36 protein-coding genes and 2 tRNA genes are annotated in these 47,260 nt (G+C 65.1%); 19 read left to right on the top strand and 19 right to left on the bottom strand.

Annotated elements, in window-relative coordinates; all coding sequences use genetic code 11:
• The 5 genes from A5625_RS10765 to pknB all read left to right on the top strand — a co-directional run.
• On the top strand, positions 1-1,042 hold a 1,042-nt coding region (locus A5625_RS10765), incomplete at its 5' end, for a PP2C family serine/threonine-protein phosphatase (protein WP_066992750.1).
• Positions 1,039-2,448 (top strand): FtsW/RodA/SpoVE family cell cycle protein, encoded by a 1,410-nt coding sequence (locus A5625_RS10760; protein WP_066992742.1) that lies wholly within the window; start codon positions 1,039-1,041, stop codon positions 2,446-2,448. The genes A5625_RS10765 and A5625_RS10760, both read left to right, overlap by 4 nt.
• Positions 2,445-3,923, top strand: coding sequence for a D,D-transpeptidase PbpA (pbpA, locus tag A5625_RS10755; RefSeq protein ID WP_066992739.1), 1,479 nt, complete (start codon positions 2,445-2,447; stop codon positions 3,921-3,923). Before A5625_RS10760 ends, pbpA begins: the two co-directional genes overlap by 4 nt.
• Positions 3,920-5,209: a serine/threonine-protein kinase gene (locus A5625_RS10750; RefSeq protein WP_066992736.1), complete on the top strand. Its 1,290-nt coding sequence runs from the start codon at positions 3,920-3,922 to the stop codon at positions 5,207-5,209. The genes pbpA and A5625_RS10750 overlap by 4 nt, the downstream gene beginning before the upstream one ends.
• Positions 5,206-7,083, top strand: coding sequence for a Stk1 family PASTA domain-containing Ser/Thr kinase (gene pknB, locus A5625_RS10745; RefSeq protein ID WP_066992733.1), 1,878 nt, complete (start codon positions 5,206-5,208; stop codon positions 7,081-7,083). The genes A5625_RS10750 and pknB overlap by 4 nt, the downstream gene beginning before the upstream one ends.
• On the opposite strand, the gene A5625_RS10740 is transcribed toward pknB, so the two are convergent.
• Both A5625_RS10740 and A5625_RS10735 read right to left on the bottom strand, forming a co-directional pair.
• A complete protein-coding gene (locus tag A5625_RS10740) occupies positions 7,061-7,759 on the bottom strand; it encodes an aminodeoxychorismate/anthranilate synthase component II (protein ID WP_066992730.1) in 699 nt (232 codons plus the stop codon). The genes pknB and A5625_RS10740 overlap by 23 nt on opposite strands.
• Before the next feature lie 48 nt (positions 7,760-7,807).
• A complete protein-coding gene (locus A5625_RS10735) occupies positions 7,808-8,551 on the bottom strand; it encodes a DUF881 domain-containing protein (RefSeq protein WP_066992727.1) in 744 nt (247 codons plus the stop codon).
• A 129-nt stretch (positions 8,552-8,680) separates the two neighbouring features.
• Here A5625_RS10735 and crgA point away from each other — a divergent pair, with 129 nt between their 5' ends.
• Positions 8,681-8,962: a cell division protein CrgA gene (crgA, locus tag A5625_RS10730; RefSeq protein WP_066992724.1), complete on the top strand. Its 282-nt coding sequence runs from the start codon at positions 8,681-8,683 to the stop codon at positions 8,960-8,962.
• A 155-nt stretch (positions 8,963-9,117) separates the two neighbouring features.
• Complete coding sequence (locus tag A5625_RS10725) at positions 9,118-9,543, top strand: PH domain-containing protein (RefSeq protein ID WP_066992716.1); 426 nt, start codon at positions 9,118-9,120, stop codon at positions 9,541-9,543.
• Between the two features lie 24 nt (positions 9,544-9,567).
• Here the strand turns inward: A5625_RS10725 and A5625_RS10720 are convergent, their stop codons facing one another.
• A complete protein-coding gene (locus A5625_RS10720) occupies positions 9,568-10,116 on the bottom strand; it encodes a peptidylprolyl isomerase (RefSeq protein WP_066992714.1) in 549 nt (182 codons plus the stop codon).
• A 160-nt stretch (positions 10,117-10,276) separates the two neighbouring features.
• Between A5625_RS10720 and cwsA the strand changes: the two genes are divergently transcribed.
• Positions 10,277-10,711 (top strand): cell wall synthesis protein CwsA, encoded by a 435-nt coding sequence (cwsA, locus tag A5625_RS10715; RefSeq protein WP_066992711.1) that lies wholly within the window; start codon positions 10,277-10,279, stop codon positions 10,709-10,711.
• A gap of 25 nt (positions 10,712-10,736) precedes the next feature.
• Here cwsA and A5625_RS10710 read toward each other — a convergent pair whose 3' ends face one another.
• Together A5625_RS10710 and A5625_RS10705 are read right to left on the bottom strand one after the other, a co-directional pair.
• The gene (locus A5625_RS10710) at positions 10,737-13,910 is read right to left on the bottom strand and encodes an adenylate/guanylate cyclase domain-containing protein (RefSeq protein WP_066992707.1); all 3,174 of its coding nucleotides are present in this window, start codon (positions 13,908-13,910) and stop codon (positions 10,737-10,739) included.
• Positions 13,911-14,042: 132 nt separating this feature from the next.
• Positions 14,043-14,795, bottom strand: coding sequence for a phthiotriol/phenolphthiotriol dimycocerosates methyltransferase (locus A5625_RS10705; RefSeq protein ID WP_232003587.1), 753 nt, complete (start codon positions 14,793-14,795; stop codon positions 14,043-14,045).
• A gap of 133 nt (positions 14,796-14,928) precedes the next feature.
• Here A5625_RS10705 and A5625_RS10700 point away from each other — a divergent pair, with 133 nt between their 5' ends.
• Together A5625_RS10700 and A5625_RS10695 are read left to right on the top strand one after the other, a co-directional pair.
• Positions 14,929-16,656, top strand: a complete 1,728-nt coding sequence (locus A5625_RS10700) for an AMP-binding protein (protein ID WP_066992700.1) — start codon at positions 14,929-14,931, stop codon at positions 16,654-16,656.
• Positions 16,657-16,700: 44 nt separating this feature from the next.
• On the top strand, positions 16,701-17,744 hold the full coding sequence (locus tag A5625_RS10695) for a rhamnan synthesis F family protein (RefSeq protein WP_066992696.1): 1,044 nt from the start codon (positions 16,701-16,703) through the stop codon (positions 17,742-17,744).
• A 22-nt stretch (positions 17,745-17,766) separates the two neighbouring features.
• Here the strand turns inward: A5625_RS10695 and A5625_RS10690 are convergent, their stop codons facing one another.
• From A5625_RS10690 to dnaA, 13 genes are all read right to left on the bottom strand, one after another.
• Entirely contained in the window at positions 17,767-18,504 is a 738-nt protein-coding gene (locus A5625_RS10690) for a GAP family protein (protein WP_082984360.1), read from the bottom strand.
• Complete coding sequence (locus tag A5625_RS10685) at positions 18,501-19,757, bottom strand: glycosyltransferase (RefSeq protein ID WP_066992689.1); 1,257 nt, start codon at positions 19,755-19,757, stop codon at positions 18,501-18,503. Before A5625_RS10685 ends, A5625_RS10690 begins: the two co-directional genes overlap by 4 nt.
• Positions 19,754-21,043, bottom strand: coding sequence for a condensation domain-containing protein (locus A5625_RS10680; protein WP_304441889.1), 1,290 nt, complete (start codon positions 21,041-21,043; stop codon positions 19,754-19,756). Before A5625_RS10680 ends, A5625_RS10685 begins: the two co-directional genes overlap by 4 nt.
• A 164-nt stretch (positions 21,044-21,207) precedes the next feature.
• Positions 21,208-27,612, bottom strand: coding sequence for a type I polyketide synthase (gene pks2 / locus A5625_RS10675; RefSeq protein ID WP_066992685.1), 6,405 nt, complete (start codon positions 27,610-27,612; stop codon positions 21,208-21,210).
• Between the two features lie 261 nt (positions 27,613-27,873).
• A tRNA-Ala gene (locus tag A5625_RS10670) sits at positions 27,874-27,946 on the bottom strand.
• A 148-nt stretch (positions 27,947-28,094) separates the two neighbouring features.
• Positions 28,095-28,168, bottom strand: a tRNA-Ile gene (locus tag A5625_RS10665).
• 69 nt (positions 28,169-28,237) lie between these two features.
• The gene (locus A5625_RS10660) at positions 28,238-29,131 is read right to left on the bottom strand and encodes a DUF3566 domain-containing protein (RefSeq protein WP_066992682.1); all 894 of its coding nucleotides are present in this window, start codon (positions 29,129-29,131) and stop codon (positions 28,238-28,240) included.
• 89 nt (positions 29,132-29,220) lie between these two features.
• Positions 29,221-31,740 (bottom strand): DNA gyrase subunit A, encoded by a 2,520-nt coding sequence (gene gyrA, locus A5625_RS10655; RefSeq protein WP_066992679.1) that lies wholly within the window; start codon positions 31,738-31,740, stop codon positions 29,221-29,223.
• Positions 31,741-31,781: 41 nt separating this feature from the next.
• Positions 31,782-33,815 carry a DNA topoisomerase (ATP-hydrolyzing) subunit B gene (gene gyrB / locus A5625_RS10650; RefSeq protein ID WP_066992676.1) on the bottom strand — a complete coding sequence of 678 codons (2,034 nt, stop codon included), beginning with the start codon at positions 33,813-33,815 and terminating at the stop codon, positions 31,782-31,784.
• A 257-nt stretch (positions 33,816-34,072) separates the two neighbouring features.
• Positions 34,073-34,624 carry a DUF721 family protein gene (locus A5625_RS10645; protein ID WP_066992672.1) on the bottom strand — a complete coding sequence of 184 codons (552 nt, stop codon included), beginning with the start codon at positions 34,622-34,624 and terminating at the stop codon, positions 34,073-34,075.
• Complete coding sequence (recF, locus tag A5625_RS10640) at positions 34,621-35,778, bottom strand: DNA replication/repair protein RecF (RefSeq protein ID WP_066992669.1); 1,158 nt, start codon at positions 35,776-35,778, stop codon at positions 34,621-34,623. The genes A5625_RS10645 and recF overlap by 4 nt, the downstream gene beginning before the upstream one ends.
• Complete coding sequence (gene dnaN / locus A5625_RS10635) at positions 35,779-36,978, bottom strand: DNA polymerase III subunit beta (protein ID WP_066992666.1); 1,200 nt, start codon at positions 36,976-36,978, stop codon at positions 35,779-35,781.
• 539 nt (positions 36,979-37,517) lie between these two features.
• Complete coding sequence (gene dnaA, locus A5625_RS10630) at positions 37,518-39,053, bottom strand: chromosomal replication initiator protein DnaA (RefSeq protein ID WP_066992664.1); 1,536 nt, start codon at positions 39,051-39,053, stop codon at positions 37,518-37,520.
• Positions 39,054-39,650: 597 nt separating this feature from the next.
• Between dnaA and rpmH the strand changes: the two genes are divergently transcribed.
• The 9 genes from rpmH to A5625_RS10595 all read left to right on the top strand — a co-directional run bounded on the left by rpmH (position 39,651) and on the right by A5625_RS10595 (position 46,131).
• On the top strand, positions 39,651-39,794 hold the full coding sequence (rpmH, locus tag A5625_RS28300; protein ID WP_082971338.1) for a 50S ribosomal protein L34: 144 nt from the start codon (positions 39,651-39,653) through the stop codon (positions 39,792-39,794).
• 23 nt (positions 39,795-39,817) lie between these two features.
• Positions 39,818-40,177, top strand: a complete 360-nt coding sequence (gene rnpA / locus A5625_RS10625; protein WP_066992662.1) for a ribonuclease P protein component — start codon at positions 39,818-39,820, stop codon at positions 40,175-40,177.
• A gap of 44 nt (positions 40,178-40,221) precedes the next feature.
• Positions 40,222-40,521: a membrane protein insertion efficiency factor YidD gene (gene yidD, locus A5625_RS28295; RefSeq protein ID WP_156748121.1), complete on the top strand. Its 300-nt coding sequence runs from the start codon at positions 40,222-40,224 to the stop codon at positions 40,519-40,521.
• Complete coding sequence (yidC, locus tag A5625_RS10620) at positions 40,505-41,599, top strand: membrane protein insertase YidC (RefSeq protein WP_156748119.1); 1,095 nt, start codon at positions 40,505-40,507, stop codon at positions 41,597-41,599. The genes yidD and yidC overlap by 17 nt, the downstream gene beginning before the upstream one ends.
• Positions 41,600-41,682: 83 nt before the next feature.
• Positions 41,683-42,252: a R3H domain-containing nucleic acid-binding protein gene (locus A5625_RS10615; RefSeq protein WP_066992656.1), complete on the top strand. Its 570-nt coding sequence runs from the start codon at positions 41,683-41,685 to the stop codon at positions 42,250-42,252.
• Positions 42,253-42,329: 77 nt separating this feature from the next.
• Positions 42,330-43,070: a 16S rRNA (guanine(527)-N(7))-methyltransferase RsmG gene (gene rsmG, locus A5625_RS10610; protein WP_066992653.1), complete on the top strand. Its 741-nt coding sequence runs from the start codon at positions 42,330-42,332 to the stop codon at positions 43,068-43,070.
• Positions 43,067-44,092 carry a ParA family protein gene (locus A5625_RS10605; RefSeq protein ID WP_232003586.1) on the top strand — a complete coding sequence of 342 codons (1,026 nt, stop codon included), beginning with the start codon at positions 43,067-43,069 and terminating at the stop codon, positions 44,090-44,092. Before rsmG ends, A5625_RS10605 begins: the two co-directional genes overlap by 4 nt.
• A gap of 17 nt (positions 44,093-44,109) precedes the next feature.
• Entirely contained in the window at positions 44,110-45,096 is a 987-nt protein-coding gene (locus tag A5625_RS10600) for a ParB/RepB/Spo0J family partition protein (RefSeq protein WP_066992651.1), read from the top strand.
• A 267-nt stretch (positions 45,097-45,363) separates the two neighbouring features.
• Positions 45,364-46,131, top strand: coding sequence for an acetyltransferase (locus A5625_RS10595; RefSeq protein ID WP_156748117.1), 768 nt, complete (start codon positions 45,364-45,366; stop codon positions 46,129-46,131).
• A gap of 9 nt (positions 46,132-46,140) precedes the next feature.
• Here the strand turns inward: A5625_RS10595 and A5625_RS10590 are convergent.
• Positions 46,141-47,260 (bottom strand): N-acetylmuramoyl-L-alanine amidase (locus A5625_RS10590; protein WP_066992645.1); only part of this gene is annotated, 1,120 nt, incomplete at its 5' end.

The following is a 47,260-nucleotide window of genomic DNA, read 5'->3' as shown; positions in this document are numbered from 1 at the left end:
GCGTTCGTTGATCATGCGCGCTCTCACCGGTCACGAGGTCGAGCCGACATTGATCATGCGTGAGGCGCGCGCCGGCGACCGCTATCTGCTGTGTTCGGACGGGTTGTCGGATCCGGTGAGCGACGAAACAATCCTCGAGGCCTTACAGATTCCCGACGTCGCCGAGGCCGCATACCGGCTCATCGAATTGGCGCTGCGCGGCGGCGGCCCCGACAATGTGACCGTCGTGGTGGCCGATGTGGTCGACTACGACTACGGGCAGACCCAGCCGATTCTTGCCGGCGCGGTGTCGGGCGACGAGGATCAAATGACCCTGCCCAACACCTCCGCCGGGCGCGCCTCAGCGATTCGGCCACGCGATGAATCCGCCAAACGCGTTGCGCCGCAACCGGAAACAACGGGCCGGCCGCGGTGGTCGCGCCGGAAAATGTTCGTCGCCGTAGCCTTGGCGGTGCTGTTGGTGTTCGCTGGCCTCACGGTCGGATGGTGGGTCATCCAGCGCAACTATTACGTTGCGGAATACAGCGGTCGGGTCTCCATCGTCCGCGGAATTCAGGGCACCCTGTTGGGCATCCCGTTGCAGGAGCCCTATCTGGTGGGCTGTCTGAACGGCCGCAATGAGCTGTCTCTGATCAGCTACGGGCAATCCAGCAGCCACGCCAATTGCCAACCGATGACCCTGAAGGACCTGCGCCGCCCCGGACAAGTCCAAGTTCAAACCGGACTGCCGGGCGGCAGCCTGGACCAGGCCGAATCGCAGCTGCGGCAACTGTTGGCCGAATATCTACTACCAATCTGTCCACCACCGCGCGCCACGTCCCCGCCCGGGTCGCCGGGCACCCGCAGCGGAACACCCGAATCCGGCACGACAGCAGCACCTGCACCACCGAACACCTCTCCGAGCGCCAGCCCCTCACCGAGCACGAGCGCCAATGGCCCCGCGAACTCTGCGCCGGCAGGCCCGACGACCACGTCGCAGACAGTAACCGCGCTTCCCGGGCCGCCACTTCAACCGGGCATCGATTGCCGGACGGTGGCATGACGACACAGCTTCAGCCGCCGGTCGCGGTCACGCCCCCGTTGCCTACCAGGCGCAATGCCGAGTTATTGCTTCTGGGGTGCGCGTCACTCATCACCGTCGCCGCGCTGCTGATAGTCGAAGCCAACCAGGAACGCAATCTGCACTGGACCGCGGTCAGCTACGGACTGATCTTTCTTGTCGTGTTCGGGTCGGCGCACGTGGCCATCAGGCGATTCGCCCCCTACACCGATCCGCTGCTGTTGCCGATCGTGGCGTTGCTCAACGGCCTTGGCCTGGTGATGATTCACCGGCTTGATCTGGTCACCAATCAGCTCAGCGGCCGCCACCATCCCAGCGCGACGCAGCAGATGCTGTGGACGCTGATCGGCGTGGTGACCTTTTCCCTGGTGGTCACGTTCTTGAAAGATCATCGGCAACTGGCCCGCTACGGCTATATCTGTGGACTGGTCGGTCTGGTCTTGCTGGTGATCCCCGCCCTGCTGCCGGCCTCGCTCTCCGAACAGAACGGCGCCAAGATCTGGATTCGCTTTCCGGGCTTCTCAATTCAGCCCGCTGAGTTCTCCAAGATTCTGCTGCTGATCTTCTTCTCCGCGGTGCTGATCGCCAAGCGGCGCCTGTTCAACAGTGTCGGCAAGCACTTCATGGGGTTGACCCTGCCCCGTCCCCGCGACCTCGCACCCCTGTTGGCGGCATGGGTGATCGCGGTCGGCGTGATGGCCTTCGAAAAAGACCTTGGCACTTCGCTATTGCTGTACACGTCATTCCTGGTGGTGGTCTACCTCGCCACTCAGCGCTTCAGCTGGGTGGTTATCGGCCTGGCGCTGTTCGCCGCGGGAAGCGTTGTCGCGTATTACATTTTCGCCCACGTCCGGGTGCGGGTGCAGATGTGGTGGGACCCGTTCTCCGACCCAGACGGCAGCGGCTATCAGATTGTGCAGTCGCTGTTCAGTTTCGCCACTGGCGGGATCTTCGGCACCGGACTCGGTAACGGCCAGCCCGACACCGTGCCGGCCGCCTCGACCGATTTCATCATCGCCGCGTTCGGCGAAGAGCTGGGGTTGGTGGGCCTGGCCAGCATTCTGATGCTCTACACCATCGTCATCGTGCGGGGCCTGCGCACGGCGATCGCCACCCGCGACAGCTTCGGCAAGCTGCTCGCCGCGGGCCTGGCGTCAACGCTGGCTCTGCAGTTGTTCATCGTCGTCGGCGGGGTAACCCAGCTCATTCCGCTGACCGGGTTGACCACCCCGTGGATGTCCTACGGTGGCTCGTCGCTGCTGGCGAACTATGTCCTGCTGGCCATCCTGGCGCGCATCTCGCACAGCGCCCGTCGACCGTTGCGCACCCGCGCTCGCAAGGTGCCGCCGATCGCCTCGGCCGGCACCGAGGTGATCGAGAAAGTATGAACGCCTCCCTGCGCCGGATCTCGGTGACCGTGATGGCGTTGATCGTGTTGCTGCTACTCAACGCCACGATGACGCAGGTCTTCGCCGCCGACTCGCTGCGCGCCGATCCGCGCAATCAGCGGGTACTGCTCGACGAGTATTCGCGCCAGCGCGGCCAGATCGTGGCCGGCGGGCAGCTGTTGGCCTATTCGGCTGCCACCGACAACCGGTACCGCTTCCTGCGCGTCTACCCGACCCCCGCGGTGTATGCGCCGATCACCGGGTTCTACTCGCTGCGCTATTCCAGCAGCGGTCTGGAACGCGCCGAGGATCCGCTGCTGAACGGCTCCGACGAGCGGCTGTTCGGCCGCCGGCTGGCCGACTTCTTCACCGGGCGCGACCCGCGCGGCGCGAACGTCGACACCACGATCAAGCCAAGGGTCCAGCAGGCCGCCTGGGACGCGATGCAACAGGGCTGCGGTGGGCCGCCGTGCAAGGGCGCCGTCGTCGCCCTCGAGCCGTCGACCGGCAAGATCCTGGCGATGGTGTCATCGCCGTCCTACGACCCCAATCTGCTCTCGTCGCACGATCCCGAGGTGCAGGCGCAAGCATGGCAGCGGCTCCGTGACGACCCCAACAACCCGCTGACCAACCGCGCCATCTCGGAGACCTATCCACCCGGGTCCACCTTCAAGGTGATCACCACCGCGGCTGCGCTGCAGGCCGGTGCCTCCGATGCCCAGCAGCTGACCGCCGCCGCTTCCATTCCGCTACCCAACAGCACCGCAACGTTGGAGAACTACGGTGGGGAATCGTGTGGAAACGAGCCGACGGTGTCTTTGCAGCAGGCTTTCGCCCTGTCCTGCAATACCGCATTCGTCCAGCTCGGCCTCCTCACCGGGTCGGATGCGCTGCGCAACATGGCGCACTCATTCGGACTGGACAACACACCCAGCGTCATCCCGCTGCAGGTCGCGGAATCCACCGTGGGGATCATCCCGGACGCCGCGGCGCTGGGCATGACGAGCATCGGCCAAAAGGATGTCGCTATGACGCCGCTGCAAAACGCCGAGATCGCCGCGACCATCGCGAACGGCGGGGTGACGATGCAGCCCTACCTGATCGACAGCCTCAAGGGGCCCGACCTGACCACGATTAGCACCACGGCCCCATATGAGCAGCGGCGCGCCGTGTCGCCGCAGGTCGCCGCTAAGCTAACAGAGCTAATGGTCGGCGCCGAGAAGGTCGCACAGCAGAAAGGGGCGATTCCCGGCGTGCAGATCGCATCCAAGACGGGTACCGCAGAGCATGGCACCGATCCGCGGCACACACCGCCGCATGCGTGGTACATCGCTTTCGCGCCCGCACAGACCCCGAAGGTCGCTGTGGCGGTGTTGGTGGAGAATGGCGCCGACCGCCTGTCCGCGACGGGGGGTGCACTCGCCGCGCCGATCGGACGGGCTGTGATCGAGGCCGCGCTACAGGGAGGACCATGAGCCCGCGAGTTGGTGTGACGCTGTCTGGCAGATACCGTCTGCAGCGCCTGATCGCCACCGGCGGCATGGGTCAGGTCTGGGAGGCGGTGGACAGCCGGCTGGGCCGACGCGTCGCGGTCAAGGTGCTCAAGCAGGAGTTCTCGCAGGACCCGGAGTTCATCGAGCGGTTCCGCGCCGAAGCGCGTACCACCGCGATGCTCAACCACCCCGGGATCGCAGCCGTCCACGACTACGGCGAAAGCCAGCTGGACGGGGAGGGCCGTACCGCCTACCTGGTGATGGAGCTGGTCAACGGTGAGCCGCTGAACTCGGTGCTCAAGCGCACCGGCCGGCTGTCCCTGCGGCACGCGCTGGACATGCTCGAGCAGACCGGGCGTGCCCTGCAGGTGGCGCACGCCGCCGGTCTGGTGCACCGCGACGTCAAACCGGGCAACATCTTGATCACCCCGACCGGGCAGGTCAAAATCACCGACTTCGGTATCGCCAAGGCCGTCGACGCCGCCCCGGTGACCCAGACCGGGATGGTGATGGGCACCGCCCAGTACATCGCCCCCGAACAGGCGCTCGGTCACGACGCCACGCCGGCCAGCGATGTGTACTCGCTGGGAGTTGTTGGGTACGAGGTTGTTTGCGGCAAGCGGCCGTTTACCGGTGACGGTGCTCTGACGGTGGCGATGAAGCACATCAAGGAGCCGCCGCCGCCCCTGCCCGCGGAGCTGCCACCCAACGTGCGTGAACTCATCGAGATCACCCTGGTGAAGAACCCCGCGATGCGTTACCGCAGCGGGGGACCGTTCGCCGATGCCGTGGCAGCGGTGCGCGCCGGTCGTCGTCCGCCGCGGCCCAGCGCGACGCCGCCTGCCGGCCGGGCCTCGCCAGCGGCCATCCCGTCCAGCCCGACCACGCGAGCCGCGGCGATATCTCCCGGCCGCAGCGCTGCGCCTCGTCGGTCCCGGCCGACAACGGGCGGCCACCGGCCGCCGCCGGCCCGGCGCACCTTCTCGTCGGGTCAGCGTGCGCTGTTGTGGGCCGCCGGGGTGCTGGGCGCGCTGGCGATCATCATCGCGGTGCTCATCGTCATCAATTCACGCGCGGACCAGCAGCAACAGCCGCCGACGGTGACCGACACCGGGACCCCGCCCGCCTCGGCCCCGCCGCCGCCGGCGACCAAAACGCCGAGCGGGTCTGCAGCACAGACCAATCTGCGGCTTAACTGGCCCGATGCCTGGACAATAGGGACCTCCGGCTTCCGCAACGCGCCGGCCCGACACGGAACACCGCAATGACCACGCCGCAGCACCTGTCCGACCGCTATGAACTGGGCGAAATCCTCGGCTTCGGGGGTATGTCCGAGGTTCACTTGGCCCGCGACGTCCGTCTGCATCGCGACGTCGCGGTCAAGGTGCTGCGCGCTGACTTGGCCCGCGATCCCAGCTTCTACCTGCGCTTCCGGCGCGAGGCGCAGAACGCCGCCGCGCTCAATCACCCGTCCATCGTCGCCGTGTACGACACCGGCGAGGCCGAGACGCCCACCGGGCCGCTGCCCTACATCGTCATGGAGTACGTCGACGGCGTCACGCTGCGCGACATCGTGCACACCGACGGTCCGCTGCCGCCGCGCCGAGCCATCGAGATCATCGCCGACGCCTGCCAGGCGCTCAACTTCAGCCACCAGAACGGCATCATCCACCGCGACGTCAAGCCGGCCAACATCATGATCAGCACCACGAACGCGGTGAAGGTGATGGACTTCGGTATCGCCCGGGCGATCGCCGACAGTGGCAACAGCGTCACCCAGACCGCCGCGGTGATCGGAACCGCCCAGTACCTGTCACCCGAGCAGGCCCGCGGCGACACCGTCGACGCGCGTTCCGATGTGTACTCATTGGGCTGCGTTCTCTACGAAATCCTCACGGGCGAACCGCCTTTCGTCGGCGACTCGCCCGTTGCGGTTGCCTACCAGCACGTCCGGGAAGACCCCGTTCCGCCATCGCAGCGGCACGAAGGCATTTCGGCCGAGCTCGACGCCGTCGTGCTCAAGGCGCTGGCCAAGAATCCCGACAACCGCTACCAGACCGCAGCGGAGATGCGTGCCGATCTGATCCGGGTGCACAACGGGGAGAAGCCCGAAGCGCCCAAGGTACTCACCGACGCCGACCGGAGCTCGCTGCTGTCCAGCGCCGGCGGCGCCGGCCCTACCCGCACCGATCCGCTGCCCCGCCAGGTTCTCGCCGACGCGGGCGAGGACCGCAACGTCGGTTCGGTCGGCCGCTGGATCGTCGCGGTGGCCGCACTGGCGGTCTTGACGATCGTTGTTGTCATCGCTTTCAACACGTTCGGCGGCGGTACTCGCGATGTACAGGTGCCTGACGTGCGCGGACAGGTGTCCGCCGATGCTATCGCCGCGCTGCAGAACCGCGGGTTCAAGACCCGCACCCTGCAAAAGCCGGATTCGGCGATCCCGCCCGACCATGTCATCGGTACCGACCCCGGCGCCAACGCGTCGGTCAACGCGGGCGACGAGATCACCATCAACGTCTCTACCGGGCCAGAGCAGCGTGAAGTGCCCGACGTTTCCTCGCTGACTTACTCCGACGCGGTCAGCAAGCTCAAGGCCGCCGGCTTCAGCAAGTTCAAGCAAGCCAACTCGCCGTCGACCCCGGAACTGCTGGGCAAGGTGATCGGGACCAATCCGCCGGCCAACCAGACCTCGGCGATCACCAATGTGGTCACCCTCATCGTCGGCTCCGGGCCGGAGACCAAGCAGGTTCCCGATATCGCCGGACAGACCGTCGACACCGCACAGAAGAACCTGACCGTCTACGGCTTCAGCAAGGTCACCCAGGTGCAGGTGGACAGCTCGCGACCGGCCGGTGAGGTGATCGGCACCAATCCGCCTAAGGGACAAATGATTCCGGTGGACTCGGTGATCGAGTTGCAGGTGTCCAAGGGCAATCAGTTCATCATGCCCGACCTGTCCGGGATGTTCTGGACCGACGCCGAACCACGGCTACGCGCGCTGGGCTGGAACGGGATCCTGGACAAGGGCGCCGACGTCGACGCCGGTAGCGCCCAATCCCATCGGGTGGTGTATCAGAACCCGCCGGCCGGCACCGGGGTCAACCGGGACGGCATCATCACGCTGAAGTTCGGTCAGTAGCCGTCGGATCGGTCGGAAAATACGGCCGCACCGCGGAGCGCACGTCGTGCTCGAGGCGGCGTACCAACGTGTCATTGCGCACCCAGCCGCAATCAGCGAGCCAGTTCGCCAGCATGCGGTGGCCGCCCTCGGTCAGGATCGACTCCGGATGGAACTGGACACCATGAATGGGTAACTGCGTGTGCCGCACACCCATGATCACCCCGCTGCGGGTCTGCGCGGTCACTTCCAGCACCGGCGGCAGCGACTCCGGCAAGATGGTCAGCGAATGGTAACGGGTCGCCGTGAATGGATCCGGAAGTCCTTGCAGCACACCGACATTGGTGTGATGGACGCTGCTGGTCTTGCCGTGCAACAGTTCGGGAGCGCGATCGACGGTGGCGCCGAACGCGACGCCGATGGCCTGATGGCCCAGACAGACCCCGAGCAGCGGAGTCCGCTCGGCGGCGCACGCGCGAACCATCCCGATCGACGCGCCCGCCCGCTCCGGGGTGCCCGGCCCCGGGCTCAGTAGCACTCCGTCGAACTGCCGGGCGACGGCGGCATGATCAGCTGAGAGGTCGGAGAGCCGGGTGTCGTCGTTGCGCCAGACTTCCGCATCCACGCCCAGCTGACCGAGGTACTGCACCAGGTTGAACACGAAGCTGTCGTAGTTGTCGACGACCAAGATCCGCATCGTGTCAGGTTACCGTCCGAACGCGCCGGCCCCGCTGCTCAGCAGGCATCAGTACCCGATCGGGCCGTTGGATTGCGCGAAGTGCAACCGGTCGGGCTCGAAATGGCCGACGACCTGCACGTCGGACTTGACCTCTTCTTGATAGCCGAGGCCGAAACGGACCACGTACTGCTTGTAGAGGATCACCAAGGGAGCGGCGGCCAGCGCGGCCTGCATGGCCGCCGCGTTGCCGATCGCGGTGATTGTGTAAGGCGGGCTGTAGGTACGCCCGTTCAGCAGCAGCGTGTTGCCGACGCAGCGCGGCACCGATGTGGCGATGATCCGCTGGTCTTGCATCTGGATCGCCTCGGCACCGGCGCTCCACAACGCATTGAGCACCGCCCCGATGTCTTGCTGGTGGACCACCAAGTCGTCGGGAGACGCATCCCGCGGGAACCGGCCATTGGCATCGCGCTGCGCGTCCGCGAGCGTCACCACCAGGCCAGGCCCGTGTACCGCATTCATGTCGGCCTCACCGGCGAGCTGGTTGGTGCGCCGCAGCATGGCCGCCAGCGCGGCATCTGACGACCGCCCGTGCGCGGCGTCGATCTTGCCGGCCAGTTGCTCGCGTTGGGCGCTCAGACGGTTCACCGACGACTGCGTCTCGCGGACCAGGTCCACCAGGCGCGGGGCGTCACTGCGCCGGATTTCGGCGCCGCCGGAGACACCATGGGTGGCGGCAAGCAGCAACCCGGCCAGCAGGCAGACGACCGGGACGCCCAAGCGCCACGGCGACCGACGCGTCTGGGTCATCGACTCTCCATTTCCTGGTCACCGTCCCAGGTGAGTTAGTCTCGTAGCCAAGCTATGAGTGCAGTTGCAGTATCAATCGTTGCACCCCGTCCCGCTCACCGTGTCGTTGAGGTAATCCGCGAGGTAATCATGCCCAAGTCCAAGGTCCGCAAGAAGAACGACTTCACCGTCAGCGCGGTCAGCCGCACCCCGGTGAAGGTCAAGGTCGGACCGTCCAGCGTGTGGTTCGTCGCGCTGTTCGTCGGGCTGATGCTGATCGGGCTGATCTGGCTGATGGTGTTCCAGTTGGCCGCCGTCGGCAGCCAGGCGCCGACCGCCCTCAATTGGATGGCCCAATTGGGCCCGTGGAACTACGCGATCGCGTTCGCTTTCATGATCACCGGTTTGTTGCTCACGATGCGCTGGCACTGAGCGGGCCAGTCATCGAAATGAATTCATTTCCGGTCTAATTTGACACCGCGTCAGCAACTTCCCGGTCACCCAATCACACGCGTGTGATTTATCCCCACTGTTGATAGCTGATGTGGATAACCGCATAGACCGTGGTGGGAGGGGCTAAGGACAGCATGCAGCAAACACAATGGGGCCCTCATGCGACCGGAATCGCTGGTTGTGGAGCCGCAGGTGTTTTGATGGCTATCGCGAGTGTGACCGTGGTCACAGACGCGCCGGGCCGCGTTCTGGCGGGCGTTGCCGCAGTGGGTCTGCTCTTGTTTGCGGGCATGTCGTGGCGCGCTCGTCCCAAGCTGGCAATCACGCCCGACGGACTCGTGCTTCGCGGCTGGTTCCGGACGCAGGTATTGCAACATCACGACATCAAGATCATCCGCATCATCGAATTCCGCCGCTACGGACGCAAGGTGCGGATGCTCGAGGTCGAAAACGCCGACGGCGGCCTGGCGCTGTTCTCCCGCTGGGACCTTGGGACGGACGCCGTGGAGGTGCTCGACGCGCTCACGGCAGCCGGCTACGCGGGCCGTCAACAGCTCTGATCGGCCCGCGGCTTGCCGCCTGGCTCAGGAGATGGTGATCGACTCGATGACGACGGGCTCGGTGGGACGGTCGTTGCCGTCGGTGGCCGTCGCGGAGATCGACTCGACGACCTGCTGCGACTCGGGGTCGGTCACTTCGCCGAAGATGGTGTGGCGCCGATTCAGGTGCGGAGTTTGGCCAACGGTGATGAAAAACTGCGAGCCGTTGGTACCCGGACCCGCGTTGGCCATTGCCAGCAGGTAAGGCTTGTCGAATTGCAGTTCGGGGTGGAACTCATCGGCGAACTTGTAACCGGGGCCGCCGCGACCGGTTCCGGTCGGGTCGCCGCCCTGGATCATGAAGCCCCGGATCACTCGGTGAAAGACCGCGCCGTCGTAGAAGGGGCCGGAGGAGCCTCCCGATGCGTTCTGCGTCGAGTACTCCTTGGTGCCCTGCGCCAGGCCAACGAAGTTGGCGACGGTCTTGGGCGCGTGGTTACCGAATAGCGCGACCTTGATGTCGCCGCGATTGGTGTGGAGCGTGGCGGTAGCAGTCTGAAAGGGGCTGTTAGTCACGGCATCAGAGTCTGCCACTACCCGCGGGCGTGCCCGCACCCGGTGCCACCGAATCTTCAACCGCGCCGAATCCCCCGCGCGCACACACTGCAGACACCGACGTCCCTATGCTGGCAGTCTGTTCGGATACCGGACTAGTCGTAGGCCGGGTTTACCAGCGGGACAGAAAGGGCGACACATGAGCGCGAAGATGGAATCCCGGCTGACCCCGCGGCAGCGGCTGTCCCGCGGCCTGACCTATTCGGCGACCGGACCGGTGGACGTCACCCGGGGACTGGTGGGCTTGAGTATGCAGTCCGCGCAGTCGACCGCATCGCAACTGCGTCGGCGGTATCAGGAGGGGCGGTTGGCCCGAGAGCTCGCCGCAGCCCAAGAAACCCTGGCGCAGGAGCTGGCCGCCGCGCAGGAAGTGGTCACCAGCCTGCCGCAGGCGCTGCAGGACGCGCGCCGCGCACAGCGTCGGGGCAAGCGCCCGTGGGTCTTCGCGGGCGTCGCCGTCGCCGTCCTCGCCGGGGGCGCCGCGGTCTTCAGCATCGTTCGGCGCTCGGTGCGGGCGAAGCCGCAGGATCCCCAGTCACGCCCGCCGAGTGTGGATGTGCAGCCGCGTCCCTAGGCACCCGCGCGTCGATGAGGCCGCTTCATTGCATCGCCTCGGCCCATGCGATGTGTCCTTCGAAGCCGAGCGTTCTCGCCAGGGCGCGGTAGCGATCCCGGAATTGTGTGTAAGCGCCGAGATCGCCTTGAGCTCGCGCAACTAGGGCCCGCATCCGCTGTAGCCATACCTCACGCATCGCCAGCTCGCCGTCGGCGGGCTCGGTCGCCAACCGCTCGATTGCCGCCTCGGCTTCGGCCACGTCGCGTTCGGTCCCGCGGTCAAGCAGTGCGTCCACCAAAGCGCCGGTGGTGACGACGCCCCACGAAAGCCCTTGTCCCCCAAGCATGAGATGGTCGACCGCAGCGCGCATCAGCGGTATTGCCTGGTCGCGATCGCCACTGCGGGCCATCTCGCGGGCCACGTACACGTCGAGCATCGGTAGATCGCACAAGAAGTGTCCGCCGCGCCGAAACACTTCGCGGACCTCGGTCAGGAGCTCACGCCCGCGATCACGCTCGGCGTCGGTGTTGCGGTGCACCAGCGCAAGCCCCAGGGTCAGCCAGCCGACGCCCAACTGCAGGTTGTCGCCGGATGGTTGGGCAATCGCCAGTGCCTCCTCGATCTCGCGCACCGTGGAATCGTCGGGCCGTAGCACTCCGGCCGGTATCCCTGTGGTGTACACGTAGCTGACGACCGTGACGTAGGACAGGGAGTCGGCGCCGTGTGCCATGGCCACGCCGCGCCGCTGATCGTCTCGCCACTCGGGAAGGCCCAGGGCCCATCGTGCGGCACCCCGCTGGGCGAATGCGAGCGCCAGGGGAGACCCGAACAGGAAGTTGCCCTTGGTGGGGTCACCGTCAGCCAGGTCGATGACTCTTTGTGACAAGCGATGCATCTCAGCCCACTCGCCGGTGGCTATCTTGGCGCGGATCGCCGTGAAGGACAGCCCCACCGTCAAGGTCGGATCACCGATGGACTCGATGAGGGCGATTGCCTCGGAAGCCAGCCGCGACGCCTCGCGCACCCTGTCTTGGAACGTGTGATCCACCACCAGCCCCGCCATCGCAATGGCCAGTGACCCCTTATCCCCCACGGCGCTGCACAGGTTCCGTAACTCGTCGAAGCGGTCCCCGATGTTGTTCACATGCACCCGCCAGGCGATCCCGCACAACATGGTGCGCGGGGCGATGCACAGGGTCGCCCGGTCTGGCTCATCGGGGGGCAGTGAGTCGGCGATCTTCGTGGCGCTTTCCCAACTCAGCCGCGCCGCGGCGATGTCGCGGTATCTCGCCCACGTGGCCGCGCGCATGTGCCAGCGGTAGGCATCACGCAAGTCGCCGGCGAGTTCCAGATGTTCGGCGATCAGCGCCGCGTTCTGGTCGGCCGATTCCGGCTCGCGGGCCTCGATGGCGACGGCCAGCCGGCGGTGCATCTCGGCGCGATCGGCCTTCAACTGTGATTCGTAGGCCACCGCGCGGATCAGCGGATGGCGGAAGGCGAACTCGGCGCAGGGGGTGAATCGGACCTGATCGATCAGCGCGGCCTTGAGAAGTGCGTCCAGCGCAGGTTCATTGCCCACGGCGGCGAGGAGTTCGGGCGTGAAGCGAGAGCCGATGACCGCCGCGGCATTGAGCGTCCGCTTGGCGTCGGGCTCCAACCGGTCGATGCGCGCGGCGATGACCGCGTGCAGGGTTGCCGGAACGGTGACCGCAGCCAGATCTGTGGCGCAGGTGAAGCCGCCGCGATCACCATTGAGCACGCCGCGCTCGGCGAGCTCGCGCACCATCTCTTGGGCGAAAAATGGATTTCCGCCGGCCCGTTCGGCGACGAGCCCTTTGATCCCGGAGACCGACGGATCGGTGCCCAGCAAGTCGTCAAGCAGCACCGCGGCTTCCGAATCGGTCAGCGGTGCCAGTGAAATCGTCTGTGTGCCAGGCACTTCCGCTAGCGCACCGCGATAATCAGGACGGTAGGTGATCAGGACCATCGACGGCGTTTGGGGTATGACGGCAAGGAATTCGGCCAGCATCGACTCGCTGACTTCGTCGATCCAATGCACGTCCTCGATGATGTAGAGGACCGGCTGGGTTCGGGCCAACGACAAAGAGTTGAGCAGTGCGCTCAACCGCCGCCACCGCGCATCGGGATGGATTGTGGGAGGCGGCGTGTCGGGGTCTCGAATGCCCATCAGGTCGTAGAGCAGCAGCACGTCTTCATCGGACACGTCGGGGATGCCGGCGCGCACCTGTGCGCGCGCCGCTTCGTCGTCGAGATCGGTTATCCGAGCGGCGTCGCGCAGCAACCCCGCCGCCACGAGAAAGGGGACATCGCTGGCATGTGACTCGCAGAACACCGAAGACACCACAACGCCACGACGAGCGGCCATCGCGATCGCCTCATCGGTGAGTCGCGTCTTGCCGATGCCGGGCGGCCCGACAACGCAGACCACACACCCCCGTCCGCTCATCGATCGATCCAGGAGGCCGGCGATCGTGGCGACTTCCAGTTCGCGCCCGACCAATGCGCCTTGCAGGTCGCCACTTCGTGGGGAACCACCGGTCACGCTGAGAAGACGCCGGGCCAGCACCGGGAACACACTGCCCTTGATGCGCACCTGCTCGGCGTCACCCAGCACGGCGACCTGCTGGACGAGTCGGGCGGTGGATTCGCTGAGCATCACCCCTCCCGGCGGTGCCGCCGATTCCATCCGTTGGGCCATCCCGACTTGCTCGCCGATTGCGGTGTAGCGGAACGGTCCCGAACCGACCTCACCCGCGATGACCTGGCCCGAGTTCAGCCCCACCCGTAGCTGAAGGTCGACACCGTCGCGCTGTTGCACGTCGGTGGCGAGGTGCTTGATCTCTTCCTGCACGCCCAAGGCCGTCAGACAGGCCCGAACAGCGTGGTCTTCCATTGCCACAGGCGCACCGAAAACCGCCATGATCCCGTCGCCGGTGAACTTGTCCACCGTGCCCCCGTAGCGGTGCACCACTTTGCTGCAGCGGTCGACGAGTTCGGCCATGATCTCGCGCAACCGCTCCGGACCAACGGCCGCGGCGATGTCCATGGAATGCACCACGTCGGCGAAGAGCACCGATACTTGCTTGTACTCCGCATGTGCGGCGGGATCGGCGATCGGCGCGCCGCATCCGTGACAGAACCGCGCGTTCTCGAGATATTCGGTGCCGCATGCCGGGCACGCCGCTACGGCCGTCATCCGACCCTCCGCCGATTCGGTCTCCCGGCGTTTGCTGGGGTCTTCACAGAATAGGCGGTCGAGGGCTGAACGGGGGAGCGTTAGCTGCAACACGCGCGGTGACGGCGGGACAGCGTTCTAAGACACCGCGCCTCAATCCTTGGCAAAGCAGAACAACCGGTACGACGCCTCGCCGTTTTCCAGGCGACGGTAGATCAACGAGCCCCGCCCTCCGGCGTAGTCACTCACGATGCGGCGCACCATCCCGATGTCGGGTAGGCGGCGGGTGATCTGGTCGGAAAACCGGTTCTTCTCCAGCCCCCGCATGACCTCGGCGTTGATGACCCGCTCCGTCACCAGCCGCATGGGAATGTTGGCCAGGTCGGCCTCCCAGGCGGCGATCTCGTCGGCGTAACGGATGTCGGCGTACAAGAACCGTCCGCCCCGGCGCAGCACGCGTTCCACCTCGGAGAAGAACTTGGGAACGTTTTGGTAGTTGATCGCGGCTTCGACATTGATCACCGCGTCGAAGGACTGATCGGGGAAGGGCAGGCTCTCGGCGTTGCCCTGCACGAACTTCAGGCCCGGCAGATGGTGCCTCTTGCGGCAGAACTCAATGCCGACCGTGTTCAGATCCAGGCCCGTGTAGGAAGCCGGGTGCAGGGTCCGCATCAGATACGAAGCGCCGCCGCCATGGCCACAACTCACCTCCAGCACTCTTTTGCCTGCCAGGTCCGCCTGCGTGGCGGTCCGATGGTAGAGCTGGATCGGAAATCGATCGGCCTCATCGGACACCGCCAGCGACAAAGCCATCGGCGGGTCCTCCTCATACCCGTAATTCAGGAACAACACGTCGTCCCTTATCAGCAGGCGGCTAAGAAACCGGTAGCCGTATTTGAACCGCAAATTCAACAGTTTCAGCGAGATCGGGTTGCGATTCAGCCGGTCGATGACCCTTTCTATCGGCGTCCGATGGAGTGGCCCCTCGTCTTTGCTGCAAAACCGGCGTGGTGATAACGGCCGAGGTAACCTGACGCCCATGCTCAAGTGTCCCATCCCGACACTGCTGCGCGAACATGCCAGTCTGCAGGCTCAGCGGACTGCGTTCACGTTCATGAATTACGAACAGGACCGGGACGGAATAGCTGAAAGTTTGACGTGGTCGCAGCTGTATCGGCGGGTGCTCAATCTCGCCCAGGAGCTCAGACCTCACGCATCCCCGGGCGACCGGGCGGTGATTTTGGCGCCGCAGGGCCTTGACTACATCGGTGCGTTTCTCGGCGCACTGCAGGCCGGTCTGATCGCCGTGCCGCTAGGTGGAGCCAGCGACGAACGCGTCGATTCGGTGCTCAGTGACGCGTCGCCCGCGATCGTTCTCACCACATCCTCTGTCGCGGGCGATCTCTCCGACCATCTCGGGTCGAAGCCCGGTAGATCCACACCATCGGTCGTCGAGGTGGATCTGCTGGACCTCGACGCTAAGCCCGGGCGCGCTGCGCGGCTCGACAGTTCGACGGAAACCGCGTATCTGCAATACACCTCGGGATCAACCCGCGCACCTGCCGGGGTCATGGTCTCGCACAAGAACATCCTGGCCAACTTCGCGCACATGAATGGCGGATTCTTCGGGGACCATGGAGGAGTTGCCCCGCCGGACAGCACGATGGTTTCCTGGCTGCCGTTCTATCACGACATGGGTTTGCAGCTGGGAATCATTTTTCCGGTGCTGACGGGATTTCGCAGCGTGCTCATGAGTCCGGTTTCCTTTCTGCAGCGGCCGGCCCGATGGATGCAATTGCTTGCACAGAACAGTCGCGCACATTCGGCGGCGCCCAACTTCGCCTTCGAATTGGCGGCACGAAAAACCTCCGACGATGATCTGGCCGGGCTCGACCTTGCAGATGTGTCTTGCATCTTCAATGGTGCTGAGCGGGTACAGCCTGCCACCCTGCGGCGCTTCACCGAGCGGTTCGCCCGTTTCAACTTGCAGGACAAGGTGTTACGCCCATCGTACGGATTGGCGGAAGCCACATTGTACGTCGCGACACGCGCGGCGGGCCAACCGCCGCACGTGGTGCACTTCGATTCGGAAGCACTGACCGAGGGGCGCGCGAAGCGTCAGGCAGGAAGCGGCGGAACGGCTTTGGTGAGTTACGGCGTGCCGCAGTCGCCGACGGTGCGCATCGTGGATCCCGAGACCAGTACTGAGTGTCCGGCAGGAACGACCGGTGAAGTCTGGGTGCATGGAGACAACGTCGCAATCGGCTACTGGCAGCGGCCCCAAGAGTCGGAGCAGACGTTCGGCGCATCCCTTGTCACCCGGTCTGCCGGTACCCCTAAAGGGCCGTGGCTGAGGACCGGAGATTCGGGCTTCATCTTCGACGGCGAGCTGTTCATCATCGGCCGGATCAAGGACATTTTGATCGTGTACGGGCGTAACCATTCGCCCGACGATCTCGAGGCGACGATTCAGAGCGTCACGCCGGGACGATGCGCGGCGATCGCCGTTCCGGACGACGCCACCGAAAAGGTCGTCGCCATCATAGAGCTCAAGGACCGCGCCGGTTCCCACCAGGATGAGGCGAACAAATTCGACGTCGTCAAACGACGGGTGACCGCGGCGATTTCCGATGTGCACGGGCTTAGCATCGCGGATCTCGTTGTGGTAGCGCCCGGTTCAATTCCCATTACCACCAGCGGGAAGGTCAGAAGAGCGGCCTGTGTCGAGCGGTATCGGCAAAACCGGTTCGCCCGCTTGGACACGTGATGCGGCGGCGGGCCTTCGGCGATGTCTGATCGCGAAGAAAGAACATGCGCCCGGCCGTCTTGAACCTTGCCGAGGTGCTGCGGACAGAAGGCGAGCGCGCGGTGGCGGCCGCACGATACCGGCTGAGCCGCAATGCTTTAGACTTTCTCTGCGAAACGCATCTAGAGCTCTCACCGCAGCCCGCGCCCGGTTGCCGCACCTTGATCCTGTTCGCACACTTCGATCCGCACGGCATCATCGATCCCTATGTCACCCATTACCTGAAGGCACTGCATGGGCTCGGAGCGAGCATCGTTTTCGTCTCCGGCTCACCCGCCCTCACGCCGGAGTCGGTTGCGCCGATTCGGCCTCTGTGTGCCGGCATTTACACCCGCCGCACGCTCTCCCTTGACTTCGGTTCGTGGCACCTCGCATGGTGCATCCTGCGGGATCGCGGCTGGTCGCTCGACCAGTTCGACCGCTTTGCCATCGTCAATGACAGCGTGTTCGGTCCGCTGTTTCCCCTTGGCGAGATGTGGAACTCGTTTCGCGGTGCCGACATGTACGGGGCCGTCGAAAACACCCAGATCTCGCCTCATCTCCAAGCCTTCTTGGTGACTTGGGATCTCAACTCCCGCACCCGATCCTTCCTCAACGATTTCTGGAATGACTTCCAGTACGTCGTCCATAAAGGCGCGCTCATCTGGCGCTACGAGGTCGGCTTGTCCAAACGGGCCCGCATGGCGGGGCTGACGGTCAAACCGTTCGTTTCGGCCACCGCCATCAAAGCCACTTATGGTCGCCCGTCGACGCAGCTGTGGATCAACGAGCGTTCCGCGCGAAATAACGGCACCCTCCATTTTTGGGACGGCCTCATCCGCGACTTCCGGTTCCCTTTCCTCAAGGCGAATTTGGTGCGTTTTGAGATGCCATGGCATGCGTCCATGGCGCAGCTGCGCGAGGTCATCGAGCAGCACACGCCCTACCCTTTTCAACTCATCCAATCGAACGTGGACCGGCTTGGCCGAAGGGCACCACCATTGGTCAGCGGTTATGCGCGCCCACTGGACAGCTGGACGCACCGCGAAGCGCGCAGCACCTCGCGGTAGTCGAACTGCGCGCGGTTGCAGCTCAAATGCTGGTTATACCCGCGGTTACCAACATCAGCCCGACGGCTGCGGGGACAGCGACGAGCAGCCGTTGGCGGTGTGTGGCGACCCACCTCTCTAGTTGCGACATCACCATCTGGGTTTTCGCCGGCATTACCAGATAGCTGACGAGTGGCACCTCCACCAGAACAAGCACCACCACGGTGAACGCCACGACCGCGCTCAGTTGAATGCCGATTGCGGCTCCCGACGAGACGATGAGGATGAGCACGACGAGATAGTCGGCGAGTGGCATGGTTGTCACCAGGCCGATCCCGAACGCCACCCACGGATTTCCGCCTTGCAGTGCGTGACGGATGCGGGCTCTTATGCGGGCCGGTGCGGTCGGTGTTCTCGGTTGCAGAGCGACTGTCGACGGGGCGCCGCCGTATGGCGCCGCGGCTGCACGCAACTGCGCCGGAAAGCCCGTCGACAGCACTGCCGCGATCAACAGTGCGGCAACACCGATGGTGATTTGGAAATATGCGCCCGTGTAGCTTGCGACCCTGGACCTGGCATCCTCCATAACCAGCAGCAGCGAACCATGCAGCAGCACAAGCGCACTCAAGCCGGGAGCGACGCCTGCCGCCAGGCCGCCCAGCCAGTAGGCGAGCAGGTTGTGCCGGGGCCGGGGGCGTGACATCAGGATGCCGCCAATCACCAGACGCGTCGGGTCGAACGACACCCACAGGGCGATCGCCAGCAGTGTCCCCCACATCATCCGGCACGCCCTCCGCTGACGGCGGCTTCCAAGAGATCGGCGGCCGCCGCGACGCTCTCGGCGGGCTTCGTCATGCGAGTAGCGAACTCTTGGGCCCGGCTGGCGTATTGCGGCGCGAGAAGGCGGCGCAGTTGCGCGACAAGCGCTTCCGCCGTAATGGTCGGCAGGCGTCGGGCACGACCAACTCCCAGGCGAGTCACCTGCGCCGCCCATAGCGGCTGTTCGGCCACGTCCCAGAGGATCAACATGGGAATTCCTGCTCGCAGGGCTGCCGCCGTCGTTCCCCCGCCGCCGTGGTGGACGATGGCACGACAGATCGGCAAGATGGCCGCGTAGTTCACCGCGCCGACAAGCTTCACCTGGTCGGCATGCGAGAGGCAATCCGACCCGCCCGCAAGGGAATACACCAGGGCCCGCACGCCCAACTCCGCGCAGGCCGTGGCGATCATGGCGATCATGTCGGCGGGAGATTGAACGGGTGTACTGCCGAACCCAAAGTAGATGGGCGGCGAGCCCGCGGCAATCCAGGAAGCGACCTCGCCGTCGGCATCGGCCGGCAAGTCCATCGTCAGCGCGCCGACGAAGGGTCGCCGGCCATTCCATTCCGCCGCGAGGCCCGGGAAGCACGCCTCGTCGTAAGCCTGGATTTCGAGCGACCCGCGTTGCGCCATCCGTTTCGCCGCAGGAGCCGCTGCCCGCGGTAGGCCGAGCTCACGACGCTGCGCGTCGTCATCATCCTTGGTGATGCGCCAATACAGCCACCAAGCCGTCCGCAATGTGGCGCGGACCAAGGGGCCCGGCGACGGCAGTGATGGAAGGGCGAGCTGACCGTTGACGCAGATTGGCATGTGATGCAGTGCGGCCACCGGAATGTCGTAATATTCAGCGACATTGGCGACGACGCCGTGGTAGGTCTGGCCGGTGACGAGCAGGTCGGCCCCGTCCGCAACCGATGCCAACGTCCTGCTCATCTGTGCCCAACCCTCGACGAACAGCAACCTGCTGTCGCGCAGCAAGTTGATCGGATTCTGCGGCCGGAAGGCGTGGTGATGGAGATCCGCAAGTGCGGTCACCTGCTCCTGCGAATCCGGCCCGTATCCCACCGCAGCGAGTCCGTTCGACTCGACGAAGCCAGTCAGGTTGGGCGGAACCGCCAGGTGCACTTCGTGCCGCCGCCGCAGCAGCTCCAGACCGACGGCGGCGCATGGCTCGACGTCACCACGAGTGCCGTGGGCGGCCAGGACGACTTTCACCCGGAAACCTCCAGTGGTTGACTCGCACGGCGTCCGTCCGCGACGCGCTGCAACATGGATTTCACCGCACCGAGGTAACGAACCACGGAGTCTCTGGCGATCGGATTATTCGGCAGGTTCACCCATATCGATACCTCGTCGAAGAGACGAATTACCGAGAAGTAGAGGTGCGCCGGATCCCTGGGGTCGCAGTAGATGCTGACGTTGGCGTTCTGCATGTGGGACGCGACAGTTGCCGAGAGCGGAGGCAGGCCCGCGTCCATGTAGTTGATCATTGTGCAGTTCGGACCCCATTCCCTCAGCCACGTAGCCAACTTCAACACTTCGTTGAACGACACGTTCGCCAGGTCCAGGTTCGAATCGAAGGATGCCTGCGCGGCACGCGCGGTCTCCTCGAAAGAGGTGGGATTAACAGGCACGACGAGCGGAACGACGCCGGTGAACCAGCCCATCGTCGAGAATTCGGCCAGCGATCGCCGTTTGTCGGTCGGCGTCAGGCCGTAATATGTTGTGGCGCCGGTCAACTCTTGTTGTGCCATCGCTACACAGGCAAACAGGCCGCCGCTGAAGCGTGCCCCCGCCGCGATGCAGCGGGATTCGAAAGCGGCGGTCTGGTCCTGGTCCAGCAGCCGATCGACCACCAGGCCGCCACCGTTGGCTTGTGACAGATCACCAAGCGGCAGTGGGAAGTCCGGCAGGGTTCCGCCGTTGTTCTCGGCGAATTCGATCCACTTTCGGACTTCGGGCGAGTCGAGGGTCAGAGCCGATACGTGCTGTTGCTCTCGTACGCAGAAATCGTCGTGACTGGCCGGCGGCGGTTTCTGAACGAGCGGGTGGCCTGCCACCAAAAGACGGTAGTTCATCACGATTTCGGTGTACAAACCCGCAATGATCGTCGGGTCACAGTGGAGGTGGTCGACAATCGAAAAGATGGTGAAGTGGTCTTCACGCTGAATAATCCCAAATCTGAAGCAATCCCACTGCACCGGGTCCGGAGTGGACAACACCCAGTGCTGCCATTCACTCGGCGTCATGGTGCGCTGCCGGGCCGGGACGAACGCGATGTCGGCGGGGTCGGCGATCGTGTGCCGCACAATGTCTTCCGCGTTTTTGTACTCGAACCAACTGTGATAGGTCTTGTGCCGACGTAGGTGTGAGTTGATGACGTAACTCATCGCTCGGATGTCGCATCGGCCGGGTTCGTCGCCGGAGCCGATTACCAGTCGCGCATAGTCGAACCCGCGGGCGGCATAGCGTGAATAGCCGCGAAGGTGTGCTTTCTGCATTGCGCTGAGCGGCACGGCGCTGACCGGAGCTTGCCGGGCTTTGGCCACGCAAGCGGGTGTCGGTTGCCAAGTCACGACCGCGCCCGGCCCGGGTACCCAGTCATAGACCGTTCCCACGAACAGCCCATCCCTGGGCCTTGCACTCACGAACACCCTTGCCTCCCTTAGTCCACTAGCGGCTCGGCGGACGTCTCGATGTGCTGAACTGCCGTGCTGGTGGTATCGAGACGAACTGTGGCAGCGAGTCTTTCGCACAGCCGCGTGGCCAAGCCCTGAATTGTGGTGATGTCGTTCGTGGTGACGCGCACTCCTGTTTCGGCCTCGATCCGGGTGCGCAACTCGAGGTTGCCCATGGAGTCAAGACCGTATTCGGAGAGGGGATGATCGGGATCGATGGTGCGGCGCAGTATCAGGCTGACCGCGTCGGAGATCATCCGGCGCAGGCGGGTGGGCCACTCCTCCGGTGCCAGCAGGGCCAACTCGTCGAGCAATTCGCTTGCATCCGTTGAGCTTGTGCTCTTGGACCGGAACAATTCGGCGAACCGGCTACGTTGCGCGTAGGCGGCGAACCACGGCGTTCCGGTCAGCGAAGCGTACCCGGAATGCGGGCGGTCATAACACAGCAACGACTGGAACGCATAGGCGCCGTCGTCGGCGGTGAAAGCCGTGTCCCGCCAGTGCGCGATGGCGGTACCTTCGCCGTCTTGGCCGGGAGCGACGTCTTCACCGGTTTCGGTTCGCAGTTCAGCGGCGCGGCCGACCTCCGACCACAGCGCCCATCCGATCGCGTTGGCCGGCAGGCGCTGAGCCCGGCGCCAGCGGGCGAATGCGTCCAGCCAGCTGTTAGCCGCGGCGTAAGCCGCTTGCCCCGGGGAGCCCACAAGCCCTACCGCCGATGAGAACAAGCAGAACCAGTCCAACGGCAAGGCGGCGGTGGCCTGATGTAAGTTCCACGCGCCCTGCACCTTTGGAGCCCAGTTGCGGTCGACGAGCCCGTCGGTCAGGTTGTCCAGCATCGCGTTCTCGAACACCGCGGCTGCGTGCAGGACCCCGCGCAACGGGAGCCCGGTGGCGGTTGCCGCCGCGACCAAACGCTCCGCCGTGTCAACCTCGGTGATGTCGGCGCATTCCACCTGGATATCGGTGCCCATCGCCTGGATGAGCTCGATTGTTTCCAGCGTCTTGGCGCTGGGCCGCGAGCGGGAGCTGAGCACGATGCGGCCACAGCCGGCCGCGGCCATCTTTTCGGCGAGGAACAAACCGATGCCGCCCAAACCACCGGTGACGATGTAGGAGCTGTCGCGCCGGAAAGGCCGGGCTTGGTTGGGCGGCACCACGACATCGGTGCTACCGGTCTGGGGCACGTCGAGGACGCGCTTGCCGGTGTGCTCTGCTGCGATCATCGCGCGGATCGCTGTGGCGGCGTCGCTGAGCGGACGCCGAATACCTCGTGGCGATGGCAACTTCCCTTCCGCGACAAGCCCATACACCGTGGTGAGCAGTTCACCGATCCGCTTCGGGTGACTCTGCGACATCAGCGTCAGATCGACGTAATGGAATGTCAGGTTGCGGCGGAACGGAAAAAGCCCCACCTGAGTGTTCGCGTAGACGTCGTGCTTACCGATCTCGACGAATCGTCCTCCGATGGACAGCACTTCCAATCCGGCCCGCTGCGCTGCGCCGGTCAGCGAGTTGAGCACGATGTCGACACCCGCTCCGTCCGTGTCGCGGCGGATCTGGTGGGCGAAGTCGGTGCTGCGCGAGTCGTACACATGCTCAACACCCATGTGGCGCAACAGTTCTCGTCTGTCGTCGGTGCCAGCAGTAGCGAAGACTTCGGCCCCTGCGGCGCGGGCGATCGCGATTGCCGCCTGCCCGACGCTGCTGGCGGCGGAGTGGATCAACACGCGTTCACCAGTGGTGATCCGGGCCTGATCGTGTAGCCCATACCAGGCGACGCCGTAACCGGTGCTGACCGCCGCCGCCTGATGATCAGTCAGGCCCGGTGGTAACGGCGCGGCCAAACGAGCATCACACGTGACGAAGGTCGCCCACCCACCACTTGGGCAAATCCCACCGACATGGTCGCCCACCCGGTGCGTAGTCACGTCAGGACCAACCGCGGTAACGACGCCGGTGAAATCGATGCCGAGATGTGGCACATCGCCGTCGGCGGCGGGAGACCGACCGAGGGCATGCAGTACATCGGCGAAGCTGACGCCCGATGCAGTCACCGCCACCTCGATCTCCCCGAGCCTGGGCGGTATGCGTTGAACAGCAACCAGTTCCATCGTTTCCAGGTCGCCCGGCGTGCGGATTTGCAGACGCATCCCACCGCCCGGGTGGTCGACGGCGGCGGTTTGCCGCTCGTCGGCGCGTAGTGGTGCCGGGCTCAGCCGCGCGGTGTACCACTGGCCGTTTCGCCAGGCCGTCTCGTCTTCCTCCGACCTGCCCAGCAGCTGCCCCGCCAGCTGCTGGGTGTCGGTGTCGTCGTCCATGTCGATCTGGGTGGTGCGCAGATGCGGATATTCGGTCCCGATCGCGCGCAACAATCCGCGCAACCCCGCCTGTTCCAGATTCACCACGTCACCCGGTACCACCGTCTGGGCGTTGCGGGTGACGACGTACAGGCGAGGCGGGTCGCCGTCGATTCCGGTGACCGCGCGGGCAATGCGCACCACGTGGCGGACGTGATCCGCACCGAACCGGGCACACGCCTCGTCCGGGTTGGCGTTCTGGGGACCGGTCAGGATGACGACCCCGCCGGCCCGGCCGGCAGTTGGATGCGAGCCGACAAATGCGGCATTGGCCCGGTGATCCGAATACTGCGGCCATGTCATGGTGGCGCAGTCGGCACCCTCGGCCTTCAACGCATCGGTCAGGCCTGTGGCCACGACATCCGCCGTTGCGCAGGTGCTGATCAGCAACCACGTTGCGGTGCCGCCGTGGTCCACCTCGGGCAGGGTGCGTTGATTCCACTCGATGGTCAGTAACCGCTCGTTCAACACGCGGTCACGGTTTGCGCTCTCCGAGGCGCCGGTGCCGAGTTGCAGTCCCTGCACTGTCAGCAGGATGGTCCCGTGCTCGTCGAGCACGTCGACGTCGGCCTCCAGCGAGGCCGCGTCGGTACCGGTCACCCGCGTGTAGCAGTAACGGGCGGCGCGGGCAGAACCGTAGGTGCGGATCCGGCGTACTCCCAGCGGCAGCAGCAGGCCGGCGCTCGCTGCGACTTGTGCGGCCGAATGGACGGCGACCGACTGAAAGCAGGCGTCCAGCAAGGCGGGGTGCGCGCCGTAGGCGCTCAGTTGTGAACGGATGGGGCCGGGGAGCCCGACCTCGGCGAGTACGGTGCCGGCCGTCTCGTCGGTTCGGTGCACCGCGACCAGGCCGGCGAAGGCCGGGCCGTATTGCAATCCGTGCCCGTCGAACTGCTTTCGCAGCTCGGTCCCATCCAGCCGGTGCGTGTGGGCCGCGAGTAGCGCGGGCATGTGGTACGGCCGCGGCGGGTTCTCGGCGGCTGCGGCGTGCAGCACCGCCGTCGCCCGCCGGACCTGCGTGGTGTCCTGGAAAGTTTCCACCACGAAGTCGACGGCGCCCGGCGAGGTCACCGACGCGACGGCAGAAACCGGCGTTTCGTCGTCCAGCAACAACAGTGCCTCGAAACGGATGTCGCGTACTTCGGACGTCTCGCCGAGGACGGTGCGCGCGGCGGCCAACGCCATCTCGCAGTAGGCCGCTCCCGGGAGAGCGGCCACGTTGTTTACGCAGTGGTCGCCCAGCCAGGGGTGCGCCGCTGTGCCGACCTCGCCCTGCCACACGTGGCGCTCCGGCTCCTCGGGTAATCGCACATGCGCGCCCAACAACGGGTGCACCGCGATTGTGCAGGTGCCGCGAGCCGGTGAATCCTGCCCGCCGCGGGTGAGCAGCAGCGGACGGTGATTCCAGGCCGGCAGTGGGGCATCCACCAGCCGGCCACCGGGATAGAGCACCGAAAAGTCCATCGCCGCACCGGCACTGAACAGTTCGGTGAGGAAGCCGCGCAGCCCGTGCGGCAGCACTTGCTCACGGCGCATCGCCGCGATTGCGGCCAGCGGCATGCCGAGGCTGTCGGCCGTCTGCTCGACGGCGTAAGTGAGCAGCGGGTGCGGAGCCAACTCGGCGAAGACCCGGAAGCCGTCCTCCAACGCCGCCTGTACCGCGGCGGCGAACCGCACCATGTGGCGCAGGTTGTCCGACCAGTACCAGGCGTCGCACACGGGCTGCTCGCGCGGATCGAACGCTGTTGCGGAGTAAAACGGTACCTGCGGTGTCAGGGCCTCAAGCCCTGCCAGAACCTCGGTCAACTCGTCGAGGATCGGATCGACCTGCGGGGTGTGCGAGGCGACATCGACGGCGATCTCGCGGGCCATGATGTCGCGGTGCTCCCATGCCGCGACCAGATCGCGCACCGTCTGCGTCGCGCCGCCGATCACTGTGGACCGCGGTGAAGCCACCACTGCCAGCACGACGTCGTCGACGGCGCGGGCCGTCAGTTCCAAAAGCACTTGCTCCGCAGGCAATTCCACCGACGCCATCGCGCCTGAGCCCGCGATGGTGGACATCAACCGCGAGCGGCGGCAGATCACCCGCACCCCGTCGCCCAGCGAGAGCGCTCCCGCCACAACCGCGGCGGCGGCCTCGCCCATCGAGTGGCCGATCACCGCGCCCGGCTCGACCCCGTACGCCCTCATCGTCGCTGCCAGTGCGACCTGCATGGTGAACAGTGCGGGCTGGATCCGGTCAATCTCGGCCACCGCCTCGGGTGCCGAAATCGCCTCAGTGACAGAGAAACCAGACTCTTCGGCGATAAGCGGCTCGACCTTGGCGACGGTCGCGGCGAAGACCGGTTCGGTCGCAAGCAACTTGGCGCCCATCGCGGCCCACTGCGAACCCTGACCGGAGAACAGCCATACCGGCCCTTTATCGCCCTGCCCGGCGGCGGGTTGGTAGGGAAAATCGCCGGCGGCGATCTCGCGCAAACCCGCGGTCAGCTCCTCGATGCCTCCTGCGATGACCGCGGTGCGAACCGGCCGGTGGGTACGGCGACGAGCAAGTGTGTATGCGAGATCCGAAGGTGCAAGGCGCGACGCGTGTGCCTCGACCCAGCCGGCGAGCCGCCCGGCGGTTTGCCGCAGTCCGTCCGCCGAGGTCGCCGACAGCGGGAAAATCAGCGGCCCGTCCAAGGCCTTGGTGACCGGCCCGCCGCTCGGTACAGCCACCTCGGGAGCCTGCTCCACGATCGCGTGCACGTTGGTGCCCGAGAACCCGTACGACGATACCGCCGCCCGCCGGGGCCGCTGCTCACCGTTGTTCGGCCACAACGTATTCTCTTGTGGCACAAAGAGGTTGGTTTCGATCTGGGAGATCTCGTCCGGCAGTCGGCTGAAGTGCAGATTGCGCGGAATCACACCGTGCTGCAGCGCCAGGATCGCCTTCATCAGCCCGAGCGCGCCGGCAGCCGACTGGGTGTGGCCGAAGTTGGTCTTCACCGAAGCCAGCGCGCATGGTCCGTCGAGGCCGTAAACCTCTGCCAGGCTGGCGTATTCGATGGGATCACCCACCGGGGTGCCCGGGCCGTGCGCCTCGACCATGCCGACCGTGTGGGCGTCCACGTCGGCCGCGGCCAATGCCGCCCGATAGGCCTCGACTTGTGCGGCCCGCGACGGCGTCACGATATTCGGCGTATGCCCGTCCTGGTTCGCAGCGGTCCCGCGCAGCACAGCCAAGATGCGGTCGTCGTCGCGGAGCGCATCGGGTAACCGCTTGAACAGCAACATGACACAACCCTCGCCGACCACGAAGCCGTCGGCGGCGATGTCGAATGCGTGGCAGCGTCCGGTCGACGACAACATGCCGATGGCGGAACCCGAACAGGATTTGCGCGGCTCGAACGATAGCGAGGCGCCGCCGGCAAGGGCTATGTCGCTTTCGCCGTCCTGCAAGCTACGACCAGCAACATGCACTGCGGCCAGTCCGGATGAGCATGCGGTGTCCACTGTCATCGCCGGCCCGCGTAGTCCCATCGTGTAGGCGATCCGCCCGGAACCCATGGCGAAGCTATTCCCCATGTATCCGTAGGGCCCCTCCAGGGCGTTGGATTCGGCGTGCACGAATTGGTAGTCGTCATGCATCAACCCGACGAACACGCCCGTCCGCGACTGGGCCAGGCCGGCGTGCGTCAGTCCGGCATGCTCCATGGCCTCCCACGAGGTTTCCAGCAGCAAGCGGTGCTGGGGATCCATCGCTGTCGCTTCTTTTTCGGTGATGCCGAAAAATTCGGGGTCAAAGGCCGCCGCGTCCTTCAGGAACGCACCCCATTTGCATACCGACCGCCCGGGCACGCCGGCCTGCGGGTCGTAGTACTCGTCGGCGTCCCAGCGCTCGGGTGGAATTTCGGTGACCAGATCGTCGCCGCGCAGCAACGCCTGCCACAACTGCTCAGGAGAGTCGATCCCACCAGGCAGTCGGCAAGCCATGCCGATGACCGCAATGGGAACACCGGGTGCGGTGCGCATCGGATTCACCGACATAGCGAACCCTGAGGCGGCGCCCCATTACGAAATGGCCCAGTCAAAGCCGTCCCTCCTCACCGCACGGTGGAGTTACGCTGTGGGCTGCGTTATCGGGGTAGCAACCGGTCAGTTGTCGGGCATGTTAGCCGATCCCCGTCGGTTCGCGGAACGATCTGGAAACCCAGGTTGTGCCTGTGGCGAGAGTTAACCAAAAGTTGTATTCGGCGGGCGGAACCAAAGGTGCAACGTAACGGATCTACCGCCCGCGTTCGCGGCTTGTGGAGCCTAGGGGAATCGAACCCCTGACACCCGCCTTGCAAAGGCGGTGCTCTACCAACTGAGCTAAGGCCCCTCATCGTGACTGAGTGGTTGACCGGAGTCATCCACAGCCACGTGCCAGACCTCGACTCCACGCCGTGACCGCACCACCGCTGCCAATACGGCGATCACTACCAGTGGCAGTGCGAGTCTTACGCAACGTCTTGACGGGCACATGGTTGTGGGCCTAGGAGGACTCGAACCTCCGACCTCTTCGTTATCAGCGAAGCGCTCTAACCGCCTGAGCTATAGGCCCGTACTCGCGTACGGCCGAGCGACGAGATTACCGCAATAGCCGCCTTACTCCCAAAAGCGCTGCATCACGCTAGTCGCGATCCGCCAACGTCACTTCGATGCCGCCGATCAGATCGGTGGTCAGGTTGTAGACGAACGCGGCGATGGTGGCCATCGCGGTCAGCAACACGATGTTGACCAAACCGATCAGGACGGCGCCGCCGAAAATCGTGCCGCTGGACACCAGTTCGCCGCTGCTGCCGCTGGTGTTGTTCAACAAGTCACCGACGTTGCTGTTCAGCTTGGACCACACGCCCATGCCGCCGAGCACCAGGTAGAGGAACGCCACCGCGATCATCCAGACGAAGAACAACGCCACCGAGAGCAGCAGCGACACCTTCAGCGTGCTCCATGGGTCGATCCGGCGGATCTGCATGCTGGCACGCACCGGGCCCCGCGTGCGCCGGGCCACCTGGACGCGGTTGTCCCGATTTTCGCGGCTCTCCCGGGTTTCGACGGCCGCCGGGCGACCGGTTCCCGACGAACTCGGCGTCTCCGCCGGGCGCTCGGGGGCGGGCTTGCGGTGCGGGCCGCGCGGCACCGGCCCGGACAAATCCGGTAGTTCACTGGCGTAGGCCTCGGTCGGCGATCCCTCGCCGCGGGTGTGCGCGGGTTCGGGCTCTTTGGCATGCGATGGGGCGCCGGCTCCGGGCGCGGCGGTGCCGGAGATGAACCGGTTCAGCCGGGCCTCGACGCCGGCGGGCTGGCCCGAGGGCCGCTTCTCGGTGGGCGGCTCGTTTTGGCGCGGCCCCGGCTGCGCCGGCCGGGCACCGACCCGCTGCCAGGGTGGTCCATCCCCGCCCTCTTGGCCACGGCCACTCTGTGCAGGCGGCGCCGCGCGGCGCACACCGGCACGCTCGACCGAACCATCCCCGTTGGGGCTGTCCCCCTTTTTGGGGGCGCCCGGCTCGTTCGGTGAGGTCACCCCGACTCCTTAGGTCTCCTACCTGGGCCGCAAACGCGGTGCAGTCGCATTATGTCCTGGTCGGGCTGAGTCTAGTGGCTGGGTAGCGACTAGCTGTCCGACTGCGCGGCACCGCCGCTTTCCTCGACGACTTCGTCCGCGTTTTCTTCAGCGTTGCGAGCAATGGCCAACAGCGTGTTTTCCTCACCCAGGTTCATCAGACGCACGCCCTTGGTCTGCCGTCCCGCCTTGCGGACCTGGCCCGCCGCGGTGCGGATGACGCCGCCTCCCGAGGTGATTGCGTACAGCTCGCTGTCCTCATCGACGATCAACGCACCAACCAGCCTGCCACGCCGACGGTCATACATCACCGTCAGTACCCCCTTGCCGCCGCGGCCCTGCACCGGATACTCCTCGATCGCGGTGCGCTTGGCGTACCCGCCCGACGTCGCCACCAGCAGGTAGGTGCCCTCGCGGACCACGTTGAGCGACAACAGGTAGTCATCGGCGTTGAACCGCATGCCCTGCACACCGGAGGTGGCGCGGCCCATCGGCCGCAGCGCCTCGTCGGTCGCCGAGAACCTGATGGACTGGCCGTTCGCCGAGACCAACAACAGGTCCTCATCGGCCGAGCACAGCACCGCACCGACCAGCTCGTCGCCGTCGCGCAGGTTGATCGCCACGATTCCGCCCGAGCGGTTGGAGTCGAAGTCGGTCAGCTTGGTTTTCTTGACCAGTCCGTTGCGGGTGGCCAGCACCAGGTACGGGGCATCCTCGTAGCTGCGGATCTGGATCACCTGGGCGATACGTTCCTCGGGTTGGAACGCCAGCAGGTTGGCGACGTGCTGACCGCGCGCAGTCCTCGACGCCTCCGGCAGCTCATAGGCCTTGGCGCGGTACACCCGGCCCTGCGTGGTGAAGAACAGGATCCAGTCGTGCGTGGAGGACACGAAGAAGTGCCGCACTATGTCGTCCTGCTTGAGGCCGGCGCCCTGCACGCCTTTGCCGCCGCGCTTCTGGCTGCGGTACAGGTCGGTCTTGGTGCGTTTGGCGTAGCCGGTCTCGGTGATGGTGACCACCACGTCCTCGCGAGCGATCAGGTCCTCATCGTTGACCTCACCGTCGGCGGCGATGATCCGGGTACGACGCTCGTCGCCGTGCTTGTCGACGATCTCGGCGAGCTCGTCGTGCACGATCCGGCGCTGCCGCTCGGGCTTGGCCAGGATGTCTTCCAGGTCGGCGATCTCGGCCTCGATCTTGGCCAGGTCATCGACGATGCGCTGGCGTTCCAGGGCGGCCAGCCGGCGCAACTGCATGTCCAGGATCGCCTGGGCCTGGATCTCATCGATATCCAGCAGTTCGATCAGCCCGGCCCGGGCGATCTCGACGGTGTCCGAGGCACGGATCAAGGCGATGACCTCGTCGAGCGCGTCGAGTGCTTTGACCAGACCGCGCAAGATGTGCGCGCGTTCGTTGGCCTTGCGCAGCCGGTAGGTGGTGCGCCGGACGATGACGTCGAGTTGATGCGCGACGTAGTAGCGGATCATCTGGTCGAGTCGCAGCGTGCGTGGCACCCCGTCGACGATCGACAACATGTTGGCGCCGAAGCTGGTCTGCAGCTGGGTGTGCTTGTAGAGGTTGTTCAGCACCACCTTGGCCACGGCGTCGCGCTTGATCTCCACCACGATGCGCAAACCGACGCGATCGCTGGACTGGTCTTCGATGTTGGAGATGCCGGCCAGCTTGCCGTCGCGAACCTGCTCGGCGATCGAGGTGATGAAGTTGTCGTGGTTCACCTGATACGGCAGCTCGGTGATCACCAGCGAGGTGCGGCCGCGTGAATCTTCTTCTACCTCAACGACTCCGCGCATCCGGATGGAGCCGCGGCCGGTGGTGTAGGCGTCGTGAATGCCTTGCGATCCGACGATCAGACCATAGGTGGGGAAGTCCGGGCCCTTGACCCGCTCACACACCGCGGCCAGCGTGGCCTCTTCGTCGGCCTCGTGATTGTCCAGGCACCAGTAGACGGCCTCGGCCAATTCGCGCAGGTTGTGCGGTGGGATGTTGGTCGCCATCCCGACCGCGATGCCGCCGGAGCCGTTGGCCAGCAGGTTGGGGAACCGGCTGGGCAGTACGGTCGGCTCCTGCACGCGGCCGTCATAGTTGGGGATGAAATCGACTGTCTCCTCGTCGATTTCACGCAACATCTCCATCGCGAGCGGAGTCAGCCGTGCCTCGGTGTACCGCATGGCGGCCGGCGGGTCGTTACCGGGGGAGCCGAAGTTGCCCTGCCCGTCGACCAACGGATAGCGCAGCGACCACGGCTGGGCCATCCGGACCAGGGTGTCGTAAATCGAGGCGTCGCCGTGCGGGTGGTAGTTACCCATCGTCTCGGCCACCGACCGCGCCGACTTGGCGTGACTGCGGTCCGGGCGGAAGCCGGAGTCATACATCGCATAGAGCACCCGGCGGTGCACCGGCTTAAGACCGTCGCGAACCTCGGGCAGCGCGCGGCCGACGATGACGCTCATCGCGTAATCGATGTAGCTGCGCTGCATCTCCTGCTGAATGTCAACCGGTTGGATCCGGTCGACGGAGTCGTCGCCTGGTGGCAGCGTGGTGTCAGTCATGTATTCCTCGTTGGTTGTTCAACGGTGGCCGGTCTGATCGCTCAGACGTCTAGGAAGCGAACGTCCTTGGCATTACGGGTGATAAAGCTGCGGCGCGCATCGACGTCCTCGCCCATCAGGATGGAGAACAGCTCGTCGGCGGCGGCGGCGTCGTCCAGGGTGACTTGGCGCAGCACGCGGACGGTGGGATCCATCGTGGTTTCCCACAATTCCTTGGCGTCCATCTCGCCGAGACCCTTGTAACGCTGGATACCGTCGTCTTTGTTGATCTTCTTGCCCGCCTTCTGGCCGGCCTCCAGCAAGCCGTCGCGCTCGCGATCGGAGTAGGCGAATTCGGGATCGCTGCGTTGCCACTTCAGCTTGTACAGCGGCGGCTGTGCCAAAAACACGTGCCCATGCTCGATCAGCGGTCGCATGAAGCGGAACAGCAGCGTCAACAACAACGTCGAGATGTGTTGGCCGTCGACGTCGGCGTCGGCCATCAGCACGATCTTGTGGTAGCGCAACTTGGCGATGTCGAACTCGTCGTGGATACCGGTGCCCAGCGCGGTGATGATCGCCTGGACTTCGGTGTTCTTCAAAACCCGGTCGATGCGGGCTTTTTCGACGTTGATGATCTTTCCGCGCAACGGAAGGATCGCCTGAAACATCGAGTCGCGGCCGCTCTTGGCCGAACCGCCGGCCGAGTCACCCTCCACCACATACAGTTCGGACTTGCGCGGATCGGTCGAACGGCAGTCGGCCAGCTTGCCGGGCAGCCCGCCCAGATCGGTGGCGCTCTTGCGGCGCACCAGTTCACGCGCCTTGCGGGCGGCGATGCGGGCCTGCGCCGACGACACCGCCTTGTTCACCACAACCTTCGCGTCGGCCGGATTGGCTTCGAACCAGTGCGTGAGTTGTTCGTTGCAGACTTTCTGGACGAACGATTTGACTTCGGTGTTGCCCAGCTTGGTTTTGGTCTGGCCCTCGAACTGCGGTTCGCTGACCTTGACCGAGATCACCGCGGCCAGGCCCTCACGGATGTCGTCGCCGGTGAGGTTCGGGTCTTTGTCCTTCAGCAGCTTCTTGTCTTTGGCGTACTTGTTGACCACCGTCGTCAGCGCGCTGCGGAACCCTTCTTCGTGGGTCCCACCCTCGTGGGTGTTGATGGTGTTGGCGAAGGTGTGCACGGATTCGGAGTAGCCGCCGTTCCACTGCATCGCGATTTCGACCTCGTGGCCGGGACCTTTCCCGTCGAAGTCGATGATGCTCTGCTGGATCGGGCTTTTGGTGCGGTTGATGTGCTTGACGAAGTCGACGAGCCCACCGGGGTAGTGGAAGGTGCGGTGCTTGACCTTATGCGGCGCAGTGGATTCCGCCGCCTTTTCCTGTGCCGTCTTGGGTGCGTCGGCGGTGTCGCTGACCACTTCGTCGACGACCTCTTCGTTACTAACCCGTTCGTCGGTGAGGTTGATCGTCAACCCCTTGTTGAGGAATGCCATTTCCTGTAACCGGCGGGCCACCGTCTCGAAGTCGTATTCGGTGGTCTCGAAGATGTCCGGATCGGCCCAGAACCTGATCGTGGTGCCCGTGCGCTTGGTTGCCTCACCTTGTTTTAGGGTTCCGGGCACGGCACGGTCGTAATACTGCGACCATTCGTGGCCGTCGCGGGCGATGTCCACCTCGAGGCGGGTCGAGAGCGCGTTGACCACCGACACACCGACGCCGTGCAGACCACCACTGACGTTGTAACCACTGTTCTCGCCGCCGAATTTTCCACCGGCGTGCAATTGCGTCATGACGACGTCGACGGTGGGGGCGCCGGTGGCGTGCATGGCCACTGGAATACCGCGCCCGTTGTCGGACACTTCGACACTGCCGTCATCGAGAATGCGGACGTCGACCTTATCGGCGTACCCGGCCATCGCCTCGTCGACCGAGTTGTCCACCACCTCCCAGATGAGGTGGTGCAGACCACGCTCACCGGTGGACCCGATGTACATACCGGGGCGTTTGCGGACGGCCTCGAGGCCTTCGAGCACGGTGATCGCTGAAGCGCCGTAATCGCTTTGCGCCTTCTTCTTCTGGGCAGCCACGGTCGGAATGCTCTCCTTGGGGTTTCATGCGGGCGGTTCCAGTCACCGCAACAGTCGCATGCTGCCAGTCTAGCGTGATCAGCCGCCAGGACCGATTTTCTGGCCGCGTTTCTACCCAGCTCACCGCGCCGTGCGCACGATTTCTTTATTCTGGCCGCGTCCCGACGTGCGTGGAGGGGGTCCGCGTCGTTCTGGCCGATTTCAGCGGCCTGTGGACGAACCCGCGGGTGGGGATCCGCGGACCGGAATCGAACCCCCTAACCGTACGTGTCGCGCGGGCCTCTTCCAGCGATATGACGCGGCCCTTTGCGCCAGGACGGGGCGGTAGGGCCGGTGATTTTCAGCGACGTCACCACACCGTTGCCCACCGCGGCGGCGATCTTGGCCAACAGCTGCGACTGCATCATCCGCAATTGGGTGGCCCACGCCGTCGATTCGGCGGCCACGCTCAGCACACCGTCGTGCAGGGTGGTCGGAACGGCATGGTCGGCGATCTGGTGGCCCACCACGGCCGGCCAATTGCCCAGCACCATGCCCTCGGCGACTTGGGCCGACCATCCGCGTTTCTTCGCCAGATCGCGCGCCAGCCTGCCCAGCGGTTGGGGATCTCGAACGTCGGGCCCGGGCCCCGACCAGCTGCGCCGCTGACCTGCCACCCGGCGCGGGGCGGGGGGCACCGCGCGACCGCGACCTGCGTCTTTTCCCTGTGCCCGGGCCGCTGCCCGCGCCTCCTCGAGGGTGCGCCTGACCAGATCGATGCCGCTCAGCGCGTTCGATGGCTCGCCCGGACCCGGACCCTCGCCGGTCATAAGTGCATCTCCGATACCCGGCCCGAGTCGCTGTCACGTAAGTCGACGTACACCTGCCGAGCCTCCCAGTCCGCCGGGATGTCTTCGAGCACCGCTGCGGTCACCAGCACCTGTTCGGCCGATTCAGCCACCGTGGCTAGCGCGCGGCGCCGGGCGGTATCGAGTTCGGCGAACACATCGTCGAGTAACAACACGGGTTCACTTTCCTCGGCGCGCAGCAGTTCATACGCGGCCAGCCGCAGTGACAATGCGAACGACCACGATTCGCCATGGCTGGCAAAGCCTTTCGCGGGCTGGTCGCCGAGCCACAATTCCAGGTCGTCGCGATGCGGTCCGACCAGGCACATGCCGCGCTCCAGTTCAGCATCGCGCCGTGCCGACAGTGCAGCCAACAGGGCCGCCTCCAGGAACTCGCGGTCCCCACCGGCAATATCGGCCGCGGCCTCGGCGCCCAGGCTCGATCGATAACTGATGGACGCGGCCCGTGATCCCGGGGCCAACAGCTGATAGGCCTTCTCCACCTCCGGTGCCAACTGGTTGACCAAATCGATCCGGGCGGCCATCATCTGAGCGCCGTGTTCGGCGAGGCGACTGTCCCACACGTCTAGAGTGTCCAGCGCGCTCCGGTCGCCGCGGTACCGCGCTCCGGTCAGCGATTTCAACAGCGCGGTCCGCTGCCGCAGAACTTTTTCGTAGTCACCGCGCACCGCGGCCACTGCCGGGCGGCGCACCGTCGCCAGATCGTCGAGGTAACGCCGCCGGTCGGACGGATCACCCCGGACCAAAGACAAGTCTTCGGGTGCGAACAGCACCGCGCGCAAAACGCCGATCACTTCGCGCGTGCTACGCACCGGTGAGCGATTCAGCCGCGCCTTGTTCGCCCGGCCGGCCGCGATCTCCAGATCGACCGCGCATTCCCTGCCCTCGTTGACCACGATCGTGGACACCACCGCGCGCTCGGCGCCGGCCCGAATCAGCGGCGCATCCGTGCCCACCCGATGTGAGCCCAGCGTGCTCGAATACCACACAGCCTCAAGAAGATTCGTCTTCCCGAACCCATTCGAACCGATGAAGACCGTCCGACCAGGCTGCAATTCGAGGTCGGCGTGTGCCCAGGACCGGAAGTCGCGCAGTCCCAAATGCCGGACGTACACCTAGCCAGGCAACCGGACAGGCATCAACAGGTAGACGTAATCGGTCGGGAGGGCGCTGTAGGGCCCCGTGCCGGTCGGGTGGCTGTCGTCATCCAATGCCGGACGCAACAGCGCCGGCTTACCCGGAGTCGTGAAACCGAACGACACCCGCTCGGAATGCACCGATCCCAATCCGTCGGTCAGATACGTCGGGTTGAAGGCGATGGTCAGCGGCTCGCCGACAAAATCGACCGCCAGGTCTTCTTCGGCCCGGCCAACGTCGTCGGCGCCAGCGGACAGTCGCAATGATCCTTCGCGGAATTCCATCCGCACCTGCGCACCCCGGTCGGCTACCAACGCCACCAGCTTGATGGCCTCGGTCAACTCCGCGACGTTGATGGTGGCGACGGCCGTGTGCTCGGCCGGCAGCAGCTGACGAAACTTCGGGAATTCCGCATCAAGCAGCCGGGTGGTGCTGCGCTTGCCATTACCGCTGATGCCGAGCAACCCGTCTTTTCCGACGCCGGCACCCGCACCCAATGACAACCGAACCTCGGAACCATCGGCGCCGGTGCGGGCGGCTTCGGCCAGCGTCTTGGCCGGCACCAGGACCGCCGCCTCGATGTCGGGTGACGCCGCCGACCAGGTCAGCTCGCGAACCGCCAAGCGGAATCTGTCAGTAGCGGCCAAAACCACCGTGTCGCCCGAAATCTCAACCCTGATCCCGGTCAACATCGGCAACGTGTCGTCACGCCCGGCCGCGATGGCAACCTGACTGATCGCCTCGGCGAACAGGTCCGCGGGCAACGTCCCGGTCTCTTCCGGCAGTGCCGGCAGCGTCGGGTAATCCTCAACCGCCATTGTCGGCAATGAAAACCTGGCATTTCCGCAGTTCAGCGCCACCCGGTTCCCGTCGACGTAAAAGTCGATCGGCTTGTTCGGCAGTGCCCGCACGATGTCGGACAACAACCGGCCCGATACCAAAACGCTTCCAGGAGAAGCTATTTCGGCTGCAACCTGCGCTTCGGCGGAAACCTCGTAATCGAATCCGGAGATCGTCAGGCCCTCATCGGTTCCGGACAGCAGCACACCGGACAGCACCGGCACCGCGGGTCTGGACGGCAAGTTCTTCGCCACCCACGACACCGCGTCGGCGAAAGACTCCCGCACCAAACGAAATTTCAAGTCGCTGAGGCCAGCCGTTGTCGTCGCCGCGTCCATAGCGTCCCTTCACCTACTCAGCGTTTTTGCATTCATTGGCTAGCCTCCCCCCGCTAGCACGGGGCTCCGCCACGAACGCCGATGACACCCCGATGCGCCAGCGACGACCGTAACGGCAGTCGAAGAACAACCGTAGATCCTCCGACGCCATCTTGAAAGCTAATCGCAAAGCCCGACAACCCGAGCTGACCACGGCTTGAAGGACCGGTGTGCACCGTGCGTCCCCAAGCCTGTGTTTCAAAGAAGAACCGATGAAGATATCTCAGTACCAGTATTAAGGCCTGTGCATTCTGGGGACAGCGCGGTCCCGGCGCAGCTAGGGCCGCGATCGGGTTGTGCATCGCGGCGTGGACGCCTGTGGGTGATGTGTTGGGCGGATGGGGACGAACCGCGGTTGTGCACTCAAGGCTCGGTACTACACCAGCGTTTAATTGCGTTGTGCACAGGCCTGCGCACATGTCGGGGGTGTGGCGGGTGTGACAGACGAGGGTGAAGTTCCTCGAAAAAAATTACTGGCGCCTGCACCGAAAGCGCGGAAATCAGCGCTTGGAGCGCTGGCGGATGCGAGTGGTGAGCTCTTTGACGTGATCAAAAACCTCACGCCGCTCGGCCATCTCGGACAAAATCTTGCGCTGCGCGTACATGACCGTGGTGTGGTCGCGGCCGAAGGCCTGCCCGATCTTGGGCAGTGAGAGATCGGTGAGCTCGCGGCACAGATACATGGCGATCTGGCGTGACTGGGCCAGGGCTCGGGTCTTGCCCGGCCCGCGGAGTTCTTCGACGGTGGTGTCGAAGTATTCGGCGGTGGCCGCCATGATGGTGGCCGCACTGATCTGCATGGTGCTGGCATCGGCGATCAAATCGCGGAGCACGATCTCGGCCAGCGACTTGTCGATCGGAGTTTTGTTCAACGAAGCGAACGCGGTCACCCGGATCAGGGCGCCTTCGAGCTCGCGAATGTTGCGTTCGATGCTGCTGGCGATGAGTTCCAGCACATCGTCTGGCACCGCCAGCCGCTCCATCTGAGCTTTCTTTCGCAAGATTGCGATGCGGGTTTCCAGCTCCGGGGGCTGCACGTCGGTGATCAAGCCCCACTCGAATCGTGTTCTGAGCCGGTCTTCCAGGGTGGCCAGCTGTTTGGGCGGCCGGTCCGAGGAGATGACGATCTGCTTGTTGGCGTTATGCAGCGTGTTGAAGGTGTGGAAGAACTCTTCCTGGATACCTTCCTTGCCTTCGATGAACTGGATGTCATCGACCAGCAGCACGTCGACATCGCGATAGCTGCGCTTGAACGCGACCTTGCGGTCGTCGCGAAGCGAGTTGATGAAGTCGTTGGTGAATTCCTCGGTGGACACGTATTTGACCCGCATCCCCGGGAAGAGTCGTTGCGCGTAATTGCCGGCGGCGTGCAACAGGTGAGTCTTGCCGAGACCGGACTCGCCCCAGATGAACAACGGGTTGTACGCCCGGGCCGGCGCTTCGGCGATCGCCAGGGCGGCGGCGTGGGCGAACCGATTGGAGGCGCCGATGACAAAAGTGTCGAAGGTGTAGCGGCGGTTGAGGCTCGTTCCGGCGGCGACGGCCGGATCGATGGCGTGCGGCCGCTCGGTGAAGTAGTTCGGCCAGCCCGGCTGGTTGTCGCTGACGGTGTCGCTGTTTTCGAAAGCTTCCTCGGTGTCGACACTCGGTTCGCCGGTGCGGCCGGACGGGTCGAAGTCGGGGAATGGTTCGGCCGCGGGAATGAGGGCGTCGTCGACATCGTCGGGTGGGGGAGCGATGCGCACGCCCAGCTGGATCTGCTGTCCAAGCCGGCGGCTGAGGGCATCGGTGATAGGAGCCCGCAGATGTCGTTCGATCTCGTTCTGCACGAAACTGCTCGGCACCGACAGCAGAGCAAACCCCTCGACGATGGTCAGCGGGCGGACCAAATTGAGCCAGGCCCTTTGCTGCGGGGTGAGGGGAGTGACGAGAGTCGTGCGATTGGCGGCCAGGCCGTCAGCGGTGGGCTCACCATTGAGCTCGGAAACGACCGCATTCCACACTGTCGTGAAACTGGAACCGGGGTCATCGGTCAACGACGCATCTCCCTGGTTCTCGAACGTCCTGACCCGCGTTACACACGCTTGGCGACAAAGCAGCTGTCCACATAGTTATGCACAGGTGTGGACAGGATGATCGTAGTCGAGCCACAACCTACCGGCGACGGCTCGCGATCTCCGCGCTGGAAGAAAACCTCGGAAGGTTGTCTAGGCAGCTAGTCGATCTACCATCCTCGCTTCGTTGTCGAACGCTGCTTCAGTCTAAAACGACTTCGCAGAAGCTAACAGTTTTCCGTTCGGCTGCCAACCGTTCTGCTGCATTCCAATCGGGTCGTTTAGGGTACATGGGGCCTGCTTCGGCTCGTTATGGTAGCCACGTCTGTGGCGGGCGTGGCCGAAACGGAAATCTTTCCAGCGGCTCTGTGCGGCTTCGTTGTGGGAAGCCAGGTTTGACCAGGCGAAGCCTCGTCAGTACCCTCAAACAGTCGCCCGAAAGTCGGCGATACGGCTGCGACCCGAACCACTTGGGGACCGCGCCGGCCAGCAGCACCAAGACCACCTCCGGTCGAACCGCAGATGAGCCCGAAGCGAAACGTCTGAGCGACCGGATGGCAACACAACGAGGAGAACGTCGTGGCCAAGGGCAAGCGGACCTTCCAGCCGAATAACCGGCGCCGAGCCCGCGTGCACGGCTTCCGCCTGCGGATGCGTACTCGCGCCGGACGCGCGATCGTGTCCGATCGGCGCCGCAAAGGTCGCCGCGCGCTATCTGCCTGATCGCAACGTCAGGTCTTTGCGCGGTGCTTCCCGCACGCAACCGCATGACGCGGTCAATTGACTTTGACGCGACGGTGAAGCACGGAATTCGTATGGCACAGCCCAATGTCGTCGTTCACCTCCGCCGGGGGGAGGACCACGATCCTGACCGCGCGCCGCAGGTCGGGCTGGTGGTCGGCAAGCCGGTCGGATCCGCCGTGGAACGCCACCGAGTCGCCCGCCGGCTGCGACATGTGGCCCGCACTCTGCTCAGCGAGCTCGGCCAATCCGATCAGTTGGTAATCCGTGCGCTGCCAAGCAGCCGGACGGCGTCGTCGGCGCGACTCGAACAGGAACTGCGCCGTTGTTTGCAACGTGTGTCGGCGGGACGGAGCAAGACGTGACCGCGGCGGCGCGAGTGCGCGGTTACCTGCGTAAGTCGGGACGGATGGCGGCGCGCGGACTGGTTTTTGTGATCCAGCTGTACCGGCATATGGTGTCGCCGCTGCGTCCGGCGACGTGTCGCTTCGTTCCCACGTGCAGCCAGTATGCGGTCGACGCGCTCAACGAGTACGGCTTGATTCGGGGGAGTTGGCTGGCGGCGGCCAGACTCGCCAAATGCGGACCATGGCATGAAGGTGGATGGGATCCGATACCGGACCGCCCCGGAAGCCAGCTGAATTGCCAAGATGCCAGCGAAGCTCGGGCTGTCCGGGCGACGCGAGGGGAGAGTGGATCTTTTGTTTGATTTCTTCAGCCTCGACTTCGTCTACTACCCGGTGTCGTGGATCATGTGGGTTTGGTACAAGTTGTTCGCCTCCATGCTGGGGCCGTCCAACTTCTTCGCCTGGGCGCTGTCGGTCATGTTCTTGGTCTTCAGCCTGCGGGCGCTGCTCTACAAGCCCTTCGTGCGACAGATCCGCACCACGCGCCAGATGCAGGAGTTGCAGCCGCAGATCAAGGCGCTGCAGAAGAAGTATGGCAAGGACCGCCAGCGCATGGCGCTCGAAATGCAGAAGTTGCAGCGCGAACACGGCTTCAACCCGATCCTCGGCTGCCTGCCGATGCTGGCACAGATCCCGGTGTTCATCGGGCTGTATCACGTGTTGCGCTCGTTCAACCGGACCACCGGGGGATTCGGCCAGCCGCACCTGTCGGTGGCCCAGAACCGCCTGACCGGAAACTACGTCTTCACCCCGACGGATGTCGGGCACTTCCTGGACGCCAATCTGTTCGGTGCACCGATCGGTGCCTTCATGACGCAGCGCACCGGATTGGACGCGTTCACGTTCTTCAGCCGGCCCGCCGTGGTGGCGGTGGGATTGCCGGTGATGATCCTGGCCGGGGTAGCAACCTACTTCAACAGCCGGGCGTCGGTGGCGCGGCAGAGTCCCGAAGCGGCGGCTAACCCGCAGACCGCGATGATGAACAAGCTTGCGCTGTATGTGTTCCCGCTCGGCGTGGTGGTCGGTGGGCCCTTCCTTCCGCTGGCCATCATCCTGTACTGGTTCGCCAACAACATCTGGACCTTCGGGCAGCAGCACTACGTCTTCGGGATGATCGAGAAAGAGGACGAGGCCAAGAAGCAGGAAGCGATCCAGCGCCGGGCGGCGAATGCGCCGGCGCCGGGAGCCAAGCCGAAGCGGAATCCGAAGGCAGCATCGCCGGGCGGAAACGGTTCGTCGACGGCCGACGGCGATGCCAGCGCGGCCGACTCCGCGCCGACGGATTCCGATCCGGTCGATGGTCAAGAGGCCGACGGCACCGTTGGACCGAGCAATCGGACACCGCGGCCCGGGGCTCGACCGAAAAAACGCAAACGCTGATACCGGGGGAATAGCTATCGGGGACCGCCCGGACAGGGCGACTCCAATTGGGCCGGGGCCCATGGGAATGAGGGAGAGAAGACATGACAGACGCCGACACCACCACCGAGCGCGACGTCGATAACGAACTCGACACGCAAGCGGCTGCCGAAGATGCCGCCGAAGGCGGCGCGGAAGGAAGCGACGATCTCGAGGAGCGGTTGGTCGCCGAGGGCGAAATAGCCGGCGACTACCTCGAAGAGTTGCTGGACCTCCTGGACTTCGACGGCGACATCGACTTGGACGTCGAAGGCAGCCGGGCTGTCGTGAGCATCGATGGCAGCGACGACTTGAACAAGTTGGTGGGCCGCGGCGGCGAGGTGCTCGACGCACTGCAGGAACTCACCCGGCTCGCGGTACACCAGAAGACGGGCGTGCGCAGCCGGCTGATGCTCGACATCGCCAGCTGGCGTCGGCGCCGGAGAGAAGAACTGGCCACGCTAGGCGACAAGGTCGCTCGGCGGGTGCTCGAATCCGGGGAGCGTGAAGAGCTGGCCCCGATGACGCCGTTCGAACGCAAGATTGTGCACGACGCGGTCGCGGCAGTCTCGGGAGTGCACAGCGAGAGCGAGGGCGTTGAGCCGTCGCGTCGCGTCGTCGTTCTGCGCGACTGACCGCGCAGAGTTACAGCCGTGTAGTTCCCTCCGTCCGCCGGCCTCCGAAGGTTGAAAGTGCACGCTCCAACTAGCGGATGTTTCACGTGAAACATGTCGGCCCCGTCGACTCCACGGGGGGCGCGGCGGGAGCGGCATCCGGACCCGGCGCCGCCCCGGATGCCGCCGCGGCGATCTTCGGCGGCCGGCTGCACATCGCGATCCGATATGCGGAACTTCTCGCCACCGCCGGGGTGGAACGTGGGCTCCTGGGCCCGCGGGAAGTGGACCGCATCTGGGATCGCCACCTACTCAATAGCGCGGCCGTCGCCGAGCTCCTCGAGAAGGAGGAGCACCTCATCGACATCGGCAGTGGCGCGGGCCTACCGGGGATACCGCTGGCGATCGCGCGCCCCGATCTCGAGGTGGTGTTGCTCGAACCGTTGTTGCGGCGCAGCGAATTTCTCACCGAGGTGATCGACGAACTAGGGTTGGCCGTCGAGGTGGCCCGTGGCCGTGCGGAGGAGCCGGGGGTGCGCGCCCGGTTCGGGGAGAGGGATGCTGCGGTGTCGCGAGCGGTTGCATCGTTGGACAAGCTGACCAAGTGGAGCATGCCGCTACTTCGGCATGGCGGGCGGATGCTTGCCATCAAGGGGGAGCGGGCGCGCGACGAAGTTGAACAGTACCGGCGTGTGATGGCAGCATCGGGCGCCGCTGATGTCAGGGTGGTGACATGTGGCGCGAACTATTTGCGACCGCCCGCAACAGTAGTTTCAGCGCGACGCGCAAAGCCGCCGCACCACAAGTCGGCGCGGACCGGGAAGGCCGGAACCCGATGACTACTTCAGGAGAATGGCCGGTGGCTTCGCAGGCGTCGGACGGTGGCGGCAATCCGGCACAGGCGGCACCTGGGCCGGTGGCGCCGGAGGCCGCGGCACCGGCAGTCGGCGCTGCCGCAGCGGCCGGGCCCACGACGGCGCCCAATGTTTCACGTGAAACAACGGACGAATTTGACACCCCGATCGGTGCGGCCGCCGAGCGCGCCACGCGGGTGCTGCACACCACCTACCCGCCATTGCGCCGGCCGTCTCGTCGACGAGTCTTCACCGTCGCGAACCAGAAGGGCGGCGTCGGCAAGACCACCACCGCGGTAAACCTTGCGGCGGCCCTCGCGCTGCAAGGACTCAAGACCCTCGTCATCGACCTCGACCCTCAGGGCAACGCGAGCACCGCGCTGGGTATCACCGACCGGCAATCGGGGACGCCGTCTTCCTATGAAGTCTTGCTCGGCGAGGTCTCCGTGCACGATGCGCTACGGCAGAGCCCGCACAATCAGCGCCTGTTCTGCGTGCCGGCCACGATCGATCTCGCCGGCGCCGAAATCGAATTGGTCAGCATGGTGGCGCGCGAGAACCGGTTGCGCACCGCGCTGGCCGACCTCGACAACCTCGACTTCGATTGCGTCTTCATCGACTGCCCTCCCTCGTTGGGACTGCTCACCATCAATGCGCTCGTCGCCGCACCGGAAGTGATGATTCCGATTCAGTGCGAGTACTACGCCCTCGAGGGCGTCTCGCAGCTGATGCGCAATATCGAAATGGTGAAGGCCCACCTCAATCCGCAGCTCGAGGTGAGCACCGTGGTGCTGACCATGTACGACGGCCGCACCAAACTCGCGGACCAGGTCGCCGAGGAGGTGCGGCGCTACTTCGGGAGCAAGGTATTGCGCACGGTGATCCCGCGCAGCGTCAAGGTCTCCGAAGCACCGGGCTACAGCATGACCATCATCGATTACGACCCCGGGTCACGCGGGGCGATGAGCTATCTCGACGCGAGCCGCGAACTCGCCGAGCGCGACTGACCACCGAAGGGACGACAATGACGCAGCCGTTACGCAAGAAGGGTGGCCTCGGCCGGGGCCTGGCTTCGCTTATTCCGACCGGCCCCGCGGAGGGCAACACCGGACCGGCGACGCTCGGGCCGCGGATGGGCGACGCCGCCGCCGACGTCTTAATCGGGGGACCGGCGCCGCAGGACACGTCGTCGGTGGGTGCGGTCTATCGCGAGATCGCCCCGGCTGACATCGAGCGCAATCCGCGTCAGCCCCGACAGGTCTTCGACGAAGAAGCGCTGTCCGAGCTGGTGCACTCCATCCGCGAGTTCGGCCTCTTGCAGCCGATCGTGGTGCGGGCGATAAAGGATTCGGCGAGCGGCGCGCGTTACCAGATCGTGATGGGGGAGCGGCGCTGGCGCGCGGCTCAAGAGGCCGGCCTGGCGACCATCCCCTCCATCGTGCGCGAGACCGGCGACGACGACCTACTGCGCGACGCCTTACTGGAGAACATTCACCGGGTCCAGCTGAACCCGTTGGAAGAGGCCGCCGCCTACCAACAGCTGCTCGACGAATTCGGCGTCACCCACGATGAACTCGCGGCGCGGATCGGCCGATCCCGGCCGCTGATCACCAACATGATCCGCTTGCTCAAGCTGCCCATCGCCGTGCAACGACGGGTGGCCGCGGGAGTGCTGTCCGCAGGCCACGCGCGGGCTCTGCTGTCGCTGGACGCCGGCCCCGAGGCGCAAGAGGAGCTGGCCACCCGGATCGTCGCCGAGGGATTGTCGGTGCGGGCCACCGAGGAGGCGGTCACGCTGGCCAATCGTGGGGGAGCGGCCACGCCGTCAGCCCCACGTCGTAAGCCGATTCAGATGCCCGGCCTGCAAGACGTTGCTGACCGACTCTCCACCGCCTTCGATACCCGGGTCACGGTGAGCTTGGGCAAACGCAAGGGCAAGATCGTGGTCGAATTCGGCTCGGTCGATGATCTGCAGCGGATCATCGAGGTAATGTCGCCGCCGAAGCCATGAACTCGGACACCGTGTAATTACGTCACTGTGACACCGGCGCCGGTTTTCCGGGAAATCAGCTTGTCTCCGGGACATCGACTCGACGAAACGGCATGCGCATCAACAACTTTCGACCATAGACGAGTCGCGGCGGCGGGGCGCCGAGAGTCCAGGCACATCAACCCTCCTCGACCAGGCGAAAGCTGGCCCGATCACGACCACCTCTCCTATTCTGGAGGGGTTGCCGGGGGCAGATGGCTGCAGTACCGCATAGGAGCCAGGAGGCAAGTGTCCGCTCGAATCATGCCGCTGCGGCTCGAGGCATTCGAGCAGCTTCCCAAGCACGCACGCCGCTGCGTCTTCTGGGAAGTCGATCCGGCGACCCTTGGCAATCAGGACCACCTCAGTGACCCCGAATTCGAAAAAGAAGCGTGGTTGTCGATGGTGATGCTGGAGTGGGGTTCATGCGGTCAGGTGGCGACCGCGATCCCGGACGAGCGGAGCCAAGCCGAACCGGCGTGCCTGGGCTATGTGTTCTACGCTCCGCCGCGGGCGGTGCCCAGGGCGCAGCGATTCCCTACCGGGCCGGTGTCCGCGGACGCGGTGCTGCTGACGTCGATGGGCATCGAACCCGGCCCCGCCGCAGAGGACCTTCCACACGGCTTGATCGCCCGGGTGATCGACGAACTGGTGCGACGCGGTGTGCGCGCACTCGAAGCGTTCGGTCGCACGCCGGCCGCCTCGGAATTGCAGGATCCGCGCACCGTCACCCCCGACGTCCGGCCGGTGCTCGAAGCCGTCGGCGATTGCTCGGTGGACCATTGCGTGATCGATGCGGAGTTCTTGCAAGACGCGGGTTTCGTTGTGGTGGCGCCACATACGTACTTTCCCCGGCTGCGGCTCGAGCTGGACAAGGGTCTCGGATGGAAGGCCGAAGTGGAGGCGGCCCTGGAGCGGCTGCTGGAGAGTGCGCATCTGGAGCAGCCGGTCGGCGCCGGGTCTACGGCGGGGAATGCGTTGAAAACGTTGAGAACTCGAACCAACCCGGTTGGCTAGAACGCTTAGTCAGGAACCGCCCAGTTGGCTGGTGCGTTCCACCGACAGTTCGTGAGCGAGCAACTCGGCGAAAGTGAATGTTCCCGTGGGCCGGTCGTTTTTGCCCAACAGGTAGAGCCGCTTGACCGCCGCGAGAATCCCTTCGGCGATGGCGTCGCGGGTCTGCGTGGAGACCAGCATCGAGCGATCACGTGGGTTGGTGATGTAGCCGACATCGACCTGTACGGTCGGCATCCGGGTCAGACGCAGCAGATCCCAGGTGCGGCCGTGCGTGCGGCAGTCGCGTAAACCGGTGCGGGCCACCACTTCTCGCTGGATGAAGTCGGCGAGATTGCGCCCGATGGTGGAGACCGACCCGTGCGAGTTGCCGAAGTGAAAGGAAGCCACTCCGTTGGCCGCGGCGCTGATCTGACTTTCGCAGCGCAGACTGATCATCAGGTCGGCGCCGACGTTGTTGGCGGTGGCGGCGCGTTCGGCATCGAGTGGGCTGCGGTTGACCGGTCGCGACAGGAAGGTCTCCATGCCGATCGCGGCCATCCGTCCTTCGAGTCGGCTACCCAAGTCCCACAAAACATCTGCTTCGCTGACCGGTCCGGATGGGCCGTGCATGATGACGCCGTGGTCGGCTCCGCCGCGGCCCGGATCGATGATGATCCGCTTGCCCGACAATTTCGGTCCGGATGAACGGACCAGCTCTTCTTCGCGAAGCGCGTGCGGAGATCCGCCGGTGACTCGTGAACTCAGAAAATGAAAGGAGCGCAACGTTTCCGGACCGCAGATACCGTCGGCCGAAAGCCCGTACTCGCGCTGGTACGACATCAACGCGTTGTGGGTTTGCAATCCGAAGTATCCGTCGACCAGGCCGGTGTAGAACCCGAGATCCTGCAGCCGCGCCTGCAAGGTGGCCACGTCGTCGCCGAAGAGCGGGGCACCGAATTGGTGATACAGCGTGCGGGCACCGAGCCGGTAGGACGCCTCCTTGAGTGCTCGGTAGGTGGCCTCGCCAACGATGCCGTCGACCAACAGACCGCGATGCTGTTGAAAGGCGCGGACGGCCTGGTCGAGTTCGGTATCGAAGAGTTCGAGGGCCACGTGCCGGCCGGTGTCGAGATCTTCGTCAGAGCTGGTC

The sequence above is a fragment of the Mycobacterium sp. 1465703.0 genome, from assembly GCF_001672975.1.
In the GTDB taxonomy this organism is placed as follows: Bacteria; Actinomycetota; Actinomycetes; order Mycobacteriales; family Mycobacteriaceae; genus Mycobacterium.
This window is presented reverse-complemented; position numbering and strand designations above follow the sequence as displayed.

What these genes read in the sequence shown, in the direction of transcription:
- A5625_RS10760 (WP_066992742.1), top strand. Translation starts at nt 1,039, where the DNA reads ATGACGACACAGCTTCAGCCGCCGGTCGCGGTCACGCCCCCGTTGCCT.
- pbpA (WP_066992739.1), top strand. Translation starts at nt 2,445, where the DNA reads ATGAACGCCTCCCTGCGCCGGATCTCGGTGACCGTGATGGCGTTGATC.
- A5625_RS10750 (WP_066992736.1), top strand. Translation starts at nt 3,920, where the DNA reads ATGAGCCCGCGAGTTGGTGTGACGCTGTCTGGCAGATACCGTCTGCAG.
- pknB (WP_066992733.1), top strand. Translation starts at nt 5,206, where the DNA reads ATGACCACGCCGCAGCACCTGTCCGACCGCTATGAACTGGGCGAAATC.
- A5625_RS10740 (WP_066992730.1), bottom strand. Translation starts at nt 7,759, where the DNA reads ATGCGGATCTTGGTCGTCGACAACTACGACAGCTTCGTGTTCAACCTG.
- A5625_RS10735 (WP_066992727.1), bottom strand. Translation starts at nt 8,551, where the DNA reads ATGACCCAGACGCGTCGGTCGCCGTGGCGCTTGGGCGTCCCGGTCGTC.
- crgA (WP_066992724.1), top strand. Translation starts at nt 8,681, where the DNA reads ATGCCCAAGTCCAAGGTCCGCAAGAAGAACGACTTCACCGTCAGCGCG.
- A5625_RS10725 (WP_066992716.1), top strand. Translation starts at nt 9,118, where the DNA reads ATGCAGCAAACACAATGGGGCCCTCATGCGACCGGAATCGCTGGTTGT.
- cwsA (WP_066992711.1), top strand. Translation starts at nt 10,277, where the DNA reads ATGAGCGCGAAGATGGAATCCCGGCTGACCCCGCGGCAGCGGCTGTCC.
- A5625_RS10710 (WP_066992707.1), bottom strand. Translation starts at nt 13,910, where the DNA reads ATGACGGCCGTAGCGGCGTGCCCGGCATGCGGCACCGAATATCTCGAG.
- A5625_RS10700 (WP_066992700.1), top strand. Translation starts at nt 14,929, where the DNA reads ATGCTCAAGTGTCCCATCCCGACACTGCTGCGCGAACATGCCAGTCTG.
- A5625_RS10695 (WP_066992696.1), top strand. Translation starts at nt 16,701, where the DNA reads ATGCGCCCGGCCGTCTTGAACCTTGCCGAGGTGCTGCGGACAGAAGGC.
- A5625_RS10690 (WP_082984360.1), bottom strand. Translation starts at nt 18,504, where the DNA reads ATGATGTGGGGGACACTGCTGGCGATCGCCCTGTGGGTGTCGTTCGAC.
- A5625_RS10680 (WP_304441889.1), bottom strand. Translation starts at nt 21,043, where the DNA reads ATGCAGAAAGCACACCTTCGCGGCTATTCACGCTATGCCGCCCGCGGG.
- pks2 (WP_066992685.1), bottom strand. Translation starts at nt 27,612, where the DNA reads ATGTCGGTGAATCCGATGCGCACCGCACCCGGTGTTCCCATTGCGGTC.
- gyrA (WP_066992679.1), bottom strand. Translation starts at nt 31,740, where the DNA reads ATGACTGACACCACGCTGCCACCAGGCGACGACTCCGTCGACCGGATC.
- A5625_RS10645 (WP_066992672.1), bottom strand. Translation starts at nt 34,624, where the DNA reads ATGACCGGCGAGGGTCCGGGTCCGGGCGAGCCATCGAACGCGCTGAGC.
- dnaN (WP_066992666.1), bottom strand. Translation starts at nt 36,978, where the DNA reads ATGGACGCGGCGACGACAACGGCTGGCCTCAGCGACTTGAAATTTCGT.
- yidD (WP_156748121.1), top strand. Translation starts at nt 40,222, where the DNA reads ATGGCGGCGCGCGGACTGGTTTTTGTGATCCAGCTGTACCGGCATATG.
- A5625_RS10615 (WP_066992656.1), top strand. Translation starts at nt 41,683, where the DNA reads ATGACAGACGCCGACACCACCACCGAGCGCGACGTCGATAACGAACTC.
- rsmG (WP_066992653.1), top strand. Translation starts at nt 42,330, where the DNA reads ATGTTTCACGTGAAACATGTCGGCCCCGTCGACTCCACGGGGGGCGCG.
- A5625_RS10605 (WP_232003586.1), top strand. Translation starts at nt 43,067, where the DNA reads ATGACTACTTCAGGAGAATGGCCGGTGGCTTCGCAGGCGTCGGACGGT.
- A5625_RS10600 (WP_066992651.1), top strand. Translation starts at nt 44,110, where the DNA reads ATGACGCAGCCGTTACGCAAGAAGGGTGGCCTCGGCCGGGGCCTGGCT.